We start from the raw sequence: 54815 nt of genomic DNA on the forward strand, positions 1-54815 counted from the left end.
CCTTCGGCGCCTGCACCAGCTGGGCGGTGACCAGCGAGTTGGCGTAGAAGGCGAACCCGGTCAGCAGGGCGGCCACATGCGACAGGCCCACGCGTGGCCGGGTGACCAACCGCAGGTCCACCAGGGGCCGTTCGGCGCGCAGCTGCTGCCACCACCACAGCGCGAGGACGACGGCGGCGCCGAGGAACAGGCCGAGGACCCGGGCGCTCCCCCAGCCCCAGGTGCCGCCCTGCGAGACGCCCAGCAGCAGGCACACCAGCCCGGCGGCGAGTCCCAGCGCGCCGAGCATGTCGAACCGGCCGGGCTCGCGCACCGGCGACTCCTTGACCGCCCACCAGGTCGCGGCGACACCCAGCGCGCCCAGGGCACTGGTGAGCCAGAACATGGTGTGCCAGTCGGCGTACTGGACGACCAGCGCGGCGAGCGGCAGGCCGAGGGCCGCGCCGATGCCGACGGTGGAACTCATCAGCGCCACCGCCGAGCCCCGCCGCTCCGGCGGGAGTTCGTCGCGCAGGATGCTGATCGACAGCGGCACGACGGAGGCGGCGGCGCCCTGGAGCGCGCGGGCGGCGATGAGCACGCCGATGTCGGAGGTCAGGGCGCACAGCACCGAGCCGACGGTCATCAGGGCGAGCGCGGAGGTGAGCACCCGGCGCTTGCCGTACATGTCGCCGGCCCGGCCTAGCACCGGGGTGAGGACGGCGCCGGAGAGCAGGGTCGCGGTGACCGTCCAGGAGACGGTCGCGGCGGACGCGCCGGTGAGCCGGGGCAGGTCCGGCAGCAGGGGGACGACGACGGTCTGCATGACCGCCATGAGGATGCCGCCCGACGCCAGCACCGGAATGGCCAGCCGGTCCCGCAGCGGGGACGAGCCGGCCGGCGGCCGGGATATCGGGGCGGACTGCTGCATCGGCGCTCCTGCGGACGGCACGGCGGCGTGGTGAATGGCCATTCACCCTATCGAGTGAATGGCCATTCACCAATGTCGTACCGCCGCAGTGGGCGCTCAGTCGAGGTTCTTCTCCAGGGCCGCCAGGTAGGTGTGCATGAAGTGGTCGCGGATGCCGTCGGAGGCGGGCGCGAAGGTGTCGGCGGCCATGCCCTTGGCCCGGTCCGAGAGGGCCGAGAACATCGGCATGCTCTCGTGCAGCCTGCCGCCGGAGTCGATGTAGCGCAGCGCCCGGACGTGGGTGAAGAACGGCTCGGGCGGCAGTTGGGGAACGATGTCGTTGTTGTTGACGAAGCGGTACATGCGGCCGCCGAACCCCTTGTGGAACGCCTCGGCGAGCAGCCGGTCGCAGGTGCGCGGCTGACCGTAGGTGTAGACGCCGTCGGCCGCCAGGTGCGGGTCCTCCAGATACATCCGGGCGCCCGCCAGCATCGCGAGGGCACCGCCCAGGCTGTGCCCGGTGAAATAGACGCTCTGGCCGTCGGTGCGCACTTCGGCGAGGGTTCGGTGGACGGCGGGGTAGACCGATTCCAGGGCCTCGGCGAAGCCGTGGTGGACATATCCGTTGCCGCCGGGTCCGGGCCACGGCGGGGTGGTGGTGTCGGTGAGCCAGTCCTTGATCTGGTCGGGTTCGGTGCCGCGGAAGGCGGTGACGATCATCCGGTCGTTCGCCAGGGTGTACGCCTGGGTGTCCTGCAGCGGAAAGGGCGGGGTGAAGCGGGTCTCGTGGTGCCGCACCTGGTCGAAGCCCCATTGGGCGGCCTGGTCATCGATGACGGCGCGGTCCTTGTAGGCCAGGTCGGCCGCGCGGGCCAGCCAGTAGGCGCGTTGCAGGCTGTAGCCGGACGAGACGTGGTCGAAGGAGACGGGCACGGCCATGGACGGGACTCCTCGGATCTGGGGGGTGAGTGCGCGACCGGGCCGGCCTAGTCGCGCCGGGCCGCGGACCGGGCGTGCAGCGCGCGGGCCGTCCGGGGGCCGAGCCAGCGCTTGAACCGGCGCAGGACCTCCAGCCGGCCGGCCGCCCGGTCGAGGCCGTAGTACAGCTGGGGCGGGACGTACGGCAGCAGCGGCGAGTGGCGCTGGCCGAGCAGGGCGAACATCCGGTGCGGGGGCAGATGGATGTAGCGGGGCAGGTTCTCGTACCACTGGGCGCTGTAGCGCGCCGCGCTCTGCACGGACAGCAAGTCGGCGGTGCGGCGCCGTTCGTACGCGGCGAGGGCCTCGGGCAGGGCGGTGTGCTCGTGCAGGGCGCGGGCGAGGCACATGGCGTCCTCCAGGGCGAGGGTGGTGCCGGCGCCGATGGAGTAGTGGGTGGTGTGGGCCGCGTCGCCGAGCAGCACCAGGTTGCCGTGGTGCCAGGTGCGGTTGGTGAGGGTGCGGAAGTTCAGCCAGCCGGCACCGGGGCGGCCGATCAGCGGATGGCCGTCGAGGACGTCCGCGAAGAGCTTCTCCAGCAGGGCGAGGCCGTCCGCCTCGCCCGCACGGTCCAGGCCGAGGCCGGTGAAGGTCTCCGGGGAGCACTCGACGACACAGGTGCTGTGCTCACCGCTGTAGCCGTAGCCGTAGGCCCAGATCCAACCGTGGTCGGTCTCGCTGAAGGCGAAGGTGAAGGCGTCGAAGACCTTGGTGGTGCCGAGCCAGATGTAGTGGTTGCGGCCCGAGGTGATCCGGGGCCCGAAGGAGGCGGCGTGGCGGGTGCGCAGGGCGCTGTGCACGCCGTCGGCCGCGACGACGAGGTCCGCGTCGGCCGGCGGCTCGGTGATCTCGCTCTCGAACTCGAGTCGCACGCCGAGGGTGCGGGCCCGGTCGGCGAGCAGGTCGAGCAGCCGGTGCCGGCCGATGCCGTGGCCCTGGTCACCGTGGTGACGGGTGGTCAGGTCCCGTACGTGGGCGACGCCGTCGCTCCAGCGCACGGAAGCGTCCTCGATCGCCCGCGCCGAGGCGGGATCGTGCTGATGGAGCTTGTCGAGGAGGCCGCGCCAGTACGTCACGCCCCAGCCGTAGGTCGAGCCCTCGGGGTCGCGCTCGTGGACGGTGATGTCATGGGACGGGTTCTGCCGCTTGAGCAGGATGGCGAGGTACAGGCCGGCGGGCCCACCTCCGACACAGACGACCTTCACGCACACACCTCTGAGAGTCACCCGATGTAGTCGAACGGCTCCGCAGAGTAGCAGGGTGGCCGGGCCTTCCGATCGCGCCAGTTTGGCGTGGTGAGCCGGGCCACTCGGACGGACGGCGGGCGAGAAGGATCACCGGAAAGGCGGCCGGCACGGCAAGGAATTCCCCCTTCCGGGAGGGATCCCCCCTCGGCCACAGCAAGATCATTTTGGTTCAAAACTGTACGACTTGTGGCTAATTGTCCGGATCATAGCCAACCGGTGCCCGGGGATTTCCTGCGGTCCCGGAGCCCCCGATAGGCATGCGTGGTCACTACCGGAACACCCTCAAGGAGGACCCGTATGCCCGACATCACCCGGCGTCGCGCGCTCACCGCGACGGCGGCTCTCGCCGCGGCGGCCACCGTCACCACGCTCGCGGCCCCCGCCGCCTCCGCCGCGGGCCACGACCACCCGATGCCGATGCCGGGGACCTTCGACGAGGTCTACAAGGGTCGCCGGATACAGGGCCGGCCGATGACGGGCTCCGGCGGCCACCACCACGAACACGGCGACGGCTACGAGGTGTTGGTCGACGGCGTGCGGTTGCACGTGATGCGGAACGCCGACGGCAGCTGGATCAGCGTCGTCAGCCACTACGACCCGGTGTCCACCCCGCGCGCCGCCGCCCGTGCCGCGGTGGACGAGCTGCAGGGCGCGCCACTACTGCCCTTCCCCGCCAACTGACCGCCGTCGCAAGGACTTTCGGGAGCATCGCGCACCATGACCGTACGCAAGAACCAGGCCGCCCTGACCGCCGACGAGAAGAGGCGGTTCGTCAACGCCGTCCTCGAACTCAAACGCACCGGCCGCTATGACGAGTTCGTCCGCACGCACAACCAGTTCATCATGTCGGACACCGACACCGGCGAGCGGACCGGCCACCGCTCCCCTTCCTTCCTGCCGTGGCACCGCAGATTCCTGCTCGACTTCGAGCGGGCGCTGCAGTCGGTGGACTCCGCGGTGGCGCTGCCGTACTGGGACTGGAGCACCGACCGCACGGTGCGGGCCGCGCTGTGGGCGCCGGACTTCCTCGGCGGCACCGGGCGCAGCACGGACGGCCGGGTGACGGACGGCCCGTTCGCCGCGTCGGCCGGCAACTGGCCGATCAGCATACGGGTGGACGGCCGTACCTTCCTGCGCCGCTCGCTGGGCACCGCCGTGCGCGAACTGCCGACGCGCGCGGAGGTGGAGTCGGTACTGGCGATGCCGACGTACGACATGGCGCCGTACAACAGTGCCTCGGACGGCTTCCGCAACAACCTGGAGGGGTGGCGCGGGGTCAATCTGCACAACCGGGTCCACGTCTGGGTGGGCGGGCAGATGGCCACCGGGGTCTCCCCCAACGACCCGGTGTTCTGGCTGCACCACGCCTACGTCGACAAGCTGTGGGCCGAGTGGCGGCGGCGCCACCCCGACGCGGGGTATGTGCCGGCCGGCGGCACGCCGGACGTCGTGGACCTGAACGAGACCATGAAGCCGTGGAACGACGTGCGTCCGGCGGACCTGCTGGACCACACGCAGTACTACACCTTCGACAGCTGAGGCCGGCCGGTCCGGTCAGGCCTCGGCGGTTCGGCACTCCGGGTGGCCCCAGCCCTGCGCGTTCTTGGCGATGGACTCGCCTGCCGCGTAGGCGCGGCCGCACAGACAGCGGCCGGGGAACTTCGCCTTGATGGTGCGGGAGCACGCTGCGCCGCCGGTGCGGCGGGGCGCCTTCCCGCGCGGGGCGGCCGCCTTCGGGGTGTCGGGCGACGGCGGCGGCTCGGGCGAGCCGAGCGCGCTGCCGGCCGCCTCCTGGACCATGGCGGCCTGGCTGGCGGCGCGGTCGGCGAAGTCGTTCAGCGGGTCGCCGTCGACCTGATGGGCGGGGACGTAGCGGAACTCCACCGACCGGCCGTCGAGCAGCTCGTCGATGCGGACGACCAGCTCCTGGTTGGCGACGGGCTTGCCGGCCGCCGTCTTCCAGCCGTTGCGCTTCCAGCCGGGCAGCCAGGTGGTGACGGCCTTCATCGCGTACTGGGAGTCCATGCGGACCTCCAGCGGCACGTCCGGCTCGACGGCCGCGAGCAGCCGCTCCAGGGCCGTGAGTTCGGCGACGTTGTTGGTGGCCCGGCCGAGCGGGCCCGCCTCCCAGCGGGCCGCGGTCCGCTCGTCGTCGGTGACCACCCACGCCCATCCGGCCGGTCCGGGGTTTCCCTTCGAAGCCCCGTCGCACGCGGCCACCACACGTTCACGCATACGCACGATCATGCCACGGCCGGACCGGACGCCGGCACGGGTGGGTCAGACGTCCTTGACGTTGGGCATCTCGCCCTCCGTGGTGGTGATGTCGATCACGGAGAAGTTCGCGCCCTGCGGGTCGCTCAGCGCCGCGAACCGGCCGAAGGGGCTGCTCATCGGCCCGAAGCGGAGGACACCGCCGAGCTTGGTGGCGCGGGCCACGGCCTCGTCGCAGTCGTCGACGGTGAAGTAGACATTGATGTACGACGGCACCTCGGGAGGGAAGTCGTCGGTCATCCGCATCCGGCCGAGGACCGTGTCCTCGCCGATGTCGAACATCCGGAAGTCGACGGCGGCGTCCTCGATCTGCTTCATCCGGTACGGGAAGACCGTGGAGAGGAAGGTGTCGGCCTTCTCGGGCTCGCGGGTGAAGACCTCGGCCCAGCAGTAGGCGCCCGGGGTCGCGGTCGCCTCGAAGCCCTCGTGCGTCCCGGCCTGCCAGATGCCGAACACGGCTCCGCTGGGTTCCCGGGCCAGACACATCGTGCCGAAGTCGCCGACCTGCATCGGCTCCATCAGCACCTCGCCGCCGTTGTCCCGGATCTTCCGAGCGGTGGCGGCGGCGTCCGGGGAGGCGAAGTACAGGCACCACTGCGACTGGCCCTCCTGACCGGGCATGGGCGGGACGACGGCGGCCACGGCCTTGCCCGCCGCGTAGGCCTGCGTGTAGTTGCCGTACTCCGACGACGACTCGCCGAAGGTCCAGCCGAGGACGTCGCTGTAGAACCGCTTGGCTCCCTCGACGTCGCTGAACATCGCGTCGGCCCAACAGGGCGTTCCCTCGGGTTGTACGGCCATGCTCGCGGCCCTCCTGACGTGTGTCCCGTACGAATGGTCCCACCTGGGGTGATATGCCCCGATGCTCACGCTAGCCATCCCGTCGTCGGCCCGCGCGCCGAGCGGCCGGACCGACGGGACACTGGGGTGGGGGACGCTGCCTCGGGAAAGGGCGGACGCGATGACGCCGGCAACGATGCGCGCCTGGTCGGTGGTGCGGCCCGGGCCGGTCGCGGGAGATCCGCTGCGGCTCGTGGAGCGTCCGGTGCCGGTGCCCGGCCCCGACGAGCTGCTGGTACGGGTGCGGGCCTGCGGAGTGTGCCGGACCGACCTGCACGTCACCGAGGGCGACCTGCCGGTGCACCGGCCCGGGGTGACGCCCGGGCACGAGGTCGTCGGCGAGGTGGCGGGGGCCGGCTCCGGCGTACCCGGCTTCGCCGTCGGCGACCGGGTGGGCGTGGCCTGGCTACGGCGCACGGACGGAGTGTGCGCGTACTGCGCCAGGGGCGCCGAGAACCTGTGCCCGCGCTCGGAGTACACCGGCTGGGACGCCGACGGCGGGTACGCCGAGTACACCACCGTCCCGGCCGCCTTCGCCTACCCGCTGCCGAGCGCCCTGGCCGACATCGCGGCGGCACCGCTGCTGTGCGCCGGGATCATCGGCTTCCGTGCGCTGCGGCGGACCTCGCTCCCGCCGGGAGGCCGGCTCGGGCTGTACGGCTTCGGCGGCAGTGCCCACCTGTGCGCCCAGGTGGCGCTCGCCGAAGGGGCCACCGTGCACGTGGTCACCCGGGAGCCCGCCGCCCGCCGGCTGGCCCTGGACCTGGGCGCCGCCTCGGCGTGCGACCTCCTCGAACGGCCGCCGGAGGCCCTGGACGCGGCGATCCTGTTCGCACCCGCCGGTGAGCTGGTGCCGGTCGCGCTGCGCGCCCTCGACCGCGGCGGCGTGCTGGCCCTGGCCGGCATCCATCTGACCGACGTGCCGCCCCTGCACTACGAGACCGAGTTGTTCTACGAGAAGGAGCTGCGCAGCGTCACCTCCAACACCCGGGCGGACGGGCGCGAGTTCCTCACGCTGGCGGCCCGGTACGGCGTCCGGGCGACCACGCACGCCTATCCGCTCTCGGAGGCGCCCGGAGCCCTGCGGGACCTGGAGGCCGGCCGCTTCGACGGGGCCGCGGTGCTGGTGAACGACCTTTCCTGAGTCCAACCCCTCCGGGACACCGGCGCGGGAGCGGGCGACCGGCGCGTGATCACGCGGTGCGCCCTTTTCCGCCCTGAACAGCAGGTTTACGCAACTGAGGGACACAACCGCCCTCTTTGCGCCGTATCCGGAGATCATCACGACTGTTTGGCTTGTCCCTGCGCACCGTCACCTCGCGCACCACCGAGTCTTCAGATCCCGCCTGTTCACCTCTCTGCTGGAGGGAATGTGTCCACACCGGACAGCGTCATCGGATCCGCCGTCGACGAGCCCGAACCCGATCCGACCGCCGACCGGCAGCTCACCAGCCTGAGCACCCGGGCCGCGCGCCAGCTCACCACGACCACCAAGTCCGAACCGCAGATGCAGGCCATCACCTCCCGGTGGCTGCTGAAGACGCTGCCGTGGGTGGACGTCAAGGGCGGCACGTATCGGGTGAACCGGCGCCTGACGCTGCGCACCGGGCGCGGCCGGGTGAGCTTCGAGCAGAACGGCGGGGACGACATCCGGGTCATCCCGCGGACGCTCACGGAACTGCCGATCCTGCGCGGCTACGACGACCTGGACGTGCTGACCGAGATCGCCGGCCGTTTCCAGGCCCGCGAAGTGCGCGCCGGACAGGTGCTGTTCGAGGCCGGGCAGCCCGTGACCGAGGCGTACCTGGTGGTGCACGGCAGGTTCACCCGCTACGCGGTCGGCAAGTACGGCGAGGAGGAGATCGTCGGGGTCGTCACCGACGGTGACCAGATGGGTGACGAGGCCGTCGGGCAGTCGGACCCGCTCTGGCTCACCTCGGTCCGGGCGGAGACGGCGGGCGTGGTGCTGGCGCTGCCCTGGGCCGTCGTCGAAGAGGTCATGGACCGGGTGCCGTCGCTGGGCGCCCATCTCCGGGCCTACGTCGACCGGCAGCGGCTTCCGATGAACCGCAAAGGCGAGGCCGAGGTCCCGGTGCAGGCCGGCCACGTCGGCGAGGAGACCCTGGCCGGCGGCTTCGTGGACTACGAACTCACCCCGCGCGAGTACGAGTTGTCGCTCACCCAGACCGTGCTGCGGGTGCACACCAGGGTCGCCGACCTCTACAACGACCCGATGGACCAGACCCAGCAACAGCTGCGCCTCACGGTCGAGGAGATCCGCGAGCGCCAGGAGTGGGAGCTGGTCAACAACCGCGAGTTCGGGCTGCTGCACAACATCGACTACGGGCAGCGGATCAGCTCCTTCACCGGCCCGCCGACCCCGGACGACATGGACGAGCTGCTGTCCATGCGCCGCAGGACGAAGGTGTTCCTGGCACATCCCAAGGCGATCGCGGCCTTCTTCCGGCAGTGCAACCGGCGTGGTCTCGTGCCCGGCACGGCGAGCGTCGACGGGCACGAGGTGCCGGCCTGGCGCGGGGTCCCCATCTATCCGTGCAGCAAGATCCCGATCAGCGAGGACCACACCAGCAGCATCATCGCGCTGCGCACCGGCGAGGCGGACCAGGGTGTCGTAGGCCTCTACCAGACCGGCATCCCGGAGGAGTTCCAGCCGGGCCTGAACGTCCGCTTCATGGGCGTCAACGAGCAGGCTGTCATCAACTACCTGGTCACCGCCTACTACTCGCTGGCCATTCTGGTCCCGGACGCGGCGGGGATCCTGGAGAACGTCCAGCTCGGCCGGACCGCCGACTGACGGTCTGGAGCACACCATGAGCACAAGCACCCACTCCTACGTCCTGCCCGGGCCGCCGAACATCGCCCAGAGCCTGCGCCCGGCCCGGCGCACCGGGGTCGTTCCCGGACTGCACCACCGGCCGGCCGTACCGGCGGACCCGGACAAGGCCGCCGAGATCGACCGCAGGCTGGAGGCCTGGGCCCGCGAGCTGGATCTCTTCCCCGAGGCGTGGAAGGGAGACTTCTCCGGCTTCCAGTTCGGCCGGGCCGTCGTACTCCAGCACCCGGGCGGCCTCGACCTGGACCGGCTCACCGTCGCCGGGAAACTGCTGCTCGCCGAGAACATCGTGGATTCCTGCTACTGCGAGGAGGACGAGGGGCGGGGCGGATCGCGGCGGGGCCTCGGCGGCCCGCTGATCATCGCCCAGTCGGCGCTCGACCCTTACCACGGCGTTCCGGAACTCGAGGCGGAATGGCGCGAGGGCATCCAGGCCGACGGTCCGCTGCGCTCGTACCACTTCGCCCTCGCGGACTACGCCGGCTTCGCCACGCCCAGCCAGACCGACCGGTTCGTGCACGACATCGCCCGGCTGCACATGGGCTATCTGGCCGAGGCCGCCTGGATGGAGGCCCGCTACATGCCGCGGGTCTGGGAGTACCTGGTGATGCGGCAGTTCAACAACTTCCGCCCCTGTCTCTCCCTCGTCGACGCGGTGGACGGCTACGAACTGCCCGAGCAGATCTACGCCCGCCCCGAGATCCAGCGGATCACCGCACTCGCCTGCAACGCCACCACGATCGTGAACGACCTGTACTCGTTCACCAAGGAGCTGGCGAGCGACCCGGACCACCTCAACCTGCCCCAGGTGGTCGCGGCGAACGACCGGCACGGGCTGAAGGCGGCCTACCTGAAATCGGTGGAGATCCACAACCGGATCATGGAGGCCTTCGAGGAGGAGTCGGCCGCCCTGTCGGCCACCTCGCCCCTGATCGCGCGCTACGCCGAGGGCCTGGCCGCCTGGGTCTCGGGCAACCACGAGTGGCACGCCACCAACACCCACCGCTATCACCTGCCCGACTACTGGTAGCGGGCCCCGCAGACCACCTGAATCACCATCAGCAACACTTCGAGGAGCAACTGTTGACCACCGCCCCTGTCGCCCGGAAGACCCCCACGTCCGCTCCGGTGCCGACCCAGTCCACGTACCAGAACCGCGTCGCGGACTACTGGAACGCCGAGGAGAACCCGGTCAACCTCGAACTCGGCAAGATCGACGACCTGTACCACCACCACTACGGGATCGGTGGGGCCGACCGGTCGGTGCTCGACGAGCCCGATCCGGACCGGCGACGGGCGCTCGTCACCGCCGAACTGCACCGCCTGGAACACGCCCAGGCCGAGCTGCTCGCCTCCCATCTCGGGCCGCTCGCACCCAGTGACCACGTCTTCGACGCCGGCTGCGGCCGCGGCGGCGGCAGCGTCGTGGCGAACCTGCGCCACGGCTGCCACGCCGACGGCGTGACGATCTCCGCCAAGCAGGCCGCGTTCGCGAACGAGCAGGCCCGCGCGCGGGGCATCGACGACAAGGTGCGCTACCACCACCGCAACATGCTCGACACCGGCTTCGAGACCGGCGCCTACGCGGCCTCGTGGAACAACGAGTCCACCATGTACGTCGAGCTGGACCTCCTGTTCGCCGAGCACGCCCGGCTGCTGCGCCGCGGCGGACGCTATGTGGTGATCACCGGCTGCTACAACGACACCTACGGGCAGGCCTCGCGCGAGGTGTCCCTGATCAACGCCCACTACATCTGCGACATCCACCCACGCTCGGAGTACTTCAAGGCGATGGCCCGCAACCGCCTGGTGCCGGTCCACGTCGAGGACCTGACCGAGGCCACGATCCCCTACTGGGAGCTGCGCAGGGAGGCCGACCATCTGGTCACGGGCATCGAGGACACGTTCCTGGACGCCTACCGCAACGGCAGCTTCCAGTACCTGCTGATCGCGGCCGACCGGGTCTGAGCCGGACGGAAATCCGTGGACAGCGCGGACGCCGGGGCGCTGGGATGGGCACCGATGAGTGCCCACGACAGCCAGAGTCCGCCGAGGATGCACGCGGACGAACTCGACCTCGACGCCCCGCTGGTCCAGCGCCTGGTCGCGGGCCGGTTCCCGCGGTGGGCCGCCCTGCCCGTGCGCCGGCTCGCCTCCTCCGGAACCGAGAACGCCATGTTCCGGCTGGGCTCCGACCTGCTGGTGCGGTTGCCTCGGCGGCCCGGTGCCGTACCGGATCTGAGACTCGAGCAGCGCTGGCTGCCCCGGCTCGGGCCGCTGCTGCCGGTCGCGGTGCCGGAGCTGGTGGGCAGCGGCGCGCCGGACGAGGGCTATCCGTGGCCCTGGTCCGTCCACCGCCGGCTTCGGGGGCGCAATCCGGTGCCGGGCGCCGTGCGGGAGCCGGAGCGGCTCGCCGAGGATCTCGGGGCGTTCGTGCGCGCCCTGCGCCGGATCGCCCCACAGGACGGACCGGCCGGTTACCGGGGCGGCCCCCTGCGGGACCGGGACGAGCCCACCCGCGCGGCCGTCGCCGAGCTGGGCGGACGGGCCGACACCGGCGCGGTCACGGCCCTGTGGGAGGAGTCCCTTCGCGCCCCGGAGCACGGCGGGCCGCCCGTGTGGGCGCACGGGGACCTCTCCCCCGGGAACGTGCTGGTCCACGGGGGCCGGCTGAGCGCGGTCATCGACTTCGGCTGCGCGGGCGTGGGCGACCCGGCCGTGGACCTGATCGTGGCCTGGAACCTGCTGCCCGCCTCCGTCCGGGACACCTTCCGCAAGGCCGTCGGCGCCGACGACGCGGAGTGGGCGCGCGGGCGTGGCTGGGCGCTGTCGATCTCGCTGATCCAGCTGCCGTACTACTGGGACACCAACCCGGCCCTGGCGGAGAACTCGCGGCATGTGATCACCGAGATCCTCACCGAGGCCGGGTGAGGGATCCGTTGTGGGGCCGGCGGGAGCCGGCGGTCCGCTACTCCCCCGCGTACGCCCGCTCCAGCACGGCCACGTCCAGCTTGCCCATGCCCATCATGGCCTCGGTCGCGCGGTCCGCCTTCTTCCGGTCGGGGTCGTGGATCATCTCGGGCAGCCGGTCGTAGACGACCTGCCAGGAGACGCCGTACCTGTCCTTGAGCCAGCCACAGGGACCGCCTTCGCCGCCGTTCTCGGTGAGCCTGGTCCAGTAGTGGTCGATCTCCTCCTGGTCGGCGCAGAGGACCTGGAAGGAGATGGCCTCGTTGAACGTGAACTGGGGGCCGCCGTTGAGGGCGACGAACCTCTGGCCGTTGGCGGTGAACTCGACGGTCAGCACGGAGCCGGTCTCACCCGGCCCGGCGTCCGTGTAGCGGCTGACGCGGCCGATGCTGGAGTTCTTGAAGACCGACACATAGAACTCGGCGGCCTCCGAGGCCTGGCCGTCGAACCAGAGACAGGTGGAGAATCCGTCGGTGGTCATGCGTACCTCCTGGGTGGGTGACACGGGCGGGCGATCGGTCACCTGTGTCGACCGATCCTCGTGCCGAAACTCATCGGCCGGACCGCCGGATAATCCGGGCGGGTGAACGGAGTCCGCACCTAGCATCCGGAGGATGAGCTCCACACCTGACGAACGCGTCGAACCCTTCCGGCTGTCCATCCCGCAGAGCGACCTCGACGACCTCCACGACCGGCTCGACCGCACCCGGTGGCCGGCCGAGCTGCCCGGAGCCGGCTGGGAGTACGGCGTCCCGGCGGGCTATCTTCGGGAACTGGTGCGGTACTGGCGGCACGAGTACGACTGGCGCGCCGCCGAGGCCGAACTGAACCGGTGGCCGCAGTTCACGACCACCATCGACGGTGCACAGGTCCATTTCGCCCACATCCGCTCCGCCGAGCCGAATGCCACGCCGCTGGTCCTCACGCACGGTTGGCCGGGCTCGATCGCGGAGTTCCTCGACGTGGTCGGCCCGCTCACCGACCCGGTGGCGCACGGCGGTGACGTGGCCGACGCCTTCCATGTCGTCGTGCCGAGCATCCCGGGGTTCGGGCTGTCCGGCCCCACCACCGAGCGGGGCTGGGAGGCACGCCGGGTGGCCGACGCCTGGGTGGAGCTGATGCGGCGGCTCGGCTACGAGCGGTTCGGGCTGCAGGGCGGCGACTGGGGTGCGGCGATCTCGCGCGAGCTGGGCCGTGCGCATCCGGACCGGGTGATCGGGGTCCACCTCAATCTGCTGCCCGGCGCACAGGCGGCCACCGAGCCGACCGAGGAGGAACTGGCCGCGCTCGGTCCCGAGGAGCGGGAGCGGACGCTGCGGTCCTGGCACCGGTGGGAGGAGTGGTTCCGGGAGGGCGCGGGGTACGCCGGCCTGCAGTCCACCCGGCCGCACACCCTCGCCTACGCCCTGACGGACTCGCCCGTCGGGCAACTCGCCTGGATCGTCGAGAAGTTCCGGGAATGGACGGACTGCGAGGAGCTGCCGGAGGAAGCGGTGGACCGGGACCGGCTGCTGACCGACGTGATGCTGTTCTGGCTGACCGGTACGGCCGGTTCCTCGGCCCGTATCTACTACGAGCGTGCGCACACCACCGGCGACCGGACCGCCCGGCCGTCCGCACCCTCGACCGCCCCCACCGCGGTCGCCGTGTTCCCGGCCGACCCTCAGATCCCGCTGCGGCACAAGGCGGAGCGGACCGAGAATCTGGTGCGCTGGACGGAATTCGAGCGGGGCGGCCACTTCCCGGCCCTGGAGCAGCCGGACCTGCTGGTCGCGGACGTCAGGGCCTTCTTCCGCCTGCTGCGGGAGAAGTGAGCCGACGACCGCGCGGGCCCCGGGGGGCGTGTCGGCGCCCCCCGGGGGACAGTGCGCTCCGCAGGGCTCTGGCGGGCACGGGCAAGCCTCGGTGTGGCCCATGAGGCCATGGGCAGAGGCTCGTTCCGGGGTCCCGCGAGCGACCGGCCCGGGGCCCCCACCGGGCCGGTGCGGGCCGGCCTGCCGGTGGGGGCGGTGGTCAGGCGGCCAGACTGAGGCCGTTGTACGGGCGGTGCGGTGCGGTCGCCGGGCGGGAGTGGGTGATCGTGCGGCGGGTCAGCTCGCCGTGGGCCAGCGACAGCAGGTCGCCGAGGCCCAGGCCGAGAGCGTGGGCCGCGGCCGCGAGGACCTCCGAGGAGGCCTCCTTGCGGCCGCGCTCGATCTCGGACAGGTAGGGCAGCGAGATCCTGGCCGCGTCGGCCACGTCCTTGAGGGTGCGGTCCTGTGCCCGCCGCTCGCGGCGCAGCACGTCACCGACCAGATCGCGCCACAGCGGCTCCTTGCTCTCCGCGGGCTCGGACTCGGGCTGTGCCGGACGGTCCGGGACCGGCCGCAGGGGAATCACTCGGGCTTCGTTGTTCACCTGGTTGGTCACCCCGGTCAGCCTAGGAGGCGAGAGCTACGGGACAAGGGCCCGGCATTGCGCCCTGAGGGAAACGGAGCCCCGCGGATGGCGACCGATCGTTTTCGGTCAGCTCTGCCCTGCCGGACGCATGCGTCGCGTGACCGGGGGTACCCGCCCGGTGAGCGGCACCTCAGGCACGTATGAAACGCGCAGATCCGGGTAATCGGGGCAAGCGACGGGCAACGTACCCATAGAGGCCGCCGGGCACATGCAGAACCGTGACTTTCATGGGAGAGGTAATGAACACCGCCGGGATCCGGTCGAAAGCAGAGGTCGCCGAGAGCACCGAGCAGGACAGGACGGGCGAAGGTTCACTGCCTGGCATCGTGGACCCCGCGTCCGTAGCACCGCGTGACGCACGGGAGCTCTCCCGCCAGTTCTTCCGGCGGCTGACCGAGCTGGAGGAGGGCACGCACGAGTACCAGTACGCGCGCAACACCCTCATTGAGATGAACATGTCGCTCGTCCGGTTCGCGGCCGGACGGTTCCGGGGCCGCGGCGACGACATGGAGGACATCGTCCAGACCGGCATGATCGGCCTGATCAAGGCCATCGACCGGTTCGAGCTGACCCGCGAGGTGGAGTTCACCTCCTTCGCGCTGCCGTACATCGTGGGCGAGATCAAGCGGTTCTTCCGGGACACCACGTGGGCGGTGCACGTGCCGCGCCGGCTCCAGGAGGCGCGGGTGGAGCTGGCCAAGGCGCGCGAGGAGCTGTCCAGCAGGCTGGACCGGGACCCGACGGTGGCCGAGCTGGCGACGCTGATGAACATCTCCGAGCGCGAGGTGGTCGAGGCCCAGCTCGCCTCCAACGGGTACAACTCCGCCTCCCTGGACGCCGCGCTCGTCGGAGACGGCCGGGAGGAGGGAGAGGCGGTGCTCGCGGACTTCATCGGCGTGGAGGAGGAGGGGCTGCGGCTCGTCGAGGACCTCCACGCGCTCGCCCCGCTGATGGCGGAGCTCAGCGAGCGGGACCGGCAGATCATCCATCTGCGGTTCGTCGAGGAGGCCACCCAGGCGGAGATCGGGGAACGGCTCGGCTGCTCCCAGATGCATGTGTCGCGGCTGATCAAGCGGATCATCACCCGGCTGCGCGAGGGCATGCTGGGCGAACTCGGCTGCGCCTGAGCCGGGCACGGGGAACGCTGAGGCGGCGGCGCGTCCGCCGCCTCAGCGTTGCAGTTCGAAGCGGGCACGGACCCGCTTGCCCACGGGCACACGCTCGACGGTGACCTCCGAGGCCAGGGCGTGCACGATCTCCAGCCCGTGCCGGCCGACCCGCTCCGGATCCTTGGGGAAGCGGTGCGGCAGCGCGGAACTGCTGTCGTAGACGCACACAGTGATGGCGCTGTCGGTACCTTCCAGTTCCAGGATGTACGGGCCGTTGCTGTGCCGGTCGGCGTTGGTGACGAGTTCGCTCACGACCAGCAGCAGCTCGCCGTCGGCACGGCGGTCGGCGGTGGCACACCACTCGGTGCGCAGCTGCTCCAGGAATTGGGACGCGAAAGCGCGCGCCTCGGCGATACATCCGGGCTCGCCGGTGTAGTGCGCCGCGCGTCGCAGCGGTTCCACGGGTACGTCGAAACCAGTCGGTATCACTTCCCCGCCCAGGTGGTTTGTCATGCTGTCTCTCTCGGAAGCCCGGTCCGGACGGACGCCTCTTGCACCTGTCCTCGTACCCCGAGTGCGGCTCGGCAGTCCCACGAGGCGTTCGCCCACCGCGCACAGTGGCGATGGTCACGTAACCGGAAGCCCGTGACCGCTCACGAGGAGGAGGGGTTCTCGGGCTCCTGCGGAGTGGACGTGACCGCCGACTCGCCGGATGTCTCAGGGGTGGCCGGGGCCGGAGCGGAGTTCTGAGAGGACGGCGGGGCGGAGGTGATCGCCCCGCTCGTCCACCGCTGCGACGAGGTCTGGCTCGAGGGCGCCGACGACTTCTCGGTCGAGGAATTGGCCGATGGCGAGCCCGGTGACGGTGACGACGGCCCCGTGGAGGACGGCACGCTCGCCGAGGACGTCGGCGCGGACGACGTCGTCTCCGAGGAGGAGGACGAGGAGGAGGGAGCCGGGGACGAGGAGGACTTCGAGGAGGACGGGGACGGCGAGGGCGATGGGGACGTCGCGGCGGATCCCGACGGCGAGGCGCTCGGCGAGGGGGACCTCGAGAGGGACGCAGACGCGCTCGGCGAGGGGGACGGGGAGGAGGGCGTCGAAGGGCTCGGCTCGGCGGGCGTGGACCGGCAGGGCTTCGGCGAGCCGCCCGGCTTCCCCGGCGCGCCCGGCGGCGGGCACGGCGGCAGGTTCCACGGGTGCGGGAACTCCGGCGGCCCGGCGTGCTGGTCGTGCCGGCCGTCGTGGTCACCGCGCTGACGGTGGATCCAGTCCTCGTGGTGGGTGTCGTAGAGCACGAAGACGTTGACGACCGTCGGCGCGGGCGTCACCACGACCACGTTCGAGGGCCGGTACGCCGACCAGCGGGGGCCCACCAGCTTCGGCGTCGTCTTCTGGGCGACCGCCGGAGCCAGCGGGTTGCCGCAGGCGCAGCGCACGCGGGGCATGCCGTGACCGTCCACCAGTACGGCTGTGCCGGCCTGGAGCACCGACTGGTAGCCGGCGGCGGCGCCGTTGCGGTAACCATGGTTGGTCACCCGGGTGTCGACGCGCAGCTGAACCGGCGTCAGCGAGCGCAGGTAGGCGGGCACGCCGGAGGGCTGGACGCCCACCACGGAGGCGAAGGCCTTCTCCTTGTTCGGATCGGACTGGAAGAACCTGACCTGCTTCTCGACGTCGCAGGCGGCCGTGCCCTTGGTGCCGCCGTACAGGCCGGGCGCTCCGCCCTCCACGCCCTGCACCGCCATGGGCGCGCCCGAAGGCGCGGCGGAGGCAGAGGTCGGGGGCGGGGGCGGCACGGAACTCTGCTTCGCGGTCGACTCCGTGAACGGGTCCTGACCGCTGCTGGCCGCGGACTGCAGGAAGACCTCACCGCCCTTGGCCGAGGAACCACCCGGACGGGTGAAGACCACCGCGAGGACCACGGCGGCGACGACCACACCGCTGACGGCTGCCACCCGCGGTACGGACTTCCACCACGGCCTGCGCGGACCCTCGGACGCGGCGCCACCGCCCGGCGGTTGGGTGGGCGGTGGTCCGGAGGGGGGTCGTGGGGAGCCCGACAGAGGGCCGGAGGGCGGGCCGGTCGGGCGGCCGGAAGACGGAGGTTCGGCGCTCACGAGCACTTCTTCCCGTCGCGATCGCCGCGATACGCGGCGCGATACGCGGCTTGTCTGAGTCAAGTCCCGTTTGGTGCATTTGGCTGCACATTGATGCCATTGTGTGTGGCAGGGCGGCGAGGCTCGCAAGCCGACGCGGACGGCTCACCCGGCGGGCGAGGTGCCCGGCGGCTGCATAGCGTGTCCAGCGTGAGCGCTCCAACCGTCTCCGCGCGGCCCTCCGCCCATCACGGCTGGGCGCAGGCCGTGGCCGCGGTGCTGACCGGACTGGCCGTCATGGTGCTGGTGGCGGCACTGGGTCTGTGGGCCGCCGGGGCGGCCGGCCTGCCGGACGGGGCGTTTCCGAGGGTGGTGGTCGCGGCCCTGGTCACGGCGGTCGGCGGCAGCGTGCGGCTCTCCGGGAACGCGGGTGTGCTGGCTCAGACCCGGGCCGGGCTCACCGTGATCCCGCTGTCGGTGACCCTCGTCGGCGCCCTGGTGATCGGCGCGGGTTTTCTGCGCCCGCTGCGGCACCGGGCGGTCGCCTCGGCCGGCGAACTGGCCGGCTGGGCCGCGCGGATCGCGGTGCTGTGGCTGCTGGTGCTGATCGGCCTGGCCTTCGGCGCCCGGCAGACCTTCGCCGTCGACGTGGGCAGTGGCACCCTCAGCGATCTGACCGGGCTGTTCGGCGCGGCACCGCAGGTCGGGTTCACCACGGACGTGCCGCTGACGGTGCTGTTCGGGCTGCTGTGGCTGGCCGGGGTGCTGCTGCTGGCGCTGCTCGTCGCGCGCGGGGCACCGCTGCCGGGGCGGTTGCTGCGGTTCCACGAATCAGTGCGGCCCGCGGCCCACGCGGTGCTGGTCCTGCTCCTCGCGTACGTCGTCGTCGGCCTCGTCATCGCGCTGATCACGGCGGCCACCCGCGGGCACGCCCCGGCGACCTTCGCGGTGGTCCTGCTCGGGCTGCCCAATCTGGCCTGGCTGGCCCTCACCATCGGGCTCGGGGCGACCTGGAACGGCCGTGTGGACGGCCCGTTCGGCCTGCCGATGCCGCACGTCCTGGACGCGATCCTGCGCACCCCCGACGTCTCCGCGCTGAACCTGGGCTCGCTCACCGACTACGACGGCCGGTGGGTGTGGCTGCCGATCGTGGACGCGATCCTGCTGCTGGCCGTGGCCTTCCGGATGGCGGCACGCTCACCGGCCAGGATCCGCGTGTGGCAGCACGCGCTGCATCTGGCCGTGGCGCTGGCGCTGGCCGTGCTGATGATCTGTCTGACGGGCCGTCTCTCGGCGCACTACGGCCTCTCCCTGCTCGGCATCGGCGACCTGGGCGGCGGGCTGTCCGGCGAGCTGTTCCTCAGACCCCAGCTGTGGGGGGCGGTGGGCCTGGGCGCGCTGTGGGGGCTGGTCGCCGGGTTCGTGGGCGGCCTGCTGGGCCGGTGGCTGCACCGGCGGAGCGGGGTGGGACGGCCTTAGCGGTACGAACGGACAGCCCGCAGCGGATCGCCCTCGCCCGGCAGTCACCGCTCAGGCGGCGAGGAGGACTGTGGTTCGGGGTTCCGCCGCCGCTGACCGGTCAGCCACTCACCCGGTGGGGGCGGGTCGGGCTCTGGTCGGGGAAGACCGGATCGGCCCAGTGCGGTGGGCTCGGGCTCTCGGCCGCGGTGTGGTCCGTTTCCGTGTCCGCCTCCGCCGCCGGGCGCACCTCGGCCGGGCCGGCGCCGGTCGCCGCGGTGGCGCGCAGGGCGGCGACGAAGGCCAGGCAGGTGTCGTAGCGGACGTCCGGGCTCTTGGCCAGGGCCTTGGCGAAGACCGGGTCCAGCGCGGCGGCGAGGCCCGGGCGGGTCTCGCTCGGCGGAGGGGGATCGTCGTACTGGTGGGCCCAGAGCAGGGCCATGTCGTCGGCGCGCAGGAACGGCGGGCGGCCGGTGAGGGCCTCGTACATGACGCAGGCCAGACCGTAGACGTCGCAGCGGCCGTCGACCGGTCGGCCGGAGATCTGCTCGGGAGCCACGTAGTCGAGGGTGCCGACGAACTGGCCGACGCTGGTGAGGCCGGTCAGCGACAGCAACTTCTTGGTGAGCCCGAAATCGGTGAGGTACACGTGCTCGGGGTGGTCGCTGTCGATGCCCTCCGTGACGAGGATGTTGCCGGGTTTGACGTCCCGGTGGACCAGCCCGTGCTCGTGGGCGGCGTCGAGGGCTGAGGCCACCTGCGCCGCGATCCGCACGGTGTCAGGCAGCGGCAGCGGTCCGCGCAGGTCGAGGAGGCGTCGCAGATCGCCACCGGGGACGTACCGCATGGCGATGTAGAGCACGCCGTCGGTCTCACCGGCCTCGAAGACCGGCACGATGTGCGGGTGGTCGATCGCGGCGGCCACCTGGGACTCATGGGTGAAACGTCTGCGGAAGGTGTCGTTGCGGGCGAGTTCGGGGGCAAGCAGCTTGAGGGCGACCGTACGGTCCAGACGCAGATCATGGGCACGGTAGACGACGGCCATGCCGCCGCGCCCGATCTCGCTGTCGATCCGGTAGCTCGCGACCCGCCGGCCGATCAGTTCCGAGGGACGGCCGGAGAACAGGCCGGTCTCGCGCGCCATCAGTGCTCACCTTCGGGTGCGACCACCCGGGTCGGGGCGTGCCCGGCGTCCTCCTCGCCGGCGACCGCCCGGTCGGTGGCGTAGGTGGTCAGCCGCCGTCCGTCGCCGTAGACCCAGCGCCCTTCCCCGGGGTCGTACAGCCACATGGACTCCCCGTCGACGACGATCCCGATGCGCAGGCCGGTGGTGCGGTCCTGGAAGTCCTCGCCGTCCAGGGCGCCGGCCGCCAGCTCCTCCACCGCGGCCCGGTAGTCGGACAGGGCCTGTTCGGCGCGGGCCAGCAGGGGCCGCGGATCGGCCCGGTCGACCGGGCCCTCGACGGCCGGCGGGTCGTCGGGTACGGCCACGAGCCGGCGGCCGTCGACCCACGCGCCCCAGCCGTTGGAACAGCGGATGTGCCCCCAGTCCCCGCGCCGCTCCAGCAGCTCCACCGGTAGCAGCGGGTCGAGGGGCACGGTGGGCCGGGCCGGGTCGGGGTCCTCCCAGGCGGGCATGCCGCGCCGCGGCACGACGTGCGTGGGCCGGAATCCGGGACGGGGCGCTTTGCTCATCGGGGCGCCTGCTTCCGCGCGTGTGCCATCGTGCTGCCTACTTCCGCATCACGGCGGGCTCGCGCCGGCGCAGCAGCCGGGCGACCACCAGCCCGTAGAGGACGGAGAGCACCACCAGCATGGCCATATCGAGCAGCCAGACGCCTGTCGAGTGCCGGAAGAGGGGGTCGGCGGTGAGCCGTCCGGGCACGATCCGGGACAGGCCGACGGTGCCGGCCATGGCGCCGAGCGCCCAGCGGGAGGGCACGAACCAGGCCAGCTGTTCCAGGCCGGGCACGCCGCTGAGCCTGAGCAGGGCCCCGCAGAACACCACCTGGACGATGGCGAGCAGCACCAGCAGCGGCATCGTCACCTCCTCCTTGCGCACCAGCGCGGAGACCAGCAGGCCGAGCATCATCGCGGTGAACGCGAGCAGGGCGACGGCCAGGGTGATCTCCAGCAGCGGCGGCAGCAGGACGCCCTTGCCGCCCGGGGTGTTGAGGCCGACGCCGAGGAGGGCGACGAGGGTGAGGACGACGGCCTGGACGACACTGATCGTGCCGAGCACCACGATCTTGGACATCAGATAGGCCGACCGGGGCAGACCGACGGCGCGTTCGCGCTGGTAGACGACGCGTTCCTTGACGATTTCGCGCACCGCGTTGGCGGCGCCGGTCAGCACGGCGCCGACGCACAGGATGAGCAGCCCGTTCATCGCGGTGTCGGGGGCGAGCCGGCTGCCGGCCAGGGCCCGGGCCATGGCGCCCATGACGAACGGCAGGGCGATCATCACGAACAGGAAGGTGCGGTCGGCGCTGAGGACGGCCGTGTAGCGGCGGACCAGGGTGGCGAGTTGGGCGCCCCAGCCGCGGGGGCGGGGCGGCGGTGCCGGGGCGACGGGGGCCGGGCCGGGGTGGTGGGGCTGGGCGGAGGACTCGGCGACGTAGTGCCGGTGGAACGGCGACTCGTGGTACTCCCTCGCCCAGTCGCGGTCCGGGTCGCGGTCGAAGGCCTCGAAGGCCTCCGGCCACTGCTCGAAGCCGAAGAAGGCGAGGGCGTCGTCGGGCGGCCCGTAGTAGGCCACCGTGCCGCCCGGGGCGAGCACCAGGAGGCGGTCGCAGACACCGAGGCTGAGGACGCTGTGGGTGACCACGACGACGGTGTGGCCGTCGTCGGCGAGGCCGCGCAGCATGTTCATCACCGACCGGTCCATGCCGGGGTCGAGGCCGGAGGTCGGCTCGTCCAGGAAGAGCAGTGAGGGTTTGGTGAGCAGTTCCAGGGCCACGCTGACACGTTTGCGCTGCCCGCCGGAGAGGCTGTGCACGGGCTGTTCGGCGCGCTGTCGCAGGCCGAGTTCCCCGATGACCTCGTCCACCCGGGAGCGCCGCTCGGCCATGGCGGTGTCTTCGGGGAAGCGCAGTTCGGCGGCGTAGGACAGCGCGGCGCGCACGGTGAGCTGGGGGTGCAGGATGTCGTCCTGCGGGACCAGTCCGATGCGCTGGCGCAGTTCGGCGTAGTCGCGGTAGAGGTCGCGGCCGTCGTAGAGGACGGTGCCGCGGTCGGCGGGCCGTTGTCCGGTGAGGGCGTTCAGCAGCGTGGACTTGCCGGCGCCGCTCGGCCCGACCACCGCGAGCAGGCACTTCTCCCCCACCGGGAAGGACACGTGGTCGAGGAGCACCTTGCTCCCGCCGTCGGCGGTGACGGTGAGGTCCTGGACGTCGAGGGAGACCTCGCCGGTGTCGACGTACTCCTGGAGCTCGTCGCCGACCAGGTAGAACGCGGAGTGGCCGATGCCCACGATGTCGCCGGGGCCCAGGGGCGCGCGGGCGACGGGCCGGCCGTTGAGGTAGGTGCCGTTGTGGCTGCCGAGGTCGACGATCTCGTAGGTGCCGTCGGCGTGGGCGCGCAGCTCGGCGTGGCGGCGGGAGACGATCAGGTCGTCCACCACGAGGTCGTTGTCGGCGGCCCGGCCGATGCGGACGGTACGCGCGGGTAGCGGGCGGGTGCTGCTGGGCCGGCGGAAGGTGCGTGTCAGCAGGGGCAGCGACACCGCGGAGGGGCGGTCGGGGGCGGGCCGCGGGGCGTCGGCGAGGACGGCGCGGGGGCCGTCGGTGGGGTTGCCGAAGCGGATCACACTGCCGGGGCGCAGGCCCCACTCGTCGATCCTGCGGCCGTCGGCGTAGGTGCCGTTGGTGCTGTGCTGGTCCGTCAGGGTCCAGCGATCGTGGTCGCAGCGCAGCACGGCGTGGTGCCACGAGACCCGGGCATCGTCGAGGACGATGTCGCTCAACGGGTCGCGTCCGACGTGGTAGTCGTGGCCCGGGCTCATCACCGTGGAGCCCGTGTCGGTCTCCAGGACGAATTCGGGCGCCGTCGGGGCGATCGGCCGCTCCGCCATGGCTAGAATTGTACCGATTCGCTCACATGTGCGCCCAGCGCCACGGGCCGGTGGACACGTGTCAGGCGACGGGCACGACAAGCGCCGGCAGAGTGCGCTGCATGCGAAGCGCGTCGACGGACTCGGCGAGCAGTTCGTACTCGGTGGTGTCGTCACTGGCGGCGATGCGCACCAGCCGTCCGCCGGACAGCTCGTCGGCCACCCGCTCCTGCCCCGCGTCGTCGGCGCACCAGGCGCGCAGCAGGGCGGGCACATCGGTCACCGTGTCCGCGACGGGCACCAGCGCGCCCGCCGGGTAGGCGGGGTCCTCCGGGCTCGGGTCGAGGCGCTCGGCGATCCAGGAGGCCCGGTCGCGCAGCCACCACAGAGCCAGGGCCAGCGTCGGCGCGCGGTAGGTGCCGAGCGGTACACCGATGCGCCGGCCGTCGCACATGCCGTACGCCGTGACATGGCACAGGAATTCGTCGTGCACGTCTCACTCCCCCGTCGCCTCGCTGATGTGCCGGCCCGGCCCTCGCTTTCCGGCTCCTGTGCGGTGAAGTGCCCCTGATGTTCGAGTATCGCCACTCCCGAAACACTGTCACCATGACTTTCCGGCCAGTCTCCTGGCATATTCACCGACCGTTCTGGCCGGAATGGACCGGCGTACGGGGCGCCCGGCATTACCGGGCAGGTAATCGACCCGCCCCCGGCCCTCCGGCATGGTGGTCACACCGGATCGGCGAAGCCCCCGGATCCGGCTCCGATCAGCAGTGACGACCTCGATGGAGGCTGATGCACCATGTCCGCGAACACCGACCGTTACGAGAGCGCCGCCGCCCGTTACTTCGAGGCCTGGAACGCCACCGACCCGGAGGCGCTGAAGAAGGCGGTCGCCGCCGCGTGGACCGCGGACGGCGGCTACACCGACCCCCTCGCCGACGTCCGCGGCCACGAGGGCATCGCGGCCGTGATCGCGGCGGCCCACGAGCAGTTCCCGGGATTCGTCTTCCGGCCCCTGGGTGTGGTGGACGGACACCACGACACCGCTCGTTTCGCCTGGGAGCTGGTGAACGAGGCTGCGGGTGCCTCCTCCGGGGACGGATCGGCGCCGGTGGCCGGGTTCGACGTCGTCACGCTGGACGAGGAGGGCCGCATCCGGCAGGTGCTGGGCTTTCTGGACCGCGTGCCGGCGGGTGCCTGACACCGCCTGGCCGGCGACGAGTCCCCGCCCTGTGCGGCGGTCCGTGCCGGCGAACGGTCGACCGGGCCGCGGTGCCGAAGAACAGGTCCGCGGCACGGCCGACGGCCGGTCCCTGGCGGAGTGCGTGCATGGCCCTCGGTGGCGCACGGACAAGCCGCCCGTGCGGGCCGGCATCCGCGAGGCGAGCGGCAGGGTGGAGGGCGACAGGGTGACCCAGCACCCCCAGGAGCGCCTCAGCCGACGACCGTCTCCCGGTAGCGCCGGGGTCCGACGCCGACGGTGCGCTTGAAGGCGTTGCTGAAGGCGCTCTCGGAGCTGTATCCCACCGAGCGGGCCAGCGTCGCCACCGGCACGGACTCCTGGCGGAGGGCCCGGGCCGCCAGGCTCATGCGCCAGTTCTGCAGATAGGTCAGGGGCGGCACGCCCGCGGCTTCCCGGAAGCGCACGGCGAAGGTGGTCCGGGACATCGCGGCGGCCCGCGCCAGCTCCTCCAGCTGCCAGGGGTGCGCCGGGTCGGCGTGCATCAGACGCAGGGCGGGGGCCAGCCGCTCGTCCGCCAGCGCCCGCAGCCAGCCGGCCGGCAGTCCCGCGGCCTCGTGGAGACAGGCCCGCAGGACCTCGAGGAACATCAGCTGGGCGAGGTGGTCCGAGGAGAAGGCCGAACCGGCGCGGCCGTCGGCCATCTCCCGCATCAGCTGTGCCGTGAGCCAGCGCAGTACCGGGGCCTCGGCCGCGCCGGAGCGCACATGGATCAGCCCGGGCAGGGCCCGGCGCAGCAGATCGCCGCTGTCCCGGCTGAGGTCGATGTGCCCGGAGACGCACACCACCTCGTCCCCCGCGCCGACCGCCCCCATCCGGGTGCGCGGATCCACCCTGATCTGCGCCGGTTCGACCGGCTCCAGTCCGGGCTCGCTGCACAGCACGTACGACCGCCGCCCGTCGGAGACCACGATGTCGCCCTCGGACAGCGCGACGGGTTCGGCGCAGTCCTCGGCGACGAGCAGACAGGCGCCCCGCGCCAAGGCGTTCACCTTCAGCTTGTCGCGCCCGCGCAGGCGGATCGCCCAGCGCCCGCCGGCCGTGAAACCGCCCGAGAACACCCCGCGCGCGTCCGCGACGGCGAGGGCGTCGGAGAGTGGATCGGTGGACATGCTCGAACTATCACGCAAGTGGCGCGCACTTTCAAGCATTCATCGTTCGATACGCCCTGCCTACGGTGGTTCCATGGCTCACAGCGAGGAGACACCCGGCATGACCACCCCACAGCAGCCCCTGCACTCCGGTTTCGGTGCGGCGTCCGCCGCGCAGGACGTGATCGAGGGCATCGACCTGACCGGCAAGGTCGCGATCGTCACCGGCGGCTACTCGGGCATCGGCCTGGAGACGACCCGCGTCCTGCGCGCGGCGGGCGCCCAGGTCGTCGTACCGGCCCGGGACCCGGAGCGGGCCCGCGCCGCGCTCAAGGAGACGGAGGGCGTCGAAGTCGAGGAGATGGACCTGATCGACCCGGCGTCCGTCGACGCCTTCGCGGAGACGTTCCTGACCTCCGGGCGTCCGCTGCACATCCTGGTGAACAGCGCCGGCATCATGGCGACGCCGCTGCGCCGGGACGCGCGCGGCCATGAGTCGCAGTTCGCCACGAACCACCTCGGGCACTTCCGGCTCGTGACCCGGCTGTGGTCCGCGCTGGTGGCGGCCCGCGGGGCGCGCGTGGTGTCGGTGTCGTCCCGGGGCATCCGTTTCTCGCCCGTCGTCTTCGACGACCTGCACTTCGAGCACCGCGCCTACGAGCCGTTCCTCGCCTACGGCCAGTCGAAGACCGCCAACGCGCTCTTCGCCGTGGAACTGGACCGGCGGGGCCGGGCGGAGGACGTACGGGCCTTCTCCGTGCACCCCGGCATGATCGTCGACACCGGCCTCGCCAAGCACGTCCCCCAGGAGGCGCTCCGGGCGGCCGGTGCGATCGACGAGGAGGGGCGGCTGGTGCGCGACCCGGCCCGGCAGCTCAAGACCGTCGCGCAGGGAGCGGCGACCAGCGTCTGGTGCGCCACCAGCCCACAGCTCGCCGGACGGGGCGGCGCCTACTGCGAGAACTGCGACATCAGCCCCGTGGTGACCCCTGAGCGCGAGGCCGAGTGGCGGGCGGACTCGGGGCTGCCCGGAGTCCTGCCGTACGCCGTCGACCCAGAGGCGGCGGCCCGCCTCTGGGAGGTCAGTGCACGGCTCACGGCCTGATCAGGGACCTACGGCTGGACGATCGCGTCGATTCGCGCCAGCTCCTCGGCGTCGAAGTCCAGGTTGCGGATGGTGCCGACGGTGTCCTCGAGCTGCTGCGGGCTGCTCGCACCGACCAGCGCGGAGGTGACCCGGCCGCCGCGCAGCACCCAGGCCAGGGCCAGCTGGGCCAGGGTCTGGCCGCGCGACTTGGCGATCTCGTCCAGGGCGCGCAGCCGGCCGACCAGCTCCTCGGTGACCGCGTCCGAGTTCAGGAACGGGCTGTCGCTCGCGGCCCGGGAGTCCTCCGGGATGCCGTCGAGGTAGCGGCCGGTGAGCAGGCCCTGCTCCAGCGGGGAGTAGACGATGGAGCCGACCTGGAGCTCGTCCAGGGTGGCGAGGAGATCCTGCTCCTCGGGCCGCCGGTCGAGCATCGAGTAGCGCGGCTGGTGGATGAGCAGCGGGGTGCCGAGGTCGGCGAGGATGCGGGCGGCCTCGCGGGTCTGCTCCGGGGAGTAGTTGGAGACGCCGACGTAGAGCGCCTTGCCCTGCTGCACCGCCGCGTGCAGGGCGCCCATCGTCTCCTCCAGCGGAGTGTCCGGGTCGTAGCGGTGCGAGTAGAAGATGTCGACGTAGTCCAGGCCCATGCGCGCAAGGCTCTGGTCCAGCGAGGACAGCAGGTACTTGCGCGATCCCCATTCGCCGTACGGTCCGGGCCACATGAGGTAGCCGGCCTTGGTGGAGATGACCAGCTCGTCGCGGTAGGGCCCGAAGTCCGCCTTGAGTGCCGTCCCGAGCGCGGACTCGGCGGCGCCGGGCGGCGGGCCGTAGTTGTTGGCGAGGTCGAAGTGGGTGACACCCAGGTCGAAGGCGCGGCGCAGGATGGCCCGCTGGGTCTCGGCGGGCCGGTCCGGGCCGAAGTTGTGCCACAGGCCGAGGGACAGCGCGGGGAGCTTCAGTCCGCTGCGTCCGGTGCGCCGGTAGGGCATGTCGGCGTAACGGTCGGGGTGTGCGGTGTACAACGCGACTCCAGAGGGGTGGGCACGTGGTCTGGCCGGATGGTGCGTGGGAGCGATGGGCTCCTGATCACCCCTCCCACTCTTCCCCGCCGGGCGGGCAGTGGTCCAACAGAAGAATCCGATGGAATTCAGCCGCTAGGCTTCTCAATCATGGAACTGCGCCATCTCCAGCACTTCGTCGCCGTCGCCGAGGACCAGCATTTCACCCGGGCTGCCGAACGCCTGATGGTGTCGCAGTCGGGGTTGTCGGCGTCCATCCGGGCGCTGGAGCGGGAACTGCGGGCGCCGCTGTTCGTGCGCACCACGCGGCGGGTGACGCTCACCGAGGCGGGGCGGGCGCTGCTGGTGGAGGCCGAGCGGATCCTGGCGCAGGTGCGCTCGGCGCACGAGGCGGTGGCGGCGGTGCAGGGTGTGCTGCGCGGCACGCTGGCGCTGGGCACCGAGCAGTGCATCGCCGGGGTCCAGGTGGCGCGGATGCTGGCCGCGTTCCGGGGCAGGCACCCGGATGTGGAGATCCGGCTGCGGCAGGCCGGATCCGGTGCGCTCGCCGAGGAGGTCGGAGCCGGCCGGCTCGACCTCGCCTTCGCCTACCGCACCCAGGCGGACACCGACCAGTTGCGTTCGGTGTCGCTGACGAGCGAGCCGATGACCGTGCTCTGTCATCCCGGGCACCGGCTGGCCGCGGCCGGCGCGGTGCTCGCCCCTCAGGACCTGGCCGGTGAGGTCTTCGTGGACTTCCACCCGGACTGGGGCCCGCGCCGCACGACCGACGCCGCGTTCGCCGCGGCCGGCATCCGGCGCACGGTCGCCCTGGAGGTCAACGACGTGCACAGCCTGCTGGACCTGGTGGACGAGAACCTGGGGATCGCGGTCGTACCCCGGCACTTCCGGCACAAGCGGCCCTCGCTCACGGCGCTGCCGCTGAAGGGCACCGGCGAGGCGGAGTACGAGACCGTGGCCCTGCTGCCCCCGGACCGCGCCACCAGCCCCGCCGCGCGGGCACTCGTCGCACTCCTGGAGACAGGGGGCGAGACAGAGGACCCGGCACCACCCCGGGAGGAGCCCCGGCCTTCCTGATTCCGCCCGCCGCGCCGACTCGACCGGATGCTCGCCGGGGGCATGGTGCACGGCGTGCCTGATCCCCCACCGAGGGCGGCCTCGCCCTGCAGGAGAGCGGCCCGCTGCCGTACGAACTCGACGGTGAGCCGGGGACGGTGGGCACGTACGACTTCCGGGGCACGCTGGTTCACCGCCCACACCACGTGCGACGTGCACGCCGGTGAGCCGCACGCGATCGCCTGCCAGCCGGCCGGGAAGCACAACCGGCACTGGTGGCGGGTCCATCGGGGCGCGCCGCACACCCCGCGCGCGTGGGCGTGATGCGGCGGACCGGCGGCCCTGCGCTGGAGGGTCGGCCTGCGCCAGGGACGGGTACGGCAGGGGTACCGGACGACCGGCCGCAGGAATTCCCGCGCGTGAACGAGGCGTCGGTGTCCAGGCGGCACCGCCACGGCTGCACGGCGGCGGCTGCCGCGCTGACGGCCGCGTATCTGACGCCGGACGGAGGCACCCCGCCCGACGGCGCGTTCTCCAACGCGCTCGCGTACGTCCACAACCCGGACCGCGGCGCGGCCGACCTGGTGATCCTCGCGGCGCAGGACTTCACCGGGGTGCCGGTGTCTCGGGTGCATCTGCCGGGGCGGGTGCCGCCCGGGTTCCACGGGAGCCGGATTCCGGACGCGTGAACGGCCGCCGTTTGGGATGGTGGACGCTATGCATGCAAAGGACATCCTCATCGACGGCTACGGCCGCATCCAGGAAGAAGTCCACGCCACCCTCGACGGCCTCGGACCGGACGAGCTGAACCACCGTCCGGCCACCGACGCCAACTCCATCGCCTGGCTCGTCTGGCACCTCACCCGGGTGCAGGACGACCACCTCGCCGACGCCTTCGACCTCGAGCAGGTGTGGCTGGGGCAGGGCTGGGAGAAACGCTTCGGCCTCGACCTGCCGCCCCATGACCACGGATACGGGCACACCCCGGCGAAGGTCGCCAAGGTCAGGGTCGACTCCGCCGACCTGCTGACCGGGTACTACGACGCCGTCCACGAGCAGACCCTCGGCGCGCTGCGGGGGCTCGCCGCCAAGGATCTGGAGCGGATCGTGGACGAGCGCTGGGATCCCCCGGTCAGCCTGGGGGCTCGCCTGGTGAGCGTCCTGTCCGACGACCTTCAGCACATCGGGCAGGCCGCCTATCTCAGGGGGCTGGTTCAGAGCGCGGCCGCGTAACCCGGCAGGACCACGTCCTCGATGAGGGCGTTGCGCTCGTCGAACGGGATGAAGGCGCTCTTCAGGGCGTTGACCGTGACGGTGCGCAGGTCCTCGACCGTCCAGCCGGCCTCTTCGACCAGCAGGGACATCTCCCGCGTCATCGTCGTGCCCGACACCAGACGGTTGTCCGTGTTGAGGGTGACCCGGAAGCCGAGGTCCTTCAGCGCCGTGATCGGGTGCTCGGCGATCGAGGTGGCGCAGCCGGTCTGCAGGTTGGAGGTGGGGCACATCTCGAGCGCGATCCGGCGGTCGCGCACCCAGGCGGCGAGGCGGCCGAGCTTGCCGTCGACGATGTCCTCGGTGAGGCGCACGCCGTGACCGATGCGCTGGGCGCCGCAGACCTGCAGGGCCTGGTGGATGCTCGGGAGGCCGTGCGCCTCGCCGGCGTGGATGGTGAAGGGCACGCTCTCGCTGCGCAGGTGCTCGAAGGCGTCCAGGTGGTCGGCGGGCGGGAAGCCGTCCTCGGCGCCGGCGATGTCGAAGCCGACGACACCGGCGTCACGGTAGGCGACGGCCAGGTCGGCGGCCTCGCGGACCCGGTCGAACATCCGCATGCCGCACAGCAGGGTGCCGACCCGGACGGGGCTGCCCGCGGCGGCCGCCTTGGCCATGCCGGCGGCGAGGCCCTCCTGGACCGTCTCCACGACCTCGCCGAGCGACAGCCCGCCCCGCGTGTTCAGCTCGGGCGCGTAGCGCACCTCGGCGTAGACGACACCGTCGGCGGCGAGGTCCAGCACGTACTCCTCGGCGGTGCGCAGCAGGCCCTCGCGGGTCTGCATGACGGCCAGGGTGTGCTCGAAGGTGGCTATGTAGCGGACCAGGTCGCCGGAGTTGGCGGCCTCGAAGTACCAGGCGGCCAGCTCGTCGGGGTCGGTGGTGGGCAGGGTGTGGCCGATCTCGGCGGCGAGTTCGACGACGGTGGCGGGGCGCAGGCCGCCGTCGAGGTGGTCGTGCAGCACGGCCTTGGGGAGGCGGCGGAGGGTCTCGGTGTCGATGCGGGGCGCGGTCATGGCAGGGGAATTCCTCGCGAGTGGTTCCAGGGGTGGATCAGGCGGCGGGCTGGAGCAGGTCCCAGCGGTTGCCGTACAGGTCCTGGAAGACGGCCACGGTGCCGTAGGGCTCGTGGCGCGGCTCCTCCAGGAAGGTCACGCCGGCCGCTGTCGTCCGGGCGTGGTCGCGGGCGAAGTCGTCGGTGTGCAGGAAGAACCCGACGCGTCCGCCGGTCTGGTCGCCGACGCGGGAGCCCTGGGCCTCGTCCTTGGCGCGGGCCAGGAGCAGACCGGTGCCCGCGCCTTCGCTCCCCGGCTGCACGACGACCCAGCGGGAGCCGTCGGGCCGCGGGGCGTCCTCGGCGAGCCGGAAGCCGAGGGCCTCGGTGTAGAAGCGGATGGCCTCGTCGTAGTCGTCGACGACGAGGGTGACCAGGGCGACGCGTCGCATCGGGACCTTCCGGTGGGGGTGGTTAGCGGGTGAGGTTATACGTAAAACTCCGCACGCGCCAGTCCTGTTCTACGCGCGTCACCGTGCGGCTTCTCGGGGTGTGTCCCCCGGCGGGGGCGTCAGGGCCTCTCGTCGCCCTGGGCGACCTCCACCCGGTGGTGGAAGTCGGCCATGCCCACGGCCGAGGCCGCACAGGAGACGGCGGTGCAGGCGATGAGCAGACCGGCGATCGTACGGCCGGCCCGGGGCACGAGAGGAGCGGCCAGCAGGGCCTGGACGCGCCGCGGAACGGGGCCGGTGGTCGCGGCGGGCGCGAAGTCGGGGCGCTCGGAGCGGGCGGCCTGTCCGGCGAGGGCCGCGCGGGCGATGGCCCGGGCGGTCAGGCGCCGGTCGCCGACACGGGCCGCGGCCGCCTCGTCCGCGACGCGCTCGACGGCCAGCCGGATGGTCTCGCGGACGGGGCGCAGCGCCGGGTGGCAGTGTGCGGCGAGTTCGGCGGCGGCGAGGAAGTAGTGGTGGCCGCCGTCGTTGTGTGCCCGCTCGTGCGCGAACAGCGCCTCCCGCTCGGGGCCGTCCAGGCTGCGGAGCATCGCGGTGGTGACGACGATGCGGTGCGGGCGGCCGGGCAGCGCGTAGGCGTCCGGGCGGGGCGAGTCCACGACGCACAGGTCGCCGGCCGAGGGTCGGTGCCCGGCCTCTGTGCGGGCCGCGCGGAAGGCGCGGGTCTGGTGCAGCACCGAGCGCACGAGGGTCCAGCCGCAGACGGCGAGGGCGCCGACGGAGGTCGCGGCGGCGGGCAGGACGACGAGGTCCGAGGCCGTGCGCAGAGGGTGGATCAACTCGCCGACCGCCGCGAAGAGCGGGACTTTGAGCAGCCCGATGAGGACGAACGAGCCGAGCGCGGCCAGCGAGCAGCCGGCAAGGACCACCGCACAGACGGTGACGGCCCACAGCGCGGCCACGGGGGCCAGCCGGTCCAGGGCCCGGCGGGCCAGGGCCGGCAGGGCGAACGGCAGCAGCAGGGGCAGCAGAAGGAGCGCGGTCATCGTTCGTCGGATTCGAGCAGGTCCCGCAGGATGCGTTCGTCGTCGGGGCTGAGCTGGGCGACGAAGCGGGCGAGGACGGTCTCACGGTCGCTGTCCCGGTCCAGCTCGCTGTGCATCCGGCGGGCGGTGAGGCCCTGGGAGTCCTGGACGTCCCGCACCGGAAGGTAGGCGTAACCGCGGCCCTGGCGGTGCCGCTCGACGACTCCCTTGTCATGGAGGCGGGTGAGGATCGTGGTCACCGTCGTACGGGCCAGCTCCGCGCCGAGGCTGCGCTGGACCTGGCCGGGCGTCTGCGGTCCGCCCGCGGTCCAGAGTGCGGCCATGACGCTCGCCTCGAGCTCACCGGCCGGCCGGCGCTCGTCCTTCGCCTCGGTCATGGAACGTCCCTCACCCCGTCTTGGTCTGCGGCCCGGACGACCGTCTACACGATAGTAGTCAAGCGATCCTTCGTACGGCTGTGCCCCCGCACCCATTATGGGAGGACCGCTCGTACGGGGGCCGCCGCGCGGGGTGCGGAGGCCCCGAGTCGCCGGCGGGGCAGCCCTCCCGGAGACAGGAGACCGAGGCGTCGGCCGGGTGCCACCTTCTTGGAGGCAAGAGACACGGGCGGCCCACCGGCTGCCCCGTCCCGGGGGCAAGACCGAAGCACCGGCCGGCTGCCACCGCCCCGGCCCGGCCCGGCAGACCCAGGCACCCCACCCCTGCCACTGCCCCCAGCCACAGGAGACCGACGCGCCCACCGGCTGGCGCCTTCGCGGAGGCCGGAGGCCGGAGGCCGGGGTGGTGGCCCGGGGGTGTCAGCTTGTGCCGGTGTGGAGGGCGTCGAGGCGGGTCAGTTCGTCCGCCGAGAGGCGCAGCGCGCCCGCCGCGACGTTCTCGGCGAGGTGGTCCGGGTTGCCGGTGCCGGCGATGGCGAGGACGTGGGGGCCCTGGTGCAGTGTCCAGGCGATGCGGATCTGCGCGGGGCTCACTCCGTGCGCTCGGGCGATGTCGCGCACGGCGTCGTCATGGGCGTCGGCCGCCGCATGGGGTCCGGCCTCGCCCGCGACGGCGTAGAACGGCACGAACGCGATGCCGTGGGCGGCGCACAGGCGCAGCAGCTCGTCACCGACCGCATCGGGCCGGTCCAGGGCGTACCGGTTCTGCACGCAGACGACGGGGGCGATCTCCAGCGCCTCGGCGAGGTGGGCCGGTTCGACGTCGGAGACGCCCAGGTGCCGGATCAGGCCGGCCTCGCGCAGTTCGGCGAGCGCGCCGAAGTGCTCGGCGATCGAGTCCTGGCGCATCCGACGCAGATAGACCACGTCGAGGTGGTCGCGGCCGAGCTGGCGCAGGTTCTCCTCGACGTGGCCGCGCAGCTGCTCGGGCCGGGCCGAGGTGCCCCACTCGCCGGAGTAGTCGCGGAACGGGCCGACCTTGGTGGCGATGACGAGATCGTCGGCGTACGGGGCGAGGGCGGAGTTGATCAGTTCGTTGGCGGACCGCGTGGCGGAGAAGTAGAACGCGGCGGTGTCGATGTGGTTCACGCCGAGTTCGACGGCCCGGCGCAGCACGGCGATCGAGCGGGCGCGGTCGCTGGGCGTGCCCAGGTGGAACGCGGCGCTGCCCGTCAGCCGCATGGCTCCGAGGCCGATGCGGTGCACGGGCAGGTCACCGAGTTTCCAGGTGCCGGAGGCGTCGGCGGTGATCGTCTCAGGAGTCATCCGAGGGAGTCTCGCACACTCGCCGTGCCGGCAAGGCAGTTCAGCTCAGCGGCTTCTCCAGCACGGCCTTGCGGTGGCTGAACGTCTCGATGGAGTAGCGGCCGTGGTAGCTGCCCATGCCGCTCTCCCCCACACCACCGAACGGCAGGTCGGAGACGGTGAGATGGGCGAGGGGCAGGCCGTGACCGAGGCCGCCGGAGGAGGTCTCGGCGGCGATCCGCGCACGGGTCTTCTCGGACCGGCTGAAGACGTAGAGGGCGAGCGGCTTGTCGCGGTCGTTGATGAAGCCGATCGCCTCGTCCAGGCCGGCCACGGTGACGATGGGCAGGATCGGGCCGAAGATCTCCTCCCGCATCACGGGCGAGGCGGGGTCGACGTCCGCGAGGACGGTCGGCGCGATGTACTTGGCCTCACGGTCGCTCGTGCCGCCGACCGCGATCCGGCCGGAGCCGAGCAGGCCGGAGAGCCGGTCGAAGTGCCGCTCGTTGACGATCCGTCCGTACTCGGGCGAGGCCGCCGGGTCGGTGCCGAACAGCGCCTGCACCGCGCGGACCAGGGCGGCCTCCAGGGTGGCGGCGGTCTCCGGGTCGGTCAGGACGTAGTCGGGGGCGACACAGGTCTGCCCGGCGTTGAGGAACTTGCCGCGGGCGAGCCGGTCCGCGACCACGTCGAGGTCCGCGTCACGGTCCACGAACACCGGGGACTTGCCGCCCAGTTCGAGGGTGACCGGGGTGAGGTGCTCGGCGGCGGCGCGCATGACGATCCGGCCGACGGTGCCGTTGCCGGTGTAGAAGATGTGGTCGAAGCGCTCGGCCAGCAGCGCCGTGGTCTCCGGGACGCCGCCCTCGACCACGGCGACCGCGTCGGTGTCGAGGTAGGCCGGGATCAGTTCGGCGAGCGCGGCCGAGGTGGCCGGGGCCAGCTCGCTCGGCTTGGCGACGACCGCGTTGCCGGAGGCCAGGGCGCCGACCATCGGGGCGAGCAGCAACTGGGCCGGGTAGTTCCAGGGGGCGATGACGAGGACGACACCGAGGGGGTCGTACTGCGTCCAGGCCGTGGCGTCGGCGCCGAGATGGGCGGGGACCGGCGCGGGCTCCGGGCGCAGCCAGTCGGCCAGGTGCTCCAGGGTGTGGTCGATCTCGCGGATGGTGAAGTCGATCTCGGTGCGATGGGCCTCGGTGCCGCTCTTGCCGAGGTCTGCGTGGAGGGCGGCGGCGAGGTCGGCGCCGCGCTCGGCGAGCATCGCGCGCAGCCTGCCGAGCTGGCCGGTGCGCCACTCGACGGGCTTGGTGCGGCCGGTGGCGAAGGTGGCGCGCAGGCGGGCCACGATGTCGGCGGGCTGCTCGATGGCGGAGTGGTTCACGGATGCCTCGCTGGTGGTGCCGGGCGGGTTCGGCCCGAGCCTAGGTCTCGGTGGATGTATTTGCCAACCTTTCATGTTCTCAAGTTCATTCCGGCAGCCCGAGGTGACGGCGCTCACACCCCAGGTCACCCCCGCGCCGCTCCAGATAGGCACGCTCGGCCGCGCTCCCGGCCAGCTCGGCGGCGCGGCCGTATGCGGCCGCCGCCTCGGCGGTGCGGCCCAGCCGGCGCAGCAGGTCGGCGCGGACCGCGTGCAGGACGTGGTAGCGGCCGAGGTCCAGGGTGTCGACGAGGTCGAGCGCTCTGGCCGGTCCCTCGGTCTCCGCCACGGCGACCGCGCGGTTCAGGGCGACGACGAGGGACGGCGAGACGGCCATGAGTTGGTCGTACAGGCGCAGGATCTGCTGCCAGTCGGTGGCGGCGGCGGTCGGGGTGTCGCTGTGCACGGCGTTGATCGCCGCCTGGATCTGGTAAGGCCCCGGCCGGCCCAGGCGCAGACAGCGGCGGACCAGGTCCTGGCCCTCGGCGATCAGGTCACGGTCCCAGAGGGTCCGGTCCTGCTCGGGCAGCGGCACGAGCACGCCGTCCGCGTCCTGCCGGGCCGGCCGCCGGGAATCGGTCAGCAGCATCAGCGCGAGCAGGCCGGCGACCTCGGGCTGGTCCGGTATCAGCGCCGCGAGCAGCCGGCCGAGGCGGATCGCCTCCGCGCACAGGGCGGGGTCTGCGGTGTATCCCTCGTTGAAGATCAGGTAGACGACGGCGAGGACGCCGCCGAGCCGCTCGGGCAGGTCGGCCCGGCGGGGCACCCGGTACGGGATACCGGCGTCGCGGATCTTCGCCTTGGCCCGTACCAGGCGCTGGGCCAGCGTCGGCTCGGGCACGAGGAAGGCGCGGGCGATCTGGGCGGTGCTCAGGCCGCCGAGCAGGCGCAGGGTGAGGGCGACCCGGGCCTGGAGGGCGAGGGCGGGGTGACAGCAGGTGAAGATCAGGCGGAGCCGGTCGTCGCGCACGGGGCCCTCCTCGGCCCCCGCGTCGGGCGCGTGCGCGTCGGGCTCGTACAGGTGTGGCGTGTACAGGCGGACGGCCTCGGCCTGCCGGGCGTCCCGGGTGGACTCGCGGCGCAGCCGGTCGACGGCCCGGTTACGGGCGGTGGTGATGATCCAGCCGGCCGGGCTGGGCGGCACACCCGCCGCCGGCCAGGTCCGTACCGCGGCGGCGAAGGCGTCCTGCACCGCTTCCTCGGCGAGGTCGATGTCGCCGAGGAAGCGGACGAGGACGGAGACCGCGCGTCCGTACTCGGCGCGGAAGACGGCCTCGACATCGACGGTGTCCGGCATGGGCGCCCGTGCCCTTCTGTCCGATCACGCCGCGCCCGCGCCCCGGGCGACGCCGGCCGTGGGGAGGGGTGCGGCCCGGTGACCGGCAGCGGTCCCGCCGCGGCCGGTCGGGGGAAGCGTACGGGCTCGATCATGCCGAGCACCGCAGACAGGCACGGACCTCTCGGCCACTGCGGGTCTGGTGGACCTCGGTCGACTGCGCGAGGGAGTCGACGATGCCGGTGCCGCGGCCGTGCTCGTCCGGGGCCACGTCGTGGCGGACGCGCTCGACCGCCGTTCCGGAGTCGGTGACCACGATCTGCAGGGTGTCGCCGTCCAGGACGAGCAGCAGCGTCATGCGTTCGCGGCCGTACTGGGCGGCGTTGGCGGCGAGTTCGTCGACGATGAGGACGGCGGAGTCCCGCTCGCTCTCGGGCACACGCCAGCACTCCAGCAGTTCCGCCGCGAGATGCCGAGCGGCGGCGACATGCGCCTCCTGCGCGGGCAGGGTGAGCATCGCCTGGTGGTGGCAGAATCGTGCGGGCGATGAGCCGGCACGGGCGGAATCGGTCACGAACATGGTCTTCTGGCTCTTCTGCGTAGGAACCCGAATGTGAACACTCATTCAGTTCTACGGACGAGGACCGCATATGGTTCGAGCCTTTCGCACCTTTTGTCCACCTTCTTGGGAATGAGTCGGCGGCCCAGCAGTGATCCGTGCGGCTCCGCTCGCCTCACGCCTGGATCGTGACCAGCTTCTGGCCGTTGCCCGCGACGATCTCGAAGTGCTGGATGGCCGCCGGGGACAGGGGGACCGCCCCGGGGACGGTGGTGCCGACCGGGTACTCGCCCGCGCGCCAGGTGGCGGCGTCCTCCCTGGTTCCACCGAGCCCGACCGCCTGCAGACGGCAGGTGATGCCCGCGGGCGCCCCCCGGGCGGAGATCTCCAGCACACTGCCCCATGCCGAGGGCGAGACCCGCACCGTGGCGGTGACGCCGGTGGTGGGGTCGCTCCCGGAGAAGGTGCGCGCCGGAGCCGGGCTGACCGGTGCGGGCGGTGTCGCCTGACCGGCCACGGTTCCGCTGATGGCCAGCCACGTGCCGCCGACCGCCGCTCCGGCGACCAGCGTCAGCGACGCGGCCGCACCGGCCAGTTGCCGCCGCCGGTTTCTGCGGCGCCTCACAGCGGCCTGCTGGAGCATCCGGTCGAGCAGTCCCGCCTCGGCCGCCCGGGGCACCGCGGTCGTGCCGGGCGGCACCTCGGGTGGCCGCCCGGCGTTCTCCCGTGCCCGCCGCACCAGCCGGTCGGCCGGGTCCTCGTCGCCGAGCGGCACGGGCCGGCTTTCCGCCTCTGCGGCGGTGACCGTCGCGAGCAGCGCCGGAAGTCCGGCAAGCTCGGCGTGTTCCGCCCGGCACGCGTCGCATTCCGTGAGGTGCGCACGCACCCGTTCCGTCTCCGCCGGGGACAGCGCGCCCAGGACATACGCTCCCAGCGACAACCGGAGGGCGTCATGGTCCTCGTTCATGGCCGGCACCTCCTCCCTGCCGTGGTCATGGCTCGATGCCTCGTTCCCGCAGTGCCAGCTTCAGCGCGTGCAGGGCGTAGTACGTCCGCGACTTGACGGTGCCCTGGGGAATCCCCAGCACCGCCGCGGCCTCCGCCACGGTCCGGCCGCGGTAGTACGTCTCCAGCAGTACGGCGCGATGGTCCGGAGACAGCGTCCGGATGGCGTCGGCCACGGCCCAGCTCTGCAACGCCTGCTCGATCAGGTCCTCGCCCGGTGTCCGCTCCGCGGCCCGCTCCAGGGCCTCGCCACCGACCTCCGCAGGCCTCGCCTGCCGGGCCCGGTGCGCGTCGATGACCAGGCGCCGGGCGACCGTGCACAGCCAGGCGCGCGCCGGACCGCGCTCGGGTGCGAAGGCGGCGGGGTGCTGCCAGGCCCGCAGCAACGTCTCCTGCACGACATCCTCGGCCCACTGCCGGTCTCCTGAGGTCAGTCGCAGTACGTAGTGGAACAGGGGGCCCGCGTGCTCGGCATACAGAGCCCGGAGCAGTTCCTCGTCCGTGGTCGAAATGGTCCCGTTACCCGAGACACGGCGCCCGGAGCGATTCGGATCGGACGCTTCACCACGCTTTCGAGCACTCCATGGCATAAGCCGATCATCACGCATATGAGCTGCTTTGTCGTGCCATGCCCTGTGATCACCAGGAATTGCGACAAAACCTTATATATACACCGAACCATGCGGCACAGCTGCCCGTGAAACCAGGCATGAGCCGTCGCGCACGGCATCACCTGATCAGTGGGGAATGAACATCATGTACGTCAATGTCCGCCCTGTGGGCCGCCGGTCGCGCTGTGCCGCCGGGCTGGCCGTCGACACCGCCGGTGCGCTGGGACTCCTGAGCCCGTGCGGCCAGTCACCTCCCTCCTCGGGCGCCGGCCCCCTCACGCCCGGCCCAGGTCAGCATCGGCTCGCCGGGATGCGCGGCACCTCGGCGACGCCCAGCATGACCAGGCCCATGACCTCACCCGGCGCGAGCAGGAGCACGCCCGCCGGACCGGTGTCCCAGGACACCGTGGCGATCAAGAACTTCGCGTTCTCCCCGACCGCGCTGAAGGTCAGGGCGGGCACGACGGTGACCTGGACCAATCGGGACGCCGACGCCCACACCGTCACCGGCGCCGGCTCGGGCGGACCGCTGCACTCGCCCGCCCTCGCCACGCACGGCACCTGCACCTACACGTTCACCAAGCCCAGCACCTACGCCTACGTCTGCACCATCCATCCGTTCATGACCGGCACCGTGGAGGTCACCTCATGACCGCATACGACGACCACCGGAGCGCGGCACCGCCCGATGAAACCGGTGGCCCCTCTTCCGAACACGACATGACCCGGCGCCAACTCCTGCGGCACGCCGGGTGGTTCGGCGGAGCTGTCGTGCTCACCGTGGCCGGAGGAGAGGTGATGAGCCATGTCGCCGACTCCCGGGGAGGCACCGCACAGGCCGCCGCGGCACCGGGCGGCGCACTGCGGTTCGTGCAGGTCTCCGACAGTCACATCGGCTTCCAGGGGCCGGCCAACACGGACGTGGTCGGCTCGTTCACCGAAGCGATCCATCAGGTCAACGGGCTCGGGTTCAGACCCGACTTCGTCATGCACAGCGGCGACCTGACACACCTGTCCACGGCAGGACAGTTCGACCAGGTCAGGCAGATGATGACCGGGCTGCGGACGGACCGTGTCTTCACCGTGCCGGGGGAGCACGACTCCATCGGCGACGCGGGCCGCGCCTACCGGCAGACCTTCGGCAAGGGCACGCTCGGTGACGGCTGGTACAGCTTCGACACCCACGGCGTGCACTTCATCGCACTGGTCAACACCCTGAGTCTGGAGAAGCTCGGCCACCTCGGGACCGAGCAGATCGACTTCGTCCGCAAGGACCTCGCCGGCCTGCCGTCGGACACCCCCGTCGTGGTCTTCAGCCACATCCCGCTGTTCGCCATGTACCCGCAGTGGGGCTGGAGCACGGACGACGCGTTGAAGGTGATCGCGCTCCTGCGCCGCTTCTCCTCGGTGACCTGTCTGAATGGACACGTCCACCAGCTGTTCACCAAGACGGAGGGCAACATCACGTTCCACTCCGCCACCACCACCGCCTATCCGCTGCCCAAGCCCGGTCGGGCCCCCGCCCCCACGCCCCAGGTCGTGCCCGCCCGACAGCTGAAGGACGCGCTCGGCATCCGCACCGTGGACTACCGGCGGGGCGACCGGCAGCTGGCGATCAAGGACGAGAGGCTGGCGTGAACAGGCCCCCTCAGCCGCCTCGGCCCCCTGGCCCGGGGCGGCGCGGCCGCTCCTCGCGATCCGGCAGGTGCCTGTGCCGGGGCGGTGGGTCGCCGCCTTTCCTGCCTGCGACCGGTGCACCTCGCGACCGCCTCTGCCGGGCCGCGAGGTGACCCGGAGGTCCCAGGAGTTCGGCGACAGGGCCCAGCTAGTGCTGGTCCACGAAGGGCCGGACCTCGATGGGCAGCGTGGTCGCCAGGGCGGCCTTGCGCCCCCACTCCAGGGCCTCGTCGAGGTCGGTGGCCCGGATCAGGCAGAGTCCGCCCAGGTACTCCTTGCCCTCGGCGTAGGGGCCGTCGGTGACGAGGACCTCGCCGTCCTTGGGGCGGAGCATGGTGGCGGTCTCCGGGCCGTGCAGGCCGCCGGCGAACACCCAGGCGCCGGCGGCGCGCAGCTCGTCGTTGAAGGCCTCGACGTCGCGCATGATCGCGACGAGCGCGTCGGGGGCGGGCGGGGTGCCGTCGGCCGGCTGGACCACGCTGAGCAGGTAGTGCTTCATGACGTCCTCCTGGTGATTTCAGGGTCTTACGTCTGTCTGTCACCTGCTACACGAACGGCCGGCCCCCGGATCGACAGGGCGCGGGACGGAATTTCCGAAAGAATCCTCCCCATGACAGCCACCCCTGCTGATCCGCTCGTGGACCGCGCCCGCCGCCTCGCCACGGACCTGCTCGTTCCCGAGGCCGAGCGGGTCGACCAGCAGGGCGTGCCCGCGAGCCACATCGAGGCGGTGAAGAGCTCGGGGCTGCTCGGGATCGGCGCTCCGGTCGCCTACGGCGGCTCGGGCGCGCCGCCGGCCGTCCTGCGCCGCACCGCGGAGATCCTGGCCGGGGCGTGCTGCTCGACGTGGTTCGTGCAGACCCAGCACCACACGCCGGTGCAGACCCTGGCCCTGAGCGAACTCCCGGTGCGCGAGCGGCTGTTGGGGCCGCTGGCGCGGGGCGAGCTGCTGTCCGGGGTGGCGTATGCGCATCTGCGGTCGTATCCGCGCGTCCCGGTGCGCGTGCGCCGGGAGGGCGGCGGCTGGCGGTTCGACGGGACCGTGCCCTGGTACACCGGCTGGGGTCTGAACGACGTGATGCTGCTCGCCGGGACGACCGACGCGGGCGAGGTGCTGTTCGCGTTCGCCGAGGCGCGCGACCAGCCGGGGCTGCGGGCCTCGGAGCCGATGCGGCTCGCGGCGCTCACCGCCGCGCGCACGGTGTCGCTGGAGCTGTCCGGGCTGTGGCTGCCGGAGGAGGCGGTGGTCCTGCGGACGCCGTACGAGCGGTGGGCGCCCGGGGACCGGGCCAGGACCCTGAACGCGGGCCCGGCGGTCTTCGGGGTCACGGCGGCCGCCCTGTCCCTGCTGGACGCGGAGACGGCCGCCCCGCTCACGGCCCGGCTCGCCGACGTCCGCGGCCGGGCCTACGCCCTGGCCGACGAGCCGGCACCGCAGGAGCGGGTCGCGGAGCGGCTGGCGGTGCGTGCGGAGGCGTACGAGCTGCTGCGTACGGCCACCACGGCGGCGGTGGTGGCCGGGGGCGGCCGGTCGATGGCCCTGACGAGCCGAGCCCAGCGCCACGCCCGGGAGGCGCTGTTCCTGCTGGTGCAGGGGCAGACGGCCGAGACGCGCACGGCACACCTGCGGGCGCTGGCAGGCGACTGAACGGTCACCGCCGGCGCAGCACGCCCTGGGCCGGCGCGTGGGTGCCCACAGCGGCGGCCGCGGCGAAGGCGAGTCCCCGGGCCAGGTCCCGGGGGCGGGTGGGGCGCAGGACGCCGGATCTGCGCAGCCGGCCCCGGGCCCACACGCCGAAGGGGAGGACCGCCAGGGGTGTGGTCGCCGAGCCGGGGGTGTAGCCGCGCAGGTCGTCCGCCTGGGCCGGATGGACCAGGCCGCGACCGCGGTGCCGAACTCCCGCGCGTTCACGGACTCCAGCCGCCGCCACACCGTCTCCGGCACCCGGGGGAACCGCCGGCGCCGCCCGGGCACATGGGTGCGCACCCAGCGCATGCGCTGCTGGCCCTCCGACTCGCTGCGCGCGAGGCCCGCCTGGACGGCCCGTACGGTCTCCGGGTCGAAGCCGTCGAGCAGCCGGTCCGCCTCCGCCCAGGCCTGTGCGGAGGTGTCCCGGGTGATGACGTGCAGCCGGATCCCGAAGCGGATGCGGCGGCCGTGCTCGGCGGCGAGCTTCCGGATCCAGGCGATCTTCTCGGCGACCTGGGCGGGCGGCTCGCCCCAGGTGAGGTACACGTCGGCGTACCGGGCGGCGACCTCGCCGGCGGCGGGCGAGGAGCCGCCGAAGTACACCTCGGGCACGGGGTCGGGCACCCGGCCGAGCCTGGCCTCCTCGACCCGCAGATGCTCCCCGTGCAGGTCGACGCTCTTGCCGTCCCATAGGTCCCGAACGATGTGCAGGAACTCACCGGTTCGCCGGTACCGGGCGTCCTTGTCGAGGAAGTCGCCGTAAGCCCGCTGCTCATGGCTCTCGCCGCCGGTGACCACGTTGAGCAGCAGCCGTCCGCCGGTCTGCCGCTGGAAGGTGGAGGCCATCTGCGCGGCGAGCGTCGGCGAGACGAAGCCGGGCCGGAAGGCGACGAGGAACTTCAGCCGCTCGGAGTTCTGGCTGACCATCGCGGTGGTCAGCCACGCGTCCTCGCACCATGCGCCCGTCGGGGTGAGCGCACCCACGAAACCGAGGTCCTCGGCGGCCCGGGCGATCTGGCTCAGGTAGGCGACCGTCGGGGGCCGGTCCCGGCCGGAGGCGGTGGCCGGGGTGCCGTGGCCGCCGCCCACGACATGGCGGCTGTCGCCGTTGGTGGGCAGGAACCAGTGGAAGGTGAGGGACACGGGGGTCTCCGATCGCGAGTGTCCGTTAGAGCAGGCCGTGCCGGGGCGGCCGGGTTCCGGTCAGCACGTACCGGCCGATGTGCTGGATCTTCCAGCGGGCCGGGTCGTGCAGGGTGTGGGTGCGGGCGTCACGCCAATGGCGATGCAGGTTCAGGGCGTTGAGCGCCGAGCGGGTGCCGGCCACCTCGAACAGGGCGCTCGCCACGTCCACCGCGGCCTCGGCCGCCCTCACCTTGGCGGCGGCCACCGCGATGGACGCCTCGGCCGCCGAGTCGTCGGTGAGGTGGTCGCGGGCCGCGTCGACCGTGCGGGCCGCCTCCCTCAGCAGGGCCTCGGCCGCCCGGACCTGGAGGGAGAGTTCACCGAAGCGCTGGATGAGGAGCGGGTCCTCGGCGGCCGACTCGACCCCGCTCTCGAACCAGGGCCGGCTCTTGGTGCGGACGAACTCCGCCGCCTCGGCCAGCGCTCCCCCGGCGATGCCGGTGTCGATGGCCGCGTGCGACAACTGCGCCGCCGCGCCATGGAGTTGCGGCCCCTGGAAGGTGAGGTGGTGCGGCAGCACGCGGTCGGCGGGCACGGCGACGTCGGCCAGCCGGACGGTGCCGCTGGCCGTGGTCCGCTGCCCCATGCCGTCCCAGTCGTCGACCACCGTCACACCGGGCGCGTCCCGCGGGACGTACGCGACGTGCAGGTTGTCGTCCTCGGCCCGGGCCAGCACCGGGATCCAGTCGGCGCACAGCGCACCCGTGCAGTAGTGCTTGACCCCGGTCAGCAGGTACGACCCGTCGGGCCGCGGGTGCAGGCGGGTGCGGATGTCCTGGACGTGCTTGGTGCCGGCCTCGGACTGCGCGTTGCCGAACCGGCGGCCGGCCAGCAGCTCCGCGAAGAAGAACCTCCGCTGGACTTCGGTCCCCTGACGACGCATCACGTTGACGTAGGCGAAGTGGCTCTGCGGGATCTGGGCGAGGCTGCCGTCGGCCGAGCCGAGCAGCCGGAAGATCTCCGCCAGGGTGGCGGCGCGTACGTCGGCGCCGCCGTGCTCGGCGGGCACGGTCACGGCGAGCAGACCGGAGGCGGACAGCCGGTCCAGCTCGGCCCGGGGCAGCCGCCGTTCCGCGTCCCGCCCGGCGGCCCCGGCGCGGAACTCCGCGGCCAGGGCCTCGGCGACGGCGACCGCCTCGGTGTCGTCGGCGATGACGTGTGCGGTCATGACGCTCAGCTCGCCGCCGCCAGCGCCGGAGCGCGGTCGAGCGCGGCGGAGAACCGGTCGACCACGTGGCCCAGCGCCTCGGCGGTGGCCGGGGCGACATTCAGCGAGCCGTCCTCCCGCACGGTGATGTCCCTGTCGAGGGTGAACCAGCCCTGGACGATATGGGCGGCGCCCATGGAGTTCAGCACCGGGCGCAGCGCGTAGTCGATGGCGAGGACATGGGCGGTGGAGCCCCCGGTGGCCAGCGGCAGCACGGTCTTGCCGGTGAGCGCGTACTGCGGTAGCAGGTCCAGGAGCGCCTTGAGGACGCCGGAGTACGACGCCTTGTAGATGGGTGTGCCGATGAGGACGCCGTCGGCACGGGCGAACAGCTCGGTCGCCTCGACGATCGCCGGGTGCCGGAAGTCCGCGCCGTGCAGGGCCTCGGCCGGGACGGTGCGGACGTCCAGCGGGACGACCTGGTGCCCCTGGGCGATCAGCCGCTGGTCCAGGTGGCGCAGCAGCCGGCCCGTGCGCGAGGAGGCGGAGGGGCTGCCGGAGACGGACAGGACGGTGGCCATGAGTGCCTCGTTTCTGGGGGGTGCGACGGTGTCGACGGTCAGACGCGGCCTGCGAGGAACTCGGGTTTTCCGTGCGCGAGTTGTGCCTCCAGCTCCCGTACGAGCGGCAGCACCCTGCTGCCGAAGTACTCGACCTCCTCGTGGTAGTGGAGGAAACCGAGCAGGAAGAGATCGACGCCGAGCTTCTTGTAGGCGACGATGCGTTCCGCGATCTGTTCGGGGGTGCCGATCAGCCCGGTGCGGAAGCCGTCGTTGTACTGGACGAGGTCCTCGAAGGTGGAGTCCTGCCACATGCCCTTGCCGTCGGCGGTGGACTGACCCGCCTGCCTCACCGCCGCGCCGAAACCCTCGACCGCCTCGCTGTCGGCCTTGGCGACGATCTCGCGCAGTGTCTCGCGGGCCTCGGCCTCGGTGTCGCGGGCGATGAGAAAGCCGTTGAGGCCGAACCTCGGTGCCGTGCGGCCCGCTTCGGCCGCGTAGGCGCGGACATCGGCGATCTGCTCGACGACACCGTCGAAGTCCTTGCCGTTGGAGAAGTACCAGTCGGAGACCCGGCCGGCCATCCGCCGGGCGGCGCTGGAGTTGCCGCCCTGGAAGATCTCCGGGTGCGGTCGCCCGGGTGAGCTCAGTGGCCTGGGCTTGAGGGAGAAGCCGCGCAACCGGTAGAAGTCACCGCCGAGTTCGGCGTGGTCCTCGGTCCATATCTTCCGCAGGGCGGTGATGAACTCCTCGGAGCGGCGGTAGCGCTCGTCGTGCTCCAGCCAGGGCTCACCGAGCGCGGTGAACTCGCCCTTGAACCAGCCGGACACGACGTTCACGGCGAAGCGTCCGCCCGACAGGTGGTCGGCGGTGGCACCGAGTTTGGCGAGCACACCTGGGTGCCACAGGCCGGGGTGGACGGCCGCGATGACCTTCAGACGCTCGGTGGCCAGCAGCAGGGCGAGGCTGAAGCTGGTCGACTCGTGCTGGTACTCGGCGCCGTAGCCGGCCATGTAGCGGACCTGGCTGAGGGCATACTCGAACCCGTTGTCCTCTGCGAGGACGGCGAGTTCGCGGTTGTAGTCGTATCCCCAGTCGGTGCGCTGTTCGATCGTGCTGGTGACGAGTCCCCCGCTGACGTTGGGGACCCAGTAGGCGAATTTCACGGGTGCTGCGGGCATGCGGAACTCCTGGTGCGAAACACTTTCAGGCACGCCGAATTCACGGTGCGCACGGACGCGTGGCCGGCACGGTGAATCCAGGCGGGAAAAGAGCAGAGAAAGGGAAAAGCGCGGCGGATCGCAGAGTGGTGATCAGGCCGCGGCGCAACAGGAGGCGCTGGAAACGCGTGCGAGGTCGACGTGGCGTCGCCGCGTGAGGCCCAGTCGCATCGTCATGCCGTCGATCGTGGCAGCCGTCGGCGAGGGCCGTCAAGGAAGTCCCGACCGGTCTCGTATCGCGGACCACTGAATTTCTCGAACGTGTGAAAGGAAAACCCTTGAACCGGGTCCCTGTGCCCACGCCTTCTGCGGCGGTGCGGACCGAACAGCTGGAATACATCGCGGCCGTGACCCGGCTCGGTTCGCTGCGCCGGGCGGCCGACGAACTGCGCCTGCCCCAGCCCTCGTTGAGCGAGACCGTGCGCGATCTGGAGCGGGAACCGGGCGTCCACCTGCCGGAGCGGAAGCGGTCGGGGGCCACGATGAGGGTGCCTGGACGTGAACTGCCGCCTCTCGGAGAGCCGGCGCGGCCTCGTTGAGGGCGGGCCCGGGGCTGGTCCATCACCTGGACGGCGACGACGCGCCCCCGGGCATGGAGAGCCGAACTGCTGCGCATCCGCCCGTGGTGTACCTGCGGCCGGACAGCCCGCTCGCCGCGCTGCCGGCGGTCGGCGCCGAGGACCTGCTCGGCGTGCCGCTGATCGCGATGCGCGCCAGGTATGTGATGCACCGGTACGTGCATCGGCAGACCGTGTCCCGGCGTTCCCGTACTCGACCGACGGCGCGGAGATGGGCAAGCTGCTTGTCGCCCAAGGGCTCGGGGCGACCGTGCTGCCCGACTTCAGCGTCCTCGGGAGTCCGCTGGAGCGGTCCGGCGCGATCGTCTGCCGCCGATCGCCGATGACACCGCCCGTGTGCTGCCGATGCTCCCAGCTCCGGCGCGCGGAGTCGGTACCGCCGGCGGCGCGGGACCTGCACGCGGCCCTCGTGCGCCGGGCCCGGGAACTGGCTGCGGTCTGACCGTCCCCGTCAAGTGCGGGCGTCGGCGTCCCGCGCCTCGGCCGCGACGACGAGGAACGCGTCGGACTCCAGGTCCATCACCACGGTCACCCGCTCGCCCTCGGCGCGGCGGGCGGCCGCGTACTCCTCCGCGGGCCAGGATCCTCGCGGAGCCCCGGCGGGGAACCTCTCCAACACCTTCGCACCCATGACGGTCGGTCACCTCCGAGCCGGTACGCGGACGGAACGTACATCCTGTACTCCGCGTCTGCCCGGGTTCAGTGCGGACATGTCACTCCGTACCGACATGCCTCCTGACCTCCGCCCCCGTCCGCCACTGGATGTGGGCTGGATGCGACCGCGGCCGCCGCCAGACGGCGAGCTTCCGCTCCAGGCCTACACATAAAGGATAAATAAGAGCAAACTGGGAACATGCGGCAGTAACCGCACACCGCACCAGACACGGTCTGGCCTGCGAAGTCAGAAGGAGACGAGTCATGGCCAACCTGCACAGGGGTGATATATCGACTCACCCCGATGTCTCCGAAATGCGGGCACGCTACGCCCGCATGCTCGGCGGTCGTGATGTGGCGCTCGTGGACGGGCCGGTCTTCCTGCTCGGTCTCTACTGCGCCGCATCTCCGTGGATAGTGCACTACACGACGAGCCAGCCCGCGCTCATGACCCACAACCTGATCGTGGGCGTGGCGATAGGACTGCTGGCACTGGGATTCACCCGGGCCCCCGAGCGGATGTACGGCCTCAGCTGGGCCATGTGCGCCATGGGTATCTGGATGATCATCGCCCCCTGGATCGTGGGCAGCGGCCCGGACAAGGGAGTGATCATCAACAACGTCGTCATCGGCGCGGTGGCGCTCGTACTCGGACTCGTCTGTGCCGGTACGGCAGCGAAGAGCACCCCCAGGCCGTAGGAGACACAGGAAAGGAAGGACAGCCAGGACGCGAGGCCGGTCCGCCCGGGCGGGCCGGCCTCCGCCGCGCCCGCTCAGCGGCTCGGCACCAGCCAGGGCTCCTGCGGCAGGGTCCGGCCGGTCTCCAGCAGCGACTTGAGGTTGGACAGCACGGCCGGCCAGCCCCCGGCCACCGCCGAGCGCTCGCCCTCGTCCTTGAGGTCCTCGTGGACGACGGTAAGCCGGACGATGTCCTCGTACGGCCGGATCTCGAACGTGACACGGGAGTGTCGGTCCTCCTGGCTCTCCTCGTCGGGCGCGGCCCAGGTGGTGACCAGCCGGGTCGGCGGCTCGCTCTCCACCACCCTGCCGACGACGTCGGCGACGCCGGAACCGTCGGTGCGCACATGCGTCCAGCGCGAGCCGGGCCGCCAGTCGGACTCGTTGCGGTGGCCCCAGTAGGCGGCCGTCAGGTCGGCGTCGGTGAGTGCCTCCCAGACCTTCTCGGGTGTGCTCGCGATGTAGGTGACGTACACGAAGCTGGGCTTGTCGGTCATGGCTTCCTCGGCTCGTCGCTTCAGGTCGCCGAGCGCGCTCAGGCGCGGGCGCTCGAACTTGTCGATCCACCGCTCCTGGATCTCGTGGAGCGGCACGGGGTTGAGGTAGTGCAGCTTCTCCCGCCCCCGCCGCACCGTGCTGATCAGGTTGGCGGCCTCCAGGACGGCCAGGTGCTGGGTGACCGACTGGCGCGTCATGGCGATGCGCTCGCACAGCTCGCCCAGGGTCTGGCCGTTGTCCTCGTGGAGCCGGTCCAGCAGGCGTCTGCGCGTGTCGTCGGCCAGCGCCTTGAAGACCTTGTCCACTCCGGCGTCCTCCTCTGGTCGCACACGCAAAGTTATGCAGGCAATTACTTGCATGTCAAGGATGGGCAGGATCGGCCGCGCGTTTTCCTGCGGATCGATGGCTGACCCGCCGGACTGTGCGCCCATCCGAGGGTCGCTTCGGACATCCGGCCGGGCGGCAGGCTGACGTCCTGGATCGACGGCACTCCGGACGCCACCGCCAAGGCCGAACCGTGTCATCCGCGCTCGCGGAGGTACGCCTCCAGCTCGGCGGCCCCGGCCAGCATCGTCCGCCCGCGGGCGGACAGCCGACGTTGCCAGTCGCTCAGCGCGGCCTGCAGTGGCTCGAGGCCGCCGGCCGCCCGCACCTGGGCGATCAGCGGGGCGATCTGCTCCAGCAGGTAGCCGCCCCGCCTGAGCTGGTGGGCCAGGCGGGCGTCCCGTACGTCGGCCTCGTCGTAGACGCGGTACCCGGTCCGCAGGTCGCGGCGCGGGTGCACCAGCCCGGCCCGCTCCCACTTGCGCAGCGTCGCGGGCCGGATGCCGAGCTCCTCCGCGAGCGGACCGATGAACGTGCCGCCCGGTCCGGACACCGGGGCCGGTTCGGCTCCCGCACCGGGCTCGGGCGCCGTGGCGGGCCCCAGGTCACGCAGGGCGCTCTCCACGGCCTGGAGGGTGCGCCGGTCGTCGAGGAGCTTGGCATGGCTCTCGTCGATGACGCGGAACGCCTCGTCGACCGCGCCCTCGTTCACCGCCCGCATGATCGCCGTCGCCGTCTGGTGGCCGTGGCCGGGCACCAGGGCGAGAAACGCGCGCAGGGCTCCCGCGTGCAGCGAGGTGTAGGTGCGGTAGCCGTGCGGTGTGCGATCTGCGGCCGGAAGGATGCCGGCCTCCTCGTAGTTCCTGATCGCCTGCGTGGACAGACCGTGCCCGCGCGCCAGATCGACCGGCCTGAGCCGCTCACCGCTTTGAAGGTTTCGCCCCATGTTCTCGACGATAGCGCGGAAAAGTTTCCACCGAAGGTTCAACGATACCGTTGAGGGCATGGCGATTGACATCAAGGACACCGCCCATGCCGTCGAGGCCGCCGCCGTCATGGGGCTGCTCCCGGCCAGGCCCCGGCTGCTCGCCCTGGGCGAGCCCACCCACGGCGAGGACACGCTGCTCGAACTGCGCAACGAGCTCTTCCGGCAGCTCGTCGAGCAGGAGGGCTACCGGACGATCGCGATCGAGAGCGACTGCATGATGGGCCTGGTCGTGGACGACCACGTCACCTCGGGCACGGGCACCCTCGACGAGGTCATGGAGAACGGATTCAGCCACGGCTGGGGCGCCTCAGCGGCCAACCGCGAACTCGTGCGCTGGATGCGCGCCCACAACGACGGCCGGCCCGCGTCCGACCAGGTCCGGTTCGCCGGTTTCGACGGCCCGCTGGAGATAACCGGCGCCGCGAGCCCCCGGCAGGCCCTCACCGCACTCCACGGCTACCTCTCGGCGTCGGTGGACGCGGACCTGCTCCCCTGCACCGCGGACACGCTCGACGGCCTGCTCGGCACCGACGACCGGTGGACCCGTCCCGCCGCGATGACGGACCCGGCCCGGTCCGTGGGGCAGTCGGCCGAGGCCGGCCGGCTGCGGCTGCTCGCCGACGACCTGGTGGCGCTGCTTGACGCGCAGACGCCCCACCTGCTCGCGGCAACCTCGCGGGACGACTGGGACCGGGCGCGCCTGTACGGTCGCAGCGCCACCGGCCTGCTGCGCTATCACTACTGGATGGCCGACACCTCACCGGCCCGCATGACGCGGCTGTGCGCGCTGCGGGCTCTGATGATGGCCCACAACCTCTTCGCCCTCGCCGCTCGCGGCCCGGCACTCGTCCACGCCCAGAACTCCCATCTCCAGCGGGAGAAGAGCACGATGCAGTTGTGGGAGGGCCCGGTGGAGTGGTGGAGCGCCGGCGCCTTGGTGAACGCCCAGCTCGGCGGGGGGTACACCTTCGTGGCCACGGCCCTCGGCACGATCCGGCACCACGGGGTGGACACGCCGCCGCCGGACACCCTCGAAGGGCTCCTGTACGCGCTCCCGAGGGACCGCTGCCTCATCGACGCCCCGCGCCTGGCCGCTGCCCTCGGCGGCACGCGGCCCGCGCCCCGCGTCTCCCCCTGGTTCGGCTACGCCCCGTTTGACCCGGCCCACCTCGCGGAGGCCGACGGGATCGTGTTCGTCAAGGACGTCCCGAAGACCTAGTGCCACCACCAGCGGTCCGGCCCGTCCGAGCGTCCGGGGACGCGCGGAGGCGTCCCGCCGCCCCCCGGACGCCGGCAGGCTGCTGGCCTCCGCGATGGTCTCCGACGCCGGCCTGGGGTCGGGCCGGAGTGCCTTCACTCGTGCAGGTTCCGGGCCGGTGCCGCTCGGCTGAGGCGGTCCGCTGGTCCTGCAGCGCGCTCCGCCACCGGGACTTCTCCCGCGGGTCGACCTCGCGGCGGGCGCCGAGGGGTCCCCGACGCCCAGGCCCCGTCGCTCCTCACACGGGTGCCACGTCCGGGTCCGTGCCGGCCAGGTACTCCTCGCTGATCTCCCTCCGCCCGAAGGGCCACACCTTCTCCAGCCGCGCCCAGACGGCGAAGGCCACGCAGCCGAGGGCCAGCCAGGCCAGGGACCACTCGATGGGGTGGCGGCCCGGGGAGCTCTTGTCGGCGTAGCCGTAGATCACGCACCAGCCGGCGAACGCGACGACGCTCGGCACGGGGTACAGCCACATCCGGTACGGACGGCGCAGGGCCGGCTGCCGCCGGCGCAGCACGCTCAGGGCCACGATCTGGGCCAGGGCCTGGACGATGACCATCACGGTGGTCAGCAGCTGGATCAGGGTGGCGAGGTCGGTGTGACGGCCGATCAGGAAGCCCACGGCGGTGATCACGCCCATGGTCGCGAGGCCGAGCATCGGGAAGCGGTGCTCGGGGTGCAGCTTCTCGTAGGGCCGGAAGAAGACGCGGTCGCGGGCGGCGTCGTAGGGCACCCGGGAGCCGCCGAGCAGCCCGGTGAAGACCGAGGCGAACGCGGTGACCAGGATCAGCACGGTCACCGTGTCGGCGGCGCCCTTGCCCCAGGTCTCCTCCAGCACGGCTGAGGCGACCGAGGTGGAGGCGATGTCGTGCGGGTCGGTCATCCGCTGCCAGTCCACGACGCCGAGGGTGCCGATCTGGAGCAGCAGATAGATCGCCATGATGCCGAGGATGGAGAGGATGATCGAGCGCGGCAGCGTACGGCCGGGGTCCTTGATCTCGGCGCCCATGTAGGCCGTGGTGTTGTAGCCGAGGTAGTCGTAGATGCCGATGGTCAGGCCCGCGGCGAAGCCGAGCCAGAAGTGGTTGCTCGTCAGGTCGAAGGCGCCCGCGGGGTAGGTGAAGGCCCGGTGCGGACTGAAGTCGGTCGCGGCGGCGATGATCACCAGGAGGACCGAGGCGATCATCACGGTCCACATCACGGCGGTGATCCGGGCGATGTGCTCGATGCCGCGCCAGAGCAGGATCACGACCAGGGCGATGATGCCCAACCCGATCAGGTCGCCGGAGGTCTGCCCGAGCCCCGGGGCCAGATAGCCCAGGTACTGCACGAAGCCGACCACGCCGGTGGACATGATCAACGGGATGAAGAGCATCGCCGTCCACACGAACAGGAACGGCATCAGCCGGCCCGTGCGGTACTGGAAGGCCTGGCGCAGATAGACGTAACTCCCGCCGGAGCCGGGCATCGAGGCGCCCAGCTCGGCCCAGACCAGTCCGTCGCACAGCGCGAGGACGGCACCCGCGACGAAGCCGATGACCGCCTGTGGGCCGCCGAACGCGGTGACCATCAGCGGGATCGTCACGAAGGGGCCGATGCCGCACATCTGGCTCATGTTGATGGCCGCGGCCTGGAACAGGCCGACACGACGGACGAAGCCACCCGTGGGCGGCGGACTACCGGACATGGGGACTCCTGACGCCACGGGTGCTCTCTACGACACCCGGCGGGCTGACTGGCCGATAAAGTTAAGGAGCCTTACTAGCGGCGTCAAGTCTGCGTGGGGAATGCGTGAGAATGGTGCGATGGCCGCCAGCGAAGTCATAGAGCAGCACGAACAGCCCTGGAGCCGCCGGCGGCTGCGCAGCACCAACGAGCGGCTCCTGCTGGACCGGCTGCGCGCCCTGGGCGCGGCGTCGCGCGCCCAACTGGCCCGGGAGACGGGCCTGTCGAAGCCGACGGTCTCCAGCGCCCTGGCCTCCCTGGAGACGGCCGGCCTGGTGCACGAGGTCGGCACCCAGGTCCCGGAGCGCGGGCGCACCGCCGTGCTCTACGCCCCCGATCCGGCCGCCGGGTACGCGCTGGGCGTGGACATCGGCCGGGGCTGGCTGCGTGTGGCGGTGGTCGACCTGGACGGCACGGTCGTCGCCCGGGCCGACGTGCGCAACCGGGCCCGCGCCTCCGCCGCGCTCGCCGACCTCGTCGTGGGCACCGCCCGCCAGGTGATCGCCAACTCGGGCGTGGATCCGGCGGAGGTGGTGCACGGGGTGGTCGGCACACCCGGCGTCTACGACGAGAAGCAGCGCCGGGTGCGCTACGCGATGCACCTCCCGGGCTGGGGGCGAGCGGGGCTCGTCGACCGGATGCGCGAGGAGCTGGGTGTACCGCTGGAGGTGCACAACGACGCCAATCTCGCCGCGCTCGGCGAGTACACCTACGGCGTCGGCACGGGCAGCCGGCTGTTCGCGTACATCCTGATCGGCACCGGACTCGGCATGGGCGTGGTCAGCGAGGGGCGGCTGTTCACGGGGGCCCGTGGACTGGCCGGTGAGATCGGTTTCCTGCCCTGGCCGGGCCGGCAGAAGCCCGAGCGGCTGGAGGACGCGGTGTCCGGGCTGGCCGTGGTGGAGGCCGCCCGGGAGTTCGGGATGAGCGGGCAGCTCACGGCGAAGGCGGTCTTCGACGCGGCCCGGCAGGGCAGTCCGGCCGCGCTGCGGGCGGTGGAGCTGGAGGGCGAGCGGATCGCGTACACCGTGGCGGCGGCCGCCGCCGTGCTCGACCCGGACCTGGTGGTGCTCGGCGGCGGCGTCGGTCACAGCGTCGACCTGCTGCTGCACCCCGTCCGGGAGCGGGTGCGCGCCCTCACCCCGCTGCGCCCGCGGATCGCGCCGAGCCGGCTCGGCGAGGACGCCGTCCTGCTCGGCGCGGTGGCCACGGCCCTGGACACGGCCCGGGACCTGGTGTTCGAGCACAGGGCGACCGGCACCTGACGACCCAACCGCGCGGCGGCCCACGGTGATTGACACGACCGGTGCGGCGTCCTAGCTTGAACCAGGTTAGTAAAGTTTCCTAACTTTACGAGGCTGGAGACCGCCGTGTTCCCTCGCCCCGCCCCCGCCCGCCGGTACGCGGTCACCGCGCTGGTCCTCGGCCTGCTCGGCTCGCTGACCAGCGGCGCCTGGGCCGGCGCCCGGCACCCGGCACCGCCGCTCGGGCACCCCCGGACCACCCGTGTCCCCGCGGCGGCCGGCACCGGCACACCGCTCGCCGGCTACGCCAT

The 54815-nt window shown here is 72.1% G+C and carries 57 protein-coding genes and 3 pseudogenes (2 of these 60 running past the window's edge); 23 read left to right on the forward strand and 37 right to left on the reverse strand.

Annotated elements, in window-relative coordinates; all coding sequences use genetic code 11:
• From AB0L59_RS18430 to AB0L59_RS18440, 3 genes are all read right to left on the reverse strand, one after another.
• A protein-coding gene (locus AB0L59_RS18430) for an MFS transporter (protein ID WP_365584508.1) crosses the window boundary here: on the reverse strand, window positions 1-910 show its 5' portion. It extends 575 nt beyond the left edge of the window; only the first 910 of its 1485 coding nucleotides appear in the window; the start codon lies at window positions 908-910; its stop codon lies off the left edge, out of view.
• Window positions 911-1006: 96 nt separating this feature from the next.
• Window positions 1007-1828 (reverse strand): lipase family protein, encoded by an 822-nt coding sequence (locus tag AB0L59_RS18435; RefSeq protein WP_365584511.1) that lies wholly within the window; start codon window positions 1826-1828, stop codon window positions 1007-1009.
• Window positions 1829-1875: 47 nt separating this feature from the next.
• A complete protein-coding gene (locus tag AB0L59_RS18440; RefSeq protein ID WP_365585051.1) occupies window positions 1876-3078 on the reverse strand; it encodes an FAD-dependent monooxygenase in 1203 nt (400 codons plus the stop codon).
• 333 nt (window positions 3079-3411) lie between these two features.
• Between AB0L59_RS18440 and AB0L59_RS18445 the strand changes: the two genes are divergently transcribed.
• Both AB0L59_RS18445 and AB0L59_RS18450 read left to right on the forward strand, forming a co-directional pair.
• Complete coding sequence (locus AB0L59_RS18445; RefSeq protein WP_365584513.1) at window positions 3412-3795, forward strand: tyrosinase cofactor; 384 nt, start codon at window positions 3412-3414, stop codon at window positions 3793-3795.
• Window positions 3796-3831: 36 nt separating this feature from the next.
• Window positions 3832-4653 carry a tyrosinase family protein gene (locus tag AB0L59_RS18450; protein ID WP_365584515.1) on the forward strand — a complete coding sequence of 274 codons (822 nt, stop codon included), beginning with the start codon at window positions 3832-3834 and terminating at the stop codon, window positions 4651-4653.
• Between the two features lie 15 nt (window positions 4654-4668).
• Here the strand turns inward: AB0L59_RS18450 and AB0L59_RS18455 are convergent, their stop codons facing one another.
• Both AB0L59_RS18455 and AB0L59_RS18460 read right to left on the reverse strand, forming a co-directional pair.
• Window positions 4669-5361 carry a ribonuclease H gene (locus AB0L59_RS18455; RefSeq protein ID WP_365584517.1) on the reverse strand — a complete coding sequence of 231 codons (693 nt, stop codon included), beginning with the start codon at window positions 5359-5361 and terminating at the stop codon, window positions 4669-4671.
• A 33-nt stretch (window positions 5362-5394) separates the two neighbouring features.
• Complete coding sequence (locus AB0L59_RS18460; RefSeq protein WP_365584520.1) at window positions 5395-6189, reverse strand: VOC family protein; 795 nt, start codon at window positions 6187-6189, stop codon at window positions 5395-5397.
• A gap of 175 nt (window positions 6190-6364) precedes the next feature.
• Here AB0L59_RS18460 and AB0L59_RS18465 point away from each other — a divergent pair, with 175 nt between their 5' ends.
• The 5 genes from AB0L59_RS18465 to AB0L59_RS18485 all read left to right on the forward strand — a co-directional run bounded on the left by AB0L59_RS18465 (window position 6365) and on the right by AB0L59_RS18485 (window position 12013).
• Window positions 6365-7372, forward strand: coding sequence for a zinc-binding alcohol dehydrogenase family protein (locus AB0L59_RS18465; RefSeq protein ID WP_365585053.1), 1008 nt, complete (start codon window positions 6365-6367; stop codon window positions 7370-7372).
• 228 nt (window positions 7373-7600) lie between these two features.
• Window positions 7601-9043, forward strand: a complete 1443-nt coding sequence (locus AB0L59_RS18470; RefSeq protein ID WP_365584523.1) for a family 2B encapsulin nanocompartment shell protein — start codon at window positions 7601-7603, stop codon at window positions 9041-9043.
• 16 nt (window positions 9044-9059) lie between these two features.
• Window positions 9060-10112 (forward strand): family 2 encapsulin nanocompartment cargo protein terpene cyclase, encoded by a 1053-nt coding sequence (locus AB0L59_RS18475; RefSeq protein WP_365584526.1) that lies wholly within the window; start codon window positions 9060-9062, stop codon window positions 10110-10112.
• 53 nt (window positions 10113-10165) lie between these two features.
• Window positions 10166-11050: a geranyl diphosphate 2-C-methyltransferase gene (locus AB0L59_RS18480; RefSeq protein WP_365584529.1), complete on the forward strand. Its 885-nt coding sequence runs from the start codon at window positions 10166-10168 to the stop codon at window positions 11048-11050.
• 54 nt (window positions 11051-11104) lie between these two features.
• Window positions 11105-12013, forward strand: a complete 909-nt coding sequence (locus tag AB0L59_RS18485) for an aminoglycoside phosphotransferase family protein (RefSeq protein WP_365584531.1) — start codon at window positions 11105-11107, stop codon at window positions 12011-12013.
• A 37-nt stretch (window positions 12014-12050) separates the two neighbouring features.
• On the opposite strand, the gene AB0L59_RS18490 is transcribed toward AB0L59_RS18485, so the two are convergent.
• Entirely contained in the window at window positions 12051-12533 is a 483-nt protein-coding gene (locus AB0L59_RS18490; RefSeq protein WP_365584534.1) for a VOC family protein, read from the reverse strand.
• Window positions 12534-12666: 133 nt separating this feature from the next.
• Between AB0L59_RS18490 and AB0L59_RS18495 the strand changes: the two genes are divergently transcribed.
• Window positions 12667-13866, forward strand: coding sequence for an epoxide hydrolase family protein (locus AB0L59_RS18495; protein ID WP_365584536.1), 1200 nt, complete (start codon window positions 12667-12669; stop codon window positions 13864-13866).
• A gap of 199 nt (window positions 13867-14065) precedes the next feature.
• On the opposite strand, the gene AB0L59_RS18500 is transcribed toward AB0L59_RS18495, so the two are convergent.
• Complete coding sequence (locus tag AB0L59_RS18500) at window positions 14066-14461, reverse strand: helix-turn-helix transcriptional regulator (RefSeq protein ID WP_365584538.1); 396 nt, start codon at window positions 14459-14461, stop codon at window positions 14066-14068.
• A gap of 269 nt (window positions 14462-14730) precedes the next feature.
• Between AB0L59_RS18500 and AB0L59_RS18505 the strand changes: the two genes are divergently transcribed.
• Window positions 14731-15618, forward strand: a complete 888-nt coding sequence (locus AB0L59_RS18505; protein WP_365585056.1) for an RNA polymerase sigma factor SigF — start codon at window positions 14731-14733, stop codon at window positions 15616-15618.
• 42 nt (window positions 15619-15660) lie between these two features.
• Here AB0L59_RS18505 and AB0L59_RS18510 read toward each other — a convergent pair whose 3' ends face one another.
• Both AB0L59_RS18510 and AB0L59_RS18515 read right to left on the reverse strand, forming a co-directional pair.
• Window positions 15661-16113 (reverse strand): ATP-binding protein, encoded by a 453-nt coding sequence (locus AB0L59_RS18510; protein ID WP_365584541.1) that lies wholly within the window; start codon window positions 16111-16113, stop codon window positions 15661-15663.
• Between the two features lie 422 nt (window positions 16114-16535).
• Window positions 16536-17720 (reverse strand): annotated as a pseudogene (locus tag AB0L59_RS18515) (DUF6777 domain-containing protein); the annotation flags it as partial.
• Window positions 17721-17909: 189 nt separating this feature from the next.
• Between AB0L59_RS18515 and AB0L59_RS18520 the strand changes: the two are divergent.
• A complete protein-coding gene (locus tag AB0L59_RS18520; RefSeq protein WP_365584544.1) occupies window positions 17910-19178 on the forward strand; it encodes a streptophobe family protein in 1269 nt (422 codons plus the stop codon).
• 100 nt (window positions 19179-19278) lie between these two features.
• Here AB0L59_RS18520 and AB0L59_RS18525 read toward each other — a convergent pair whose 3' ends face one another.
• From AB0L59_RS18525 to AB0L59_RS18540, 4 genes are all read right to left on the reverse strand, one after another.
• Window positions 19279-20301, reverse strand: coding sequence for a serine/threonine-protein kinase (locus tag AB0L59_RS18525; protein ID WP_365584547.1), 1023 nt, complete (start codon window positions 20299-20301; stop codon window positions 19279-19281).
• Window positions 20301-20852, reverse strand: a complete 552-nt coding sequence (locus tag AB0L59_RS18530) for a hypothetical protein (RefSeq protein ID WP_365584550.1) — start codon at window positions 20850-20852, stop codon at window positions 20301-20303. Before AB0L59_RS18530 ends, AB0L59_RS18525 begins: the two co-directional genes overlap by 1 nt.
• Window positions 20853-20889: 37 nt before the next feature.
• On the reverse strand, window positions 20890-23229 hold the full coding sequence (locus AB0L59_RS18535) for an FHA domain-containing protein (protein ID WP_365584553.1): 2340 nt from the start codon (window positions 23227-23229) through the stop codon (window positions 20890-20892).
• A 61-nt stretch (window positions 23230-23290) separates the two neighbouring features.
• Window positions 23291-23701 carry a hypothetical protein gene (locus AB0L59_RS18540; protein ID WP_365584556.1) on the reverse strand — a complete coding sequence of 137 codons (411 nt, stop codon included), beginning with the start codon at window positions 23699-23701 and terminating at the stop codon, window positions 23291-23293.
• 309 nt (window positions 23702-24010) lie between these two features.
• Between AB0L59_RS18540 and AB0L59_RS18545 the strand changes: the two genes are divergently transcribed.
• Entirely contained in the window at window positions 24011-24412 is a 402-nt protein-coding gene (locus tag AB0L59_RS18545) for a nuclear transport factor 2 family protein (protein ID WP_365584559.1), read from the forward strand.
• 233 nt (window positions 24413-24645) lie between these two features.
• Here the strand turns inward: AB0L59_RS18545 and AB0L59_RS18550 are convergent, their stop codons facing one another.
• Window positions 24646-25563 carry an AraC family transcriptional regulator gene (locus AB0L59_RS18550; protein WP_365584562.1) on the reverse strand — a complete coding sequence of 306 codons (918 nt, stop codon included), beginning with the start codon at window positions 25561-25563 and terminating at the stop codon, window positions 24646-24648.
• A 100-nt stretch (window positions 25564-25663) separates the two neighbouring features.
• Between AB0L59_RS18550 and AB0L59_RS18555 the strand changes: the two genes are divergently transcribed.
• Entirely contained in the window at window positions 25664-26647 is a 984-nt protein-coding gene (locus AB0L59_RS18555) for an oxidoreductase (RefSeq protein ID WP_365585059.1), read from the forward strand.
• Between the two features lie 8 nt (window positions 26648-26655).
• Here AB0L59_RS18555 and mgrA read toward each other — a convergent pair whose 3' ends face one another.
• Window positions 26656-27648, reverse strand: a complete 993-nt coding sequence (gene mgrA / locus AB0L59_RS18560; RefSeq protein ID WP_365584564.1) for an L-glyceraldehyde 3-phosphate reductase — start codon at window positions 27646-27648, stop codon at window positions 26656-26658.
• A 147-nt stretch (window positions 27649-27795) separates the two neighbouring features.
• On the opposite strand from mgrA, the gene AB0L59_RS18565 reads away from it, so the two are divergent.
• The 3 genes from AB0L59_RS18565 to AB0L59_RS18575 all read left to right on the forward strand — a co-directional run bounded on the left by AB0L59_RS18565 (window position 27796) and on the right by AB0L59_RS18575 (window position 29934).
• On the forward strand, window positions 27796-28722 hold the full coding sequence (locus AB0L59_RS18565) for a LysR substrate-binding domain-containing protein (RefSeq protein ID WP_365584565.1): 927 nt from the start codon (window positions 27796-27798) through the stop codon (window positions 28720-28722).
• A 398-nt stretch (window positions 28723-29120) separates the two neighbouring features.
• Window positions 29121-29390 carry a carotenoid oxygenase family protein gene (locus AB0L59_RS18570; RefSeq protein ID WP_365584567.1) on the forward strand — a complete coding sequence of 90 codons (270 nt, stop codon included), beginning with the start codon at window positions 29121-29123 and terminating at the stop codon, window positions 29388-29390.
• Window positions 29391-29418: 28 nt separating this feature from the next.
• Entirely contained in the window at window positions 29419-29934 is a 516-nt protein-coding gene (locus tag AB0L59_RS18575; protein ID WP_365584570.1) for a DUF664 domain-containing protein, read from the forward strand.
• On the opposite strand, the gene AB0L59_RS18580 is transcribed toward AB0L59_RS18575, so the two are convergent.
• From AB0L59_RS18580 to AB0L59_RS18630, 11 genes are all read right to left on the reverse strand, one after another.
• Window positions 29916-30986, reverse strand: a complete 1071-nt coding sequence (locus AB0L59_RS18580; protein WP_365584572.1) for an adenosine deaminase — start codon at window positions 30984-30986, stop codon at window positions 29916-29918. The two genes, AB0L59_RS18575 and AB0L59_RS18580, sit on opposite strands and share 19 nt — an antisense overlap.
• Window positions 30987-31023: 37 nt before the next feature.
• Window positions 31024-31416 (reverse strand): VOC family protein, encoded by a 393-nt coding sequence (locus tag AB0L59_RS18585; protein ID WP_365584574.1) that lies wholly within the window; start codon window positions 31414-31416, stop codon window positions 31024-31026.
• Window positions 31417-31535: 119 nt separating this feature from the next.
• Window positions 31536-32462, reverse strand: a complete 927-nt coding sequence (locus tag AB0L59_RS18590) for a M56 family metallopeptidase (RefSeq protein WP_365584577.1) — start codon at window positions 32460-32462, stop codon at window positions 31536-31538.
• A complete protein-coding gene (locus AB0L59_RS18595) occupies window positions 32459-32839 on the reverse strand; it encodes a BlaI/MecI/CopY family transcriptional regulator (RefSeq protein WP_365584580.1) in 381 nt (126 codons plus the stop codon). The genes AB0L59_RS18590 and AB0L59_RS18595 overlap by 4 nt, the downstream gene beginning before the upstream one ends.
• A gap of 420 nt (window positions 32840-33259) precedes the next feature.
• Window positions 33260-34165, reverse strand: coding sequence for an aldo/keto reductase (locus tag AB0L59_RS18600; RefSeq protein ID WP_365584582.1), 906 nt, complete (start codon window positions 34163-34165; stop codon window positions 33260-33262).
• Between the two features lie 40 nt (window positions 34166-34205).
• Entirely contained in the window at window positions 34206-35528 is a 1323-nt protein-coding gene (locus AB0L59_RS18605; protein WP_365584584.1) for an aldehyde dehydrogenase family protein, read from the reverse strand.
• An 85-nt stretch (window positions 35529-35613) separates the two neighbouring features.
• On the reverse strand, window positions 35614-36864 hold the full coding sequence (locus AB0L59_RS18610; RefSeq protein ID WP_365584587.1) for an RNA polymerase sigma factor: 1251 nt from the start codon (window positions 36862-36864) through the stop codon (window positions 35614-35616).
• A 130-nt stretch (window positions 36865-36994) separates the two neighbouring features.
• On the reverse strand, window positions 36995-37423 hold the full coding sequence (locus AB0L59_RS18615; protein ID WP_365584590.1) for an ATP-binding protein: 429 nt from the start codon (window positions 37421-37423) through the stop codon (window positions 36995-36997).
• A gap of 154 nt (window positions 37424-37577) precedes the next feature.
• On the reverse strand, window positions 37578-38369 hold the full coding sequence (locus AB0L59_RS18620) for a zf-HC2 domain-containing protein (RefSeq protein WP_365584593.1): 792 nt from the start codon (window positions 38367-38369) through the stop codon (window positions 37578-37580).
• Window positions 38370-38394: 25 nt separating this feature from the next.
• Window positions 38395-39015: a sigma-70 family RNA polymerase sigma factor gene (locus tag AB0L59_RS18625; RefSeq protein WP_365584596.1), complete on the reverse strand. Its 621-nt coding sequence runs from the start codon at window positions 39013-39015 to the stop codon at window positions 38395-38397.
• A gap of 294 nt (window positions 39016-39309) precedes the next feature.
• Window positions 39310-39435, reverse strand: a complete 126-nt coding sequence (locus AB0L59_RS18630; protein ID WP_365584599.1) for a hypothetical protein — start codon at window positions 39433-39435, stop codon at window positions 39310-39312.
• Between AB0L59_RS18630 and AB0L59_RS18635 the strand changes: the two genes are divergently transcribed.
• Window positions 39425-39670, forward strand: a complete 246-nt coding sequence (locus AB0L59_RS18635; RefSeq protein ID WP_365584602.1) for a plastocyanin/azurin family copper-binding protein — start codon at window positions 39425-39427, stop codon at window positions 39668-39670. The genes AB0L59_RS18630 and AB0L59_RS18635 overlap by 11 nt on opposite strands.
• Complete coding sequence (locus AB0L59_RS18640; protein WP_365584604.1) at window positions 39667-40656, forward strand: metallophosphoesterase; 990 nt, start codon at window positions 39667-39669, stop codon at window positions 40654-40656. Before AB0L59_RS18635 ends, AB0L59_RS18640 begins: the two co-directional genes overlap by 4 nt.
• 187 nt (window positions 40657-40843) lie before the next feature.
• Here the strand turns inward: AB0L59_RS18640 and AB0L59_RS18645 are convergent, their stop codons facing one another.
• Window positions 40844-41194, reverse strand: a complete 351-nt coding sequence (locus tag AB0L59_RS18645; protein WP_365584606.1) for a YciI family protein — start codon at window positions 41192-41194, stop codon at window positions 40844-40846.
• A 111-nt stretch (window positions 41195-41305) separates the two neighbouring features.
• Here AB0L59_RS18645 and AB0L59_RS18650 point away from each other — a divergent pair, with 111 nt between their 5' ends.
• Window positions 41306-42343, forward strand: coding sequence for an acyl-CoA dehydrogenase family protein (locus tag AB0L59_RS18650; protein WP_365584607.1), 1038 nt, complete (start codon window positions 41306-41308; stop codon window positions 42341-42343).
• A 4-nt stretch (window positions 42344-42347) separates the two neighbouring features.
• On the opposite strand, the gene AB0L59_RS18655 is transcribed toward AB0L59_RS18650, so the two are convergent.
• The 6 genes and pseudogenes from AB0L59_RS18655 to AB0L59_RS18680 form a co-directional block, all read right to left on the reverse strand.
• Entirely contained in the window at window positions 42348-42626 is a 279-nt protein-coding gene (locus tag AB0L59_RS18655; RefSeq protein WP_365584609.1) for an HXXEE domain-containing protein, read from the reverse strand.
• Window positions 42627-42688: 62 nt separating this feature from the next.
• Window positions 42689-43528, reverse strand: a pseudogene (locus tag AB0L59_RS18660) (LLM class flavin-dependent oxidoreductase); the annotation flags it as partial.
• 25 nt (window positions 43529-43553) lie between these two features.
• Complete coding sequence (locus AB0L59_RS18665; protein ID WP_365584611.1) at window positions 43554-44738, reverse strand: SfnB family sulfur acquisition oxidoreductase; 1185 nt, start codon at window positions 44736-44738, stop codon at window positions 43554-43556.
• Window positions 44739-44743: 5 nt separating this feature from the next.
• Window positions 44744-45298: an NADPH-dependent FMN reductase gene (gene ssuE, locus AB0L59_RS18670; RefSeq protein ID WP_365584614.1), complete on the reverse strand. Its 555-nt coding sequence runs from the start codon at window positions 45296-45298 to the stop codon at window positions 44744-44746.
• Window positions 45299-45336: 38 nt separating this feature from the next.
• The gene (gene sfnG, locus AB0L59_RS18675; protein WP_365584617.1) at window positions 45337-46458 is read right to left on the reverse strand and encodes a dimethylsulfone monooxygenase SfnG; all 1122 of its coding nucleotides are present in this window, start codon (window positions 46456-46458) and stop codon (window positions 45337-45339) included.
• A gap of 132 nt (window positions 46459-46590) precedes the next feature.
• Window positions 46591-46674, reverse strand: a complete 84-nt coding sequence (locus AB0L59_RS18680; RefSeq protein WP_365585062.1) for a putative leader peptide — start codon at window positions 46672-46674, stop codon at window positions 46591-46593.
• A 137-nt stretch (window positions 46675-46811) separates the two neighbouring features.
• Between AB0L59_RS18680 and AB0L59_RS18685 the strand changes: the two are divergent.
• Window positions 46812-47517: pseudogene (locus AB0L59_RS18685) on the forward strand (LysR family transcriptional regulator).
• A gap of 9 nt (window positions 47518-47526) precedes the next feature.
• On the opposite strand, the gene AB0L59_RS18690 reads toward AB0L59_RS18685, so the two are convergent.
• A complete protein-coding gene (locus AB0L59_RS18690; protein WP_365584620.1) occupies window positions 47527-47706 on the reverse strand; it encodes a hypothetical protein in 180 nt (59 codons plus the stop codon).
• Between the two features lie 287 nt (window positions 47707-47993).
• On the opposite strand from AB0L59_RS18690, the gene AB0L59_RS18695 reads away from it, so the two are divergent.
• On the forward strand, window positions 47994-48428 hold the full coding sequence (locus AB0L59_RS18695) for an SPW repeat protein (RefSeq protein WP_365584623.1): 435 nt from the start codon (window positions 47994-47996) through the stop codon (window positions 48426-48428).
• Between the two features lie 74 nt (window positions 48429-48502).
• Here AB0L59_RS18695 and AB0L59_RS18700 read toward each other — a convergent pair whose 3' ends face one another.
• Entirely contained in the window at window positions 48503-49270 is a 768-nt protein-coding gene (locus tag AB0L59_RS18700; protein WP_365585065.1) for a metalloregulator ArsR/SmtB family transcription factor, read from the reverse strand.
• A 215-nt stretch (window positions 49271-49485) separates the two neighbouring features.
• Window positions 49486-50235, reverse strand: coding sequence for a MerR family transcriptional regulator (locus AB0L59_RS18705; RefSeq protein ID WP_365584626.1), 750 nt, complete (start codon window positions 50233-50235; stop codon window positions 49486-49488).
• 58 nt (window positions 50236-50293) lie between these two features.
• Here AB0L59_RS18705 and AB0L59_RS18710 point away from each other — a divergent pair, with 58 nt between their 5' ends.
• Window positions 50294-51496, forward strand: coding sequence for an erythromycin esterase family protein (locus AB0L59_RS18710; RefSeq protein ID WP_365584629.1), 1203 nt, complete (start codon window positions 50294-50296; stop codon window positions 51494-51496).
• Between the two features lie 277 nt (window positions 51497-51773).
• On the opposite strand, the gene AB0L59_RS18715 is transcribed toward AB0L59_RS18710, so the two are convergent.
• Complete coding sequence (locus AB0L59_RS18715; protein ID WP_365584632.1) at window positions 51774-53222, reverse strand: APC family permease; 1449 nt, start codon at window positions 53220-53222, stop codon at window positions 51774-51776.
• A 118-nt stretch (window positions 53223-53340) separates the two neighbouring features.
• On the opposite strand from AB0L59_RS18715, the gene AB0L59_RS18720 reads away from it, so the two are divergent.
• Window positions 53341-54525: an ROK family transcriptional regulator gene (locus tag AB0L59_RS18720; RefSeq protein WP_365584634.1), complete on the forward strand. Its 1185-nt coding sequence runs from the start codon at window positions 53341-53343 to the stop codon at window positions 54523-54525.
• A gap of 105 nt (window positions 54526-54630) precedes the next feature.
• On the forward strand, window positions 54631-54815 hold the 5' portion of the coding sequence (locus tag AB0L59_RS18725) for a sugar-binding domain-containing protein (protein ID WP_365584636.1). 2593 nt of this gene lie beyond the right edge of the window; the window shows 185 of its 2778 coding nt (coding positions 1-185); it begins with the start codon at window positions 54631-54633; the stop codon falls past the right edge of the window.

This window comes from Streptomyces sp. NPDC052109, from assembly GCF_040680195.1.
Taxonomy (GTDB): Bacteria; Actinomycetota; Actinomycetes; order Streptomycetales; family Streptomycetaceae; genus Streptomyces.

Bases quoted from the DNA above. Each gene is read 5' to 3' on its own strand.
- AB0L59_RS18435 (WP_365584511.1), bottom strand. From the start codon at position 1,828: ATGGCCGTGCCCGTCTCCTTCGACCACGTCTCGTCCGGCTACAGCCTG.
- AB0L59_RS18445 (WP_365584513.1), top strand. From the start codon at position 3,412: ATGCCCGACATCACCCGGCGTCGCGCGCTCACCGCGACGGCGGCTCTC.
- AB0L59_RS18450 (WP_365584515.1), top strand. From the start codon at position 3,832: ATGACCGTACGCAAGAACCAGGCCGCCCTGACCGCCGACGAGAAGAGG.
- AB0L59_RS18455 (WP_365584517.1), bottom strand. From the start codon at position 5,361: ATGATCGTGCGTATGCGTGAACGTGTGGTGGCCGCGTGCGACGGGGCT.
- AB0L59_RS18460 (WP_365584520.1), bottom strand. From the start codon at position 6,189: ATGGCCGTACAACCCGAGGGAACGCCCTGTTGGGCCGACGCGATGTTC.
- AB0L59_RS18465 (WP_365585053.1), top strand. From the start codon at position 6,365: ATGCGCGCCTGGTCGGTGGTGCGGCCCGGGCCGGTCGCGGGAGATCCG.
- AB0L59_RS18475 (WP_365584526.1), top strand. From the start codon at position 9,060: ATGAGCACAAGCACCCACTCCTACGTCCTGCCCGGGCCGCCGAACATC.
- AB0L59_RS18485 (WP_365584531.1), top strand. From the start codon at position 11,105: ATGAGTGCCCACGACAGCCAGAGTCCGCCGAGGATGCACGCGGACGAA.
- AB0L59_RS18490 (WP_365584534.1), bottom strand. From the start codon at position 12,533: ATGACCACCGACGGATTCTCCACCTGTCTCTGGTTCGACGGCCAGGCC.
- AB0L59_RS18495 (WP_365584536.1), top strand. From the start codon at position 12,667: ATGAGCTCCACACCTGACGAACGCGTCGAACCCTTCCGGCTGTCCATC.
- AB0L59_RS18505 (WP_365585056.1), top strand. From the start codon at position 14,731: ATGAACACCGCCGGGATCCGGTCGAAAGCAGAGGTCGCCGAGAGCACC.
- AB0L59_RS18510 (WP_365584541.1), bottom strand. From the start codon at position 16,113: ATGACAAACCACCTGGGCGGGGAAGTGATACCGACTGGTTTCGACGTA.
- AB0L59_RS18525 (WP_365584547.1), bottom strand. From the start codon at position 20,301: ATGGCGCGCGAGACCGGCCTGTTCTCCGGCCGTCCCTCGGAACTGATC.
- AB0L59_RS18530 (WP_365584550.1), bottom strand. From the start codon at position 20,852: ATGAGCAAAGCGCCCCGTCCCGGATTCCGGCCCACGCACGTCGTGCCG.
- AB0L59_RS18535 (WP_365584553.1), bottom strand. From the start codon at position 23,229: ATGGCGGAGCGGCCGATCGCCCCGACGGCGCCCGAATTCGTCCTGGAG.
- AB0L59_RS18545 (WP_365584559.1), top strand. From the start codon at position 24,011: ATGTCCGCGAACACCGACCGTTACGAGAGCGCCGCCGCCCGTTACTTC.
- AB0L59_RS18550 (WP_365584562.1), bottom strand. From the start codon at position 25,563: ATGTCCACCGATCCACTCTCCGACGCCCTCGCCGTCGCGGACGCGCGC.
- AB0L59_RS18555 (WP_365585059.1), top strand. From the start codon at position 25,664: ATGACCACCCCACAGCAGCCCCTGCACTCCGGTTTCGGTGCGGCGTCC.
- AB0L59_RS18565 (WP_365584565.1), top strand. From the start codon at position 27,796: ATGGAACTGCGCCATCTCCAGCACTTCGTCGCCGTCGCCGAGGACCAG.
- AB0L59_RS18575 (WP_365584570.1), top strand. From the start codon at position 29,419: ATGCATGCAAAGGACATCCTCATCGACGGCTACGGCCGCATCCAGGAA.
- AB0L59_RS18580 (WP_365584572.1), bottom strand. From the start codon at position 30,986: ATGACCGCGCCCCGCATCGACACCGAGACCCTCCGCCGCCTCCCCAAG.
- AB0L59_RS18585 (WP_365584574.1), bottom strand. From the start codon at position 31,416: ATGCGACGCGTCGCCCTGGTCACCCTCGTCGTCGACGACTACGACGAG.
- AB0L59_RS18590 (WP_365584577.1), bottom strand. From the start codon at position 32,462: ATGACCGCGCTCCTTCTGCTGCCCCTGCTGCTGCCGTTCGCCCTGCCG.
- AB0L59_RS18595 (WP_365584580.1), bottom strand. From the start codon at position 32,839: ATGACCGAGGCGAAGGACGAGCGCCGGCCGGCCGGTGAGCTCGAGGCG.
- AB0L59_RS18600 (WP_365584582.1), bottom strand. From the start codon at position 34,165: ATGACTCCTGAGACGATCACCGCCGACGCCTCCGGCACCTGGAAACTC.
- AB0L59_RS18610 (WP_365584587.1), bottom strand. From the start codon at position 36,864: ATGCCGGACACCGTCGATGTCGAGGCCGTCTTCCGCGCCGAGTACGGA.
- AB0L59_RS18615 (WP_365584590.1), bottom strand. From the start codon at position 37,423: ATGTTCGTGACCGATTCCGCCCGTGCCGGCTCATCGCCCGCACGATTC.
- AB0L59_RS18620 (WP_365584593.1), bottom strand. From the start codon at position 38,369: ATGAACGAGGACCATGACGCCCTCCGGTTGTCGCTGGGAGCGTATGTC.
- AB0L59_RS18625 (WP_365584596.1), bottom strand. From the start codon at position 39,015: ATGCGTGATGATCGGCTTATGCCATGGAGTGCTCGAAAGCGTGGTGAA.
- AB0L59_RS18640 (WP_365584604.1), top strand. From the start codon at position 39,667: ATGACCGCATACGACGACCACCGGAGCGCGGCACCGCCCGATGAAACC.
- AB0L59_RS18645 (WP_365584606.1), bottom strand. From the start codon at position 41,194: ATGAAGCACTACCTGCTCAGCGTGGTCCAGCCGGCCGACGGCACCCCG.
- AB0L59_RS18650 (WP_365584607.1), top strand. From the start codon at position 41,306: ATGACAGCCACCCCTGCTGATCCGCTCGTGGACCGCGCCCGCCGCCTC.
- AB0L59_RS18665 (WP_365584611.1), bottom strand. From the start codon at position 44,738: ATGACCGCACACGTCATCGCCGACGACACCGAGGCGGTCGCCGTCGCC.
- ssuE (WP_365584614.1), bottom strand. From the start codon at position 45,298: ATGGCCACCGTCCTGTCCGTCTCCGGCAGCCCCTCCGCCTCCTCGCGC.
- sfnG (WP_365584617.1), bottom strand. From the start codon at position 46,458: ATGCCCGCAGCACCCGTGAAATTCGCCTACTGGGTCCCCAACGTCAGC.
- AB0L59_RS18680 (WP_365585062.1), bottom strand. From the start codon at position 46,674: ATGACGATGCGACTGGGCCTCACGCGGCGACGCCACGTCGACCTCGCA.
- AB0L59_RS18690 (WP_365584620.1), bottom strand. From the start codon at position 47,706: ATGGGTGCGAAGGTGTTGGAGAGGTTCCCCGCCGGGGCTCCGCGAGGA.
- AB0L59_RS18695 (WP_365584623.1), top strand. From the start codon at position 47,994: ATGGCCAACCTGCACAGGGGTGATATATCGACTCACCCCGATGTCTCC.
- AB0L59_RS18705 (WP_365584626.1), bottom strand. From the start codon at position 50,235: ATGGGGCGAAACCTTCAAAGCGGTGAGCGGCTCAGGCCGGTCGATCTG.
- AB0L59_RS18710 (WP_365584629.1), top strand. From the start codon at position 50,294: ATGGCGATTGACATCAAGGACACCGCCCATGCCGTCGAGGCCGCCGCC.
- AB0L59_RS18715 (WP_365584632.1), bottom strand. From the start codon at position 53,222: ATGTCCGGTAGTCCGCCGCCCACGGGTGGCTTCGTCCGTCGTGTCGGC.
- AB0L59_RS18720 (WP_365584634.1), top strand. From the start codon at position 53,341: ATGGCCGCCAGCGAAGTCATAGAGCAGCACGAACAGCCCTGGAGCCGC.